The sequence below is a fragment of the Nocardia sp. NPDC059764 genome (assembly GCF_042732555.1).
GTDB lineage: Bacteria > Actinomycetota > Actinomycetes > Mycobacteriales > Mycobacteriaceae > Nocardia.
In genome coordinates this window covers 1-56,230 of record NZ_JBHWHH010000026.1, presented here as the reverse complement: position 1 = coordinate 56,230, position 56,230 = coordinate 1, and the positions used below count along the sequence as shown (strand labels likewise).

The window sequence follows — 56,230 nt, the reverse complement described above, 5'->3', positions numbered from 1 at the left end:
GCCGCTGTGGTTCGGTCGGCGGAGAAGTCGTCGTAGGTCGCTGCGCCGGGCGCTGACCAGCCGCCGTGCGCGAACCTGACCGACAGTTCGTTGGTGTTCTGCTGTGGGCTCCGTCCGTTTCCGGAAAGCCGTGGAGTCGGTGACGGTCGGGGTGAGCCGACTGTGCCCGTGTCGAGAATCGCCGTTGATCCTCCGTGGTTCGCCGTTGAACCTTTACTCCGCTACTCCGAAAATCGGTGCGTTCGGGTCACCTGTTACGACGACGCGACCACGGAGAACTCATCGCTGGTCGGTGTTGCCGCGGCGGGGGAATTTGAATGTGAAGGGGGCCGGTTCCGGGACCGGGAACCGCTCGCGCGGGGCGACCAGCAGGACCGCCAGGGCGAGCGCCGGGAGCAGCAGGGCCGCGAAGAGCGACAGGCCATAGCTGAGGCCGCTGAGCGCGTCCGGCCGGTGAAAGGCGTGGTACAGGAAATGCGGGAGGCCGAAGACCAGCCAGCCCAGTCCGGAGACCCGGGCGATGACGCTGTCACGGTAGTAGAGCGCGGCGGCGGAGACGGCGCCCAGCGCGAGGAAGAAGGCCCCCACGTCGGCGGCCAGGTGATGGTTGTAGGGTCCGTCGGCGCGCACCCAGCGCAGCCCGAATCCCGGATAGCTGTCGTAGAACGATTCCGGGGCGATCACCGCCCACAGTCCGGTGACCAGGCCGGTCGCGGTGAGCACCCCCAGCATGATGAGCAGGGCGATCCAGCGCCGCCGGTTGATCTCCAGCCGCATGCTGATCCGCACCCCGTCACCGGTGCCGCGCAACGAGATCCGCACAGGCCCTCCCACCCTCGCCGAATCACTGTGCTGTCACCGTAATTCGGGCGGGGGTGAGGGGCAAGCCTGTGGCTAGATCTGCTCCATCTTCAGGTCGTCCTGACCCCAGTAGGCGCGCATCTTGATGATCTTGCCTTCGTCGTTCAGCTCCATCACGTCGATGGGCGCCAGGGTCATGCGGTGCCCGTTGGACACGGTGACCAGGGTGAAGTGGGCCGCGACGTGGTTGCCGGCCACCTTGACGGTGTGCAGCTCGGTCTCGCGCTCGAGGTTCTCCAGCGCCTTGTACAGCTCGCCGATGGCCTCGTGGCCACGACGTTCGGGGCTGCCGATCGGGTCCTCGATCACGGCGTCCTCGGCGTACAGGTCGAGGATCGCCGAGGTCGGGCCGGTCGCGACCAGCTTCACGTACTGCTCCACGACATCCCGGGGCTGCGCTGCCATAGGGGTTCTCCCATCAGAATTGAAACGTGTTCTATTGCGGAGACTAGCAGCCGGAGCGGCGGAAAGAACCCCGCTGCCTCACCCTGTGGAACACCGCGGGCATCACAGTGCGATGCGGTCCTCGCCCGTGTAGACGTTCATGGTTTCACCACGCAGGAAACCGACCAGGGTCAGGCCGGAATCGGCGGCCAGATCCACCGCCAGCGAGCTGGGGGCCGACACCGCGCCCAGCACCGGAATGCCCGCCACGACGGCCTTCTGGACCAGCTCGAAAGAGGCGCGGCCACTCACCATGAGGATGAGATCGCGTGCGGGGAGCCGATTCTCGCGCAAGGCCCAGCCGACCAGCTTGTCCACCGCATTGTGCCGGCCGATGTCCTCGCGCACCGCCACGGCCTCGCCGTCCGCGGTGAACAGGCCCGCGCCGTGCAGGCCGCCGGTGGCGTCGAAAACCTGCTGGCGGGATCGGAGTTCGGCCGGGAGCTTGGCGAGGGTGTGCACATCGACGCGGGGCGCGCCCGCCGGGATCTCGTGGCGGATGCGGGTCCGGATCTCGTCCAGGGCCGTCTTCCCGCACAGGCCGCACGAGCTGTTGGTCAGGAACGGCCGGGGCTGGATCGGCACCGGATTCCGCAGCTGGATGTCGAGGACGTTGTAGGTGTTCTGCCCGTTCTCGTCGGTGCCCGCGCAGTAGCGGGCGCTGACGATGTCCTCGGCGGTGTCGATGACGCCCTCGGCGTAGAGGAAGCCGTGCACCAGATCGATGTCCGCGCCCGGGGTCCGCATGGTGACCGTCAGTGACTGCCCGCCGGTGCGGATCTCCAGGGGCTCCTCGACGGCCAGGGTGTCCGGCCGGGTGATGGTGCCGTTCGGGGAGATGCGCAACGTGCGGCGGCGTGCGGTGACTCGGCTCATGCGGGGCCCCGGTTCATGCGGTGACGTGGGTGTGCGGTTCGAAACGGATGGTGACGGCCTTGGAGACGGGCGTGTTGGAGCGTTTCGCCACGTGGTCCAGGGGGATCAGGGGGTTGGTCTCCGGATAGTAGGCGGCGGCATTGCCGCGCGGGGTCGGGTAGCCGACCAGCCGGAACCCGGCGACGCTGCGCTCGCTGCCGTCCTCGAACTCGGAGACGACGTCCACCAGGTCGCCCTCGGCGAATCCGAGCGCGGTGATGTCGGCGGGGTTGACCAGCACCACCCGGCGGCCGTTGTGGATGCCGCGGTAGCGGTCGTCGAGGCCGTAGATGGTGGTGTTGTACTGGTCGTGGCTGCGCAGGGTCTGCAGGATGAGGCGGTCCGCGGGGACGGGCAGCCAGTGCAGGTCGTTGACCGCGAAATTGGCCTTGCCGGTGGCGGTGCGGAACTCGCGGGCGTCGCGCGGCGGGTGCGGCAGCTGGAATCCGTTGCGGCCGCGCACTTTCGCGTTGTAGTCGGCGCAGCCGGGCACGACCTGCGCGATGGCGTCGCGGATCCGGTCGTAGTCGCGGCGGAACGCGCCCCACGGGACCTCGTGCTCGGGTCCGAACAGCTCCTGGGCGAGCTCGCACACGATGGCGACCTCGCTGCGCAGCTGATCGCTGACCGGGGTCAGGCGGCCGGTCGACAGGTGCACCATGGACATGGAGTCCTCGACCGAAACCTGTTGGCGCACACCGTCCTGGACGTCCTCATCGGTGCGGCCCAGCGTCGGCAGGATCAGCGCGGTGCGTCCGTGCACCACGTGGCTGCGGTTGAGTTTCGTCGAAACCTGCACGGTGAGAGCGCACGTGCGCAGCGCGGCCTCGGTGACCTCGGTGTCGGGGGTGGCGGAGACGAAATTGCCGCCCATGCCGAAGAACACCTTGCCGCGGCCGTCGCGCATGGCGCGGATGGCGTTCACGGTGTCGAAGCCGTGGGTGCGGGGGCTGGTGATGCCGAATTCGCGGTCCAGGGCGGCCAGGAAGGGTTCGGGCATCTTCTCCCAGATGCCCATGGTGCGGTCGCCCTGCACATTGGAGTGGCCGCGCACCGGGCACACGCCCGCGCCGGGCTTGCCGATCATGCCGCGCAGCAACAGGAGATTGGTGGCCTCCTCGATGGTGGCGACGCCGTGCACCTGCTGGGTCAGGCCCATGGCCCAGCAGATGATGGTCGACTTCGACTCGGCCAGCAGCGTCGCGGTGCGGTCGAGGTCGTCGCGCGTCAGCCCGGTGGCTTCGACGACCGTGTCGAGATCGACGGCGCGCATGTGCTTCTCGTAGTCGGCGAAGCCCGCGGTGTGCGCGTCCACGAAGGCGCGGTCCACCACGGTGCCGGGCGCGCGGTCCTCGGCGTCGAACAGCAGCTTGGCCAGGCCCTGGAACAGGGCCATATCGCCGCCCAGGCGGATCTGCAGGAAGTCGTCGGCGATGCTGATGCCGCCGGTGAAGCCCTTGACGGTCTGCGGGTCCTTGAAGCCGATGAGGCCGGTCTCGGGCAGCGGGTTGACCGCGATCACGGTCGCGCCGTGCGCCTTCGCCTCACCCAGCGCCGACAGCATGCGCGGGTGGTTGGTGCCCGGGTTCTGGCCGGCCACGATGATCAGGTCGGCCTTGGTGAAGTCATCGACGGTGACCGAGCCCTTGCCGATGCCGATCGAGCTGACCAGGGCGGTGCCCGAGGACTCGTGGCACATGTTCGAGCAGTCGGGCAGATTGTTGGTGCCGTAGGCGCGGACCAGCAGCTGGTAGAGGAAGGCGGTCTCGTTGGCGGTGCGGCCGGAAGTGTAGAAGACGGCCTCGTCGGGGGAGTCGAGGCCGCGCAGGGCGTCGGCGATCAGGCGGTAGGCGTCGTCCCAGGCGATGGGGGAGTAGTGGGTGCCGCCCTCGCGCAGCACCATCGGATGGGTGAGGCGGCCCTGTTGGCCGAGCCAGTAGCCGGATTTGCCGGCCAGGTCGTCGAGGGAGTGGGCGGCGAAGAATTCGGGGGTGACCGTGCGCAGGGTCGCCTCCTCGGCGACGGCTTTCGCGCCGTTCTCGCAGAACTCGGCGGGGCGACGCCGACCGGTCGGTTCCGGCCAGGCGCATCCCGGACAGTCGAAGCCGTGGCGCTGATTCACCCGGGTCAGCGTGCGCGCCGTGCGCACCACGCCCATCTCCTCGACGGCGCGCTCGAGTGCGACGGTGACCGCCTTGACTCCTGCGGCCTCGGTCTTCGGAGCGGTGACCTGGAGCGCGGACTCGTCGATATCGCTCACAGGCGCGGCTCGATGCATGGTGACGATTGTCCTCTCGGCGCGATGGAGCGTCCCAGTCGGTCATCGCCATCGTAGGGCGCGGTACCTGAGACCCAGCGGACCGGTCGGTCCCGAGTGTGAACAGGCGTGATCGCCACAGCGATAGACAGGGCGGCGGGGGCGCGGTTGGCCTTACCATCGAACAAGCGAGGTCACGCCGAATGAGTACTTCACTGAATTCCACTCGGCGTGCTGGTGGGGACCGGCACGCGAAACTGGCCCGCGCGGTGAGATTTTCACCCCGGACCTTACACCTTGTTCTCCTGCTCGCAGCGCTCCTGGCGCTCGGGCTCCCGGCCGGAATCGGTTGGGCCAACCCGGGAATCAGCGCCCCGGCGCCGATCACCACCACCGTCCCGCAGCCCGCACCCCAGGGCGGCCCGCCGGTGAAAGTCGCGCCTACCACGACGAATCCACCGAGATGCGCCGTCGCCGAGAACTGCGGCGGCGACACCAAGAAGCAGCAGTGCGGCCACAGCTGTGACGACACGGGCACCCGCGACGGCTGCGGCGCCGACTGCAACAAGCCCGTGTTATGCGATGACGGCACTTCGAAACCCGCGTCGGGCGTGTGCCCGTCGAAGAGAATCACGTACTGCTGGGACGGTTCGGTCCAGCCGCCGAGTGGCGAGTGCCCTCAACGCCCGACCTGCCCGGATGGTTCGCAGAAACCCGCGACCGGGGACTGCCCGACGAAGTGTCCGGACGGTTCGACGAAGCCCGCGGGCGGGGAGTGTCCGACCAGGTGCCCGGACGGTTCCTGGAAGCCCGCCGGTGGGTCGTGTCCGACACCCGAGAAATGTTCGGACGGCACGACCAAGCCCGCCGGGAGCACCTGCCCGCCACCGGTGACATGCAAAGACGGTTCGACCAAACCCCCGAATCGTGACTGTCCCACCACGAATCCTCCGATCACGTGCTCGGACGGATCGGTCAAACCGGCGAACGGCGATTGTCCGACCACCCAGCCACCGAGATGTCCCGACGGTTCGGTCAAGCCCCCGAACGGTCAATGCATCACCGGCGGCGGCAATCCGCCGCCCATCACCTCGGTGACGACCGCCGTACCGCCGCCGCCGTCCCCGACCACCACCGCACCGCCCCCGACGACCGACACCACACCGCCGACCACCGAGACCAAGCCGCCTGCGGCTCCGCAGGTTTCCGGACTGCAGCTCAATCCGCCCGCGGTCCCGCCCGGCGCGCCCGTGGTGGCCAGCGGCAGCGGGTGTGATCCCGGTGCGGCGGTGCGACTTTCGATCAGCGGAGCCGCCGCGGCCGACACCACCGCCGGCGCGGACGGCGGGTTCCAGGCCACGCTCACCACCGGGTGGACCGAGATCGGTCAGCACGAAGTGACCGCGGAGTGCGGCAGGAAACTGGCCGCGCCCCTGGACATCGTGCTGGTCAGTCAGGTCGGCGGCGGCGCGGCGACCATGACGGTGCTGGTGTTCTTCCTGCTCATCGGCGGCTGGTTCTACGGCCACCGGATGCTCTCCCATCTCCCCGCACGGAGGCCCCGATGAACGAACGCACCGCACCGCCGCTCACCGCGCGCGGTGCCCGAAGCACGCGGGGACCGGGCCGGGCGGTGTACGCCGGGCTGGCCGCGGTCCTATTCGCCCTCGCCGCATTGCTGTTCGCGGCCCCGCCCGCGAGCGCGGCGGTCGGGGTCAGCGCGACGGCCACGCTGGACGGGCGGGCCATCGGCGGCGCGGACGCCGGGAATCCGGTGCGCCTGGATCCCAAGAAGGTGTCCCTGGTCGTCGTCGAGGTGACCAACAAGTCGTCCGGTTCGGTGTCGATCCGGCGGGTCGACCTCGCCGGGCACGTGCTGGGACTGAACTTCTACTCCTACTCCACGACAGTCGAATTGACGGTGGGGGCGGGCAAGACCGAGAAACTCACCTACCGGCTGGATCCGGCCGGACTGGACGGGCAGGCGACCGGGCTGATCGGCTCGGACCTGACCCTCATCGGCCAGGACGGCAAGCCGTTGGCCGCCGTGCACACCGTCGTCGACGTGCGCGGGTCCCTGGCCTCGGTGTACGGACTGTTCGGGATCATCATCGCCGTCCTGACCGGACTCGCCATCGCCGACGCGGCCTTGACCGTTGCGCGCCACCGGCTCTCGGCCAACCGCTGGCAGCGCGGGCTGCGGCTGCTCGCACCCGGCATCGGCATCGGACTGATGATCGGGTTCACCGGGTCGGTGGCCCGGTGGTGGGTGCCGGGGACCGTGCTGTGGCTGTCACTGGCCGGGGTGCTGGCGGCCGTGTTCTTCCTGGCCGGGTACCTCTCGCCCACGCCACGGCAATCCGACGACCTCGGGCTGGATCCCGAAGATCTCGCCGCCGCACAGGAACTCGATGCCCGCGGCTTCCCCGCCGGGTCCGGCTCGCCCCTCGGTATCGGAGCGCCCGTCGGGATCGGTGCGTCGCAGGGCGGGGCGCCGCGCGGAATGGGTGTGCCGTTCGGCGGCGGGCAGCACGGGATGGGCGCACCCCAGGCGAGTGGCGCGCCGATGCCGTTCCCCGGCCCGCCCGAGCCGGAGCACCAGGCCGCGCCGGCGGGCCCGAATCCGCCCTACGGCGGCACGTTCCGCGACCTGAGGCCGGTCGGGCCGGGCGGCACCTATCCCGACCTCGATATCCGGCATCAGCCGTCCAGTGCGGCAACGGAATTCGTGCCCTACGGGCCCGCCGGGTCCGGCACGGCGGCGCAGCCCGGACCGGATGCGCCGCAGGGGCCGATGCGTGTCTTCCCGGGCGGCCCCGCCCCGGCGCCCACGCCCGATCCCGCCGCGTTCCAGAGCGGTGAGACGACCCGCATCTCGAAGTCCGGATTCGGCGGCGCGTACCCGGGCGGCGGGCCGCTGGCCTCCGCCATGCTGCCCGACACCGGCGAAAACGCCACCACCACGGCGCATTCCCCGCGGTCGGGTGGGCGGCCGGAGGTCGGAGCGGAGACGCTGCTGCCCTCGGGCGGGGCGCCCGCCCTCAGTGAGCCCGGTGGCGGGGCGGGCCCGGCCGGAACCGGTGAGCAGACTGTCGGGTATCCGGCGGGTGTGCAACGACCAGGCACGCCCGATCCCGACGACGAGCCGACGCTACGCAGTGACCCCGGCGGGCCCGGATTCCGGTCGGAGGGCACGGGGAGATGAGCGCGGGGAATCTCGGCGACGCCGATGTGGCGCGCGTGCGGGCCGCGCTGCCCGGGTACGAGATCGGCGGGCAGATCGGGCGCGGCGGATGCGGGGTGGTGCTCGCCGGGGTGCACCGCGGACTGCACCGGCGGGTCGCCATCAAACAGATCCCGCCGCACTTCGCCGACGATATGCAGGTGCGGCGGCGCTTCGTCGACGAGGCGCGGGTGATGGCGGCGCTCGACCACCCGCACGTGGTGCCGGTCTACGACTACATCGAACACGACGACCTGTGCCTGCTGGTCCTCGAATACCTGCCCGGCGGGACCGTCGAGAACCGGTTCATCACCGCGGGATTCGAGGCCACCGCCGCGGTCGCGGTCGCGCTGTCCTGCGCGGCCGGACTGGACGCCGCGCACCGCAGCGGCATCCTGCACCGCGACGTCAAACCCTCCAACCTGATGTTCGCCGTCAACGGGGCACTCAAACTCACCGATTTCGGCATCGCCAAGATCGTCGGCGGCGAGGACACCCTGGTCACCAAGGCGGGCGAGATCATCGGGACCCCCTCCTACATCGCCCCCGAACAGGTTCGCGGCCAAGGGCTCTCCCCGGCCACCGACGTCTACGCCCTGGCCACCATGCTCTACCAGCTCCTCTCCGGCGTCCTGCCCTTCCCGACCGGATCCGACGCGCTGGCCCTGCTCTTCGCCCACGCCTACTCCGACCCCGTCCCCCTCACCGAGGTCGCCCCCTTCGTCCCCCACCCCATCGCCGAGGCCGTCATGCGCGGCCTCGCCTCCGACCCGGCCGAACGCTACGACACCGCCGAAACCTTCGGCATCGCCATCGCCGAAACCGCCGCCCACTTCTGGGGCACGAATTGGCTCACCCCTGTGGGCATCCCGGTCATCGGCGCCGACACCATTGTCGCCGCGGCCACCGGCACCCCCCGCTCGGGCCCCGGCCCCCACACCCCACCCCCGATGCGCGGCCCCCAGGAACCGTTCACCCCGCAGCCCGGCCCCCGGATGCCCACCGGCCCGGGGATGCGAACCGGGCCGGGAACCATGCCACCGGGCACGCGCACCCGGGATGCCGGATCCGGTCCGATAACCCCTGGGCCGCAACCTGTCCGATCGCAGCGGCCGCCCGACGCCACTCGCGCGGCAACTCCCGCCGATCGACGCCTTGCGCCGACGATGCGGGCGGGGCAGGGCTCAGGACCCGCGCCCGGCGGGGCCCCTCCCTCAGGTCATGGTGGGCCGAGGCCCGGGGGACCGGTTCCCGGGCCGGGAGGTGGCGGAAGGAGGGACGAACGCGGGGCCGCGGGTCTCGGGTTCGGACCGACCCAGCCGATGGAGCGGGTTCGCCCCAGGGAGCCGATTCAGCACGGCGGGGTGCGGTTGGTGGAGGTGGCGCGGGCGGATCTGGTGGCGGTGCAGCAGGTGGTGACCTTGCCGTCGCCGCGGGTTCCGTTCCTGGTGGCGGGGCTGCTGGCGGTGGTGACCGGCGGGGCTGCGGTGCTCGGGGTCGGGGCCGTCGGGCGGGAGGCGCCGCCGGTGGGGATGGTGCGGATCGGCGGGGTCGATCCGGCCGCCGAGACGGTGGTGCTGGATCTATCCAAGCCGGTGCCGATCACGGTGTCGGGCGGGTCGGCCGATGGCGCGAAGCTGTCGGTGAATGTGCTCGGGCTGCGGGCCGGAGGCGAGGAGACGGCGCTGGCCGCAGGCGCGGGGGAGGTGGCCACGCCGGTGAACCGGTATGTCCTCGCCGGGCGGCTGACCGGGGAATTGTCATTGTCCCGCAATGGGTCCGAGACGGCCGCCTATCGGTTCGGGGTGCGGACACAACAGCCCGCGACCACCACGGCCACCGGTGTCGGGCTGGCGTTGCTGCTGTTGTTCGCGGCGGCCTACGCCGAATCGAACGCGCGGACGCTGCGGCGCGGGAGCGCCCGGTTCGTGTCGACCGTCGGGTTGGCAATCAGTATGGGACTGCTGGGGGTGGCGGCCGTCGGCGCGGCATGGGTGCTGCTCGGGCGGGAACCCACCCTGCTCGGCGTGATCGCCTGTGCCGCAGGCGGTGCGGTGACGGGGCTGGCGCTCGCGGCCGGGTGCAGACGGGTCGGGAAACGGTACCGCTACGTGCGGGTGCAGCGACTACGGGAGCGCGCCTGAAGATCGCGGGCCGCCGCGAACAGGTTCGGATGCGGGACACAGCGCCTCGACGGTAATGGTGAGCCCGGAAATCGGCGATATAGGCACGAGCGCGGCGCGATCGGCGGCCGCGCAGGGGAAGGGGTGGGAGCATGGCTGGTCGGCCGGTCATCGAGATCCGCGAATGGGGACGGCCCGCGCGGCGGCGCATGCTGGACGGGCCCATCGTGTTCGGACGCGACGGCAGCCACGAGGTGCTCGCCGACGGCGGGGTGTCCCGGCAGCACCTGCGGCTGGTGCCCACACCGACCGCGCTGTCCGTGGTCGACCTGGGAAGCCGCAACGGCACCACCGTCAACGGGGTGGCGTTGACCGGGCGGCGCGAACTGATGACCGGCGACGTGGTGCGGCTGGGACGCTGCGAGATCCTGGTGCTGCACATGCCCACCGCCGAACCCGACGGCTTCGACGGATCCGAGACCGTGCTCGGGCCCTCCGGCGTGATTCCGCGGCCGCCCGGCGCGGAACCCACCCCGCCGCCCGGCTGGGTGGCGGTCGCCAACCGGGTCCTCGGCCTCGACCCGACCGGGCAGCGGAACCTGTTCCCGGCCTTCACCGAACTGCCCAGCCGGATCCCGCTGCGGGTCTGGCAGGGCGCGCGCGTGCTGAGCATCACCGCGTATCTGGCCTTGATCGTCACGCTGTTCGTGCGGCCGGCGGGCGGGCTGTTCGTGTTCTTCAAGATCGTGGTGCCGCTGCTGCCCGGGCTGTTCCTGATCGCACCGGGGTTGTGGCGCAACACCTGTCCGCTCGCCGCCACCAATCAGCTGCCCCGGCTACTGCGCTTCACCCGCGGGGCCACGGCACCGGCCTGGTTGCAGCAGCGCGGGTATCTGATCGCGGTCGCCCTGTTCTTCGGCATCGCCGGATCCCGGGTCGCCGGACTGGATCGCAGCGGAATCGCCACGGGCATAGTGCTTTCCACGGTGCTGCTGGCCGCGTTCACCGGCGGCATCGCGTTCAAGGGCAAGAGCGGGTGGTGCTCCAGCATCTGCCCGCTGTTCCCCTTGCAGCGCGCCTACGGGCAGACGCCGTTCGTCACCATCGCCAACAACCACTGCCAGCCGTGCCTGGGCTGCGCCAAGAACTGCTTCGACTTCAAACCGCGCGCCGCCTACCAGGCCGATATGGCCGACCCGGATCCCGGCTGGAGCGCGCCGCGCAAACTGTTCGCCGCCGCGCTGCCCGGATTCGTCCTCGGATTCATGGTGCTGACCGGGTATCCGGGTGTTGCTGTGCCGCAACGGTATCTGGCGCTCGGGGCGGCCGTGCTGGTCGCGGTGGGCGTCTACTTCGCGGTCGAGGCGCTGACCGGGGTGAGCGCGGCCGTGCTGTCGGCGGTGTACGCGGCCATCGCGTTGAACGGCTTCTACTGGTTCGCGGGGCCGGTGCTGCTCGGGGCGTTCACCACCGTCACCGGTGTCGGGGGAGTGGCCTGGCTGCGGTGGCCGATCAGCCTGTTCGTCCTGGCGGCGACGCTGCTGTTCCTGGCGCGTACCCGGGTCGGTGAACTCCAGTACGCGCTCACCACCGGGGCGCGCACCGAACCCGTGCTGCTGCCGTTCCCACGCCCACGCGAGGCCGAGAAGACCACGGTTCCCGGCGCTTCGGTGGAGTTCGACGGCCGCACTGTGGCCGCCGAGATCGGCGTCAGCCTGCTCGATCTGGCCGAGAAGGCGAACCTGCCGCTGGAGTCGGGCTGCCGCATGGGCGTCTGCGGCGCGGATCCGGTCGCCATCCTCGAGGGCGGCGAGAAACTGTGCGCACCGACCGGTGACGAGCAGAACACCCTGCGCCGACTGGGATTCGCCGACAACACCCGCATGGCCTGCTGCGCGCGGATCAACGAAGGCGGCGTGCGCGTCTCGCTCACCCCGCAGCCCGGCCGCGCCACCGGCGACCGCCCCGCCCATTTCGACCGCTCCCTGGTGAGCCTGGTCGTCATCGGCACCGGCATCGCAGGCGTCACCGCCGCCGACTTCCTGCGCCGCGGCCACCCCGACTGCGAGATCCACCTGGTCGGGCGGGAATCCCACGACTTCTACAACCGCATGGGCATCTCCCGGCTCATCCCCGGCCGCTCCGCCATGCAGGGGCTGTATCTGCAACCCGAGCAGTGGTACGAGGACCACCGGATCACGCCGTGGCTGAATACTCTTGTCACACACCTGGATCCGCGTGCGCGACGAGTGCACCTCGGTACCGGCGATGTGCTGCCCTACGACCGGCTGATCCTCGCCACCGGCGCGTCGGCCGCGCTGCCCGAGATCGAGGGCCTGCACCGGCCGGGCAGTTTCGTGCTTCGGGAGGCCGGGGACGCGCTCGACATTCGGGCCTATGCCCAGCAGCGGTCGTGCACCCGTGCCGCGGTCGCGGGCGGCGGCCTGCTCGGACTCGAGGCGGCGTACGCGCTGCATCAGCTGGGTTTGCGGGTCACCGTGCTGGAGCGCGGTTCCCGGCTGTTGAGCAAGCAGCTCGACGCGCGCGCCTCCGTCATGGTCGCCGACCACCTCACGCGGGCGCGGATCGAAGTCCGGTACCGGGCCGAAACAGCCGCGCTGACAGGCGATTCCGGTCGCAGTGGACCCGGCGGCCCGGGTGGATCCGCGGCCGACCGGCGCCGGGCGGACCCCGTTCGCGGTGTCGTTCTGAAAGACGGCACCGTCCTGCCCTGCGAGGTCTTCCTCACCGCCACCGGCATCAAACCCAACACCGACTTGGCCGTGCGCGCCGGAATCCCTTGCCGTCGCGGCATTCTCGTGGACGACCGGATGCGTACCGCCGCGCCCGACGTGTACGCCGCCGGCGACGTCGCCGAACACCGTGACCGCGTCCTCGGCCTGTGGCCCATCGCGGCCGAACAGGCGCGGGCCGCCGCCGTCAACGCGCTCGGCGGACAGCAGGTGCTCACCGCGGAGACACCCGCCACCATCCTCAAGGGCGTCGGCCTGGAACTGTTCAGCATCGGCCGGGTCGAACCCGAGCAGCAGGACGAGGTGATCGTCGTCGACGGGTCGCCGCGGCCCTCCTACCGTCGCCTGATCCTGTCCCAAGGCCGGGTGATCGGCGCGATCGTCCTCGGCCACCACCCGACCGATGTGGCCGCCGCCCAGCAGGCCGTCCGCGCCCGCCTCGCGATCCCGCCGAACGCGCGCGACGCCCTCCAGCGCGGGGACTGGTCAGCGCTGCAATGAGATTCACGCCGTGCGGTAGGTGAGCACCCGCTCGCCGATCCGCAGGCTCCAGCCCGCCTTCAACTCCATCGGCTGCTGACCCACTCGAACCCAGTCCGCCGCACCGGGCGCCGCCACATAGGTGCCGCCGGGTGTGCCCGCGTCCCGGACGAACACCTGTCCCTTCTCGACGAACACGCGCGCGTGCACCCGGGACACGTGGCGGTCGCGCGCGATCACGATGGGCGAGGCCACCGCCCGACGCACCGCCTCGTCGATCATCGGATCGCGCCCGATCACATACGGGCGATCCAGCGGATAGGTCTCCCCCTCCGCGCTCGTGAGCGACGCGCCCGGACCCGCCAGCGTGGACGTGGACGGCGGACCGCCCGCTGCCCGCGTCTCGGCGACCTCGGGCTCCGAAACATAGGCGGCCGTCGGCGGCTGATCCTCCGGATCCGGGCGATCATCCCGCCGCTCGGCGGGCTGCGACGGGGCCGTGGGCTTCTTCGTCATGTCCGGGCCACCGGCTCGCGGAGTCGTCGCCGCGTTCCGGGGATGCACCGGCCCGGCTTTGGGCATCGAATCGGCCGTCGACGGGGAAACCGCCCGTGCACGATCGGCTTCCGCGCCCGCCGCGGGGGTGAAGCCGGTCTGCGACGGCGTGGGTGTGACCCGTCGGGTCACTTCCACATTCGCCCCGGAACCCGGCCCCTGCGCGTGCGGGGTAGGTGGCGCGGCGGCGTGCTGAGTGGGAGGCGGTATGGACCCGCGCTGGATGGCAGGGCTCGATGCCGAGGCGGGACCGGACGCGACGACCGGACCCGATGGGAGTTGTGCCGCCGGGCCGGATTTGGCCGGGGGCCGCTGATCGGGGGCGCGGTTCTGCGGGGGAGCGGAGTCCTGTGCGGGAGCGTGCGCCGCTTTCGCGGGTGAGTCGCGGCCGCGCTGGGAGGGGACTCCGGAGACGGGCGCGTGCAGGACTACGCCGCCGCCGGGCACGACGCCCGCGCGCAGGTCGCTGTGCGGGGTCTCGCCGGTCGCGCCGTCGGCGGACAGGGTCAGACGGCGGACCGGGTCCTGAATGATCTCGTCGGCCCAGGTCATGGCCCGTTGGCCGGAGAGGACGCGGTGGCCCTCGGGGCCGTCGACGGTGGCGGTGACCGAGCCGCGCAGCAGGATCAGGATGCCGCCCGCGGTGGGGGCGACCACGCCGAAGGCCGGGGGCTGGGCGGTGCTGCTGGTGAAGACGGTGGCGGCCAGGCGCTGGGCGATCGCCATGCCGGGGTCGGCCGCGTTCGCGGCGGTCTCGGCCGCGCCGAGGATGCGGTCCGTGGACGGGCTCTCGCCGTGTAGGACGATCACCACGTTTCCGAACCGGGCGACCAGCCCGGCCCCGGGTATCACCCCGACCGTCGTCGGAATCCGACCCATCCGCGCCTCCCTCTGCCCGCGCCTCTCCCCGCGCTCGGAACATCGCAGCCAAGCATATGACCGTTCCACACTCGTGCATATGGCCGGACCACAGCCGTGTATCCGGCAGGTCCGCAAGCCGATTGCAGCGACACGTGATCGGCGGATCGCCACAATGCGGCACGAAGCAGCAATCCGAGGGCCAGGATCGAGGCATCGTGCCGGGGCATTCGGCCCCGGCGGCACCCGATGAGGACCGAACCATGACGGGCTCGATCATCAGGACCACCACCGCCTCGGCGGCCACCCTCGCCACCGTCGCCGCGCTCGCCGCACTGGCCGCTCCCGCCGCGGCCACCGGCACCCGGGTCGGCATCGATCCGGGCATCAGCTTCGGCCCGGCCACCAACTACGGGACCGGTTGCTCCTATGACATCGACGGGATCGTCGACGACCCGGTCACCCCGGTCGTGTTCTACGACAACAGCGTTCCCTTCGCCGTCGCCAACCCCTCCGGCTCGCTGGCACAGGCCCGCTGGACGCCCACCACGCCCGGACCGCACCGCCTCCAGATCTGGCAGCGCCACGCCGATTCCCCGGACGTCTTCCCTTATGTCGACATCCAGGTGGGCACCGGACTGCCCACCGGCTCCGGCTGCGCCGTCCCCGGCTGACCGCCTCGTTGCCTCTGGCTGACCCGACGCCGTCCTCGGCTGACCGCCACACTCCGCGCGGCACGTCCCGGCACACTCGTGCGGCACGTCCCGGAGGTCAGGTCACACGGACGGTTGGTGCGGACGTGCTTCGGGCGACTGGTGGAACTGAGGAAGCAGGTCTGCGGAGGCGCTGCGGACGGCGGCCGGGAGCTACACGAAGGCTGCCAGCGCTGCCGGTTCGGCGGCCTTGCGGTCGGTGTCGACCAGCCCGATCCGGGTCCGGCGGTCGAGCAGATCGGATTCGTCCAGCGCGCCCTCATGGCTGACCGCGTAAGCGAATTCGGCCCCGGTGACATCCACGCCGGGGGCGACCTCCGCCGCCAGCGTCGGATGCTGGCGCGACAATTCCAGCACCGCGGCCGCCTCGCTGCCATAGCGCTCGACCAGCCGCGGCGGGGCCTCGATGGCGTCGCGTTCCGCACCGGAGACCGCGCCCACCAGCGGCAGCGCGCGAGTGCGGCACGGTGCGGCGGCGAGCCGCGCGTGTCCGACGGCCGCGTCCACCGCGTCCTCGGCCATCTTCCGGTAGGTGGTGAGCTTGCCGCCGACCACGGTGATCACGCCGGTGGGGGAGGTCAGCACCGCGTGCTCGCGGGAGATGTCGGCGGTGCTGTCGTCGCCGGTGCGCAGCAGCGGCCGCAGGCCCGCGAAACTGCCGCGGATATCGCTGCGGCGCAACGGCTCCCGCAGCACGGTGTTGACGGTGTCGAGCAGGAAGTCGATCTCACCGTCGGTGGCGTGCGGGACGTCCGGCACCGGGCCGGGCGCCTCCTCGTCGGTGAGGCCCAGGTACACGCGGTTGTGCGCGGCCGGGAACGCGAAGATGAAACGGCTGGTGCTGCCGGGGATCGGCACGGTCAGCGAGGCGGTCAGGCCGCCGAACGCGGCCGCGTCGAACACCAGGTGGGTGCCGCGCGAGGGCCGCAACTCGATGCTCGGATCCACCTGATCGGCCCACACGCCGGTGGCGTTCACCACCGAACGCGCTGTCACGGACAGGGTTTCACCGGTCAGCGTGTCCCGCAGCGTGGCCGAGGTGCCGGTGACGTCGACGGCCTCGACCCGGGTCAGCACCGTCGCGCCCTCCCGCGCCGCGGTGCGGGCGATGGCCATCACCAGTCGCGCGTCGTCCACCAGTTGCCCGTCCCAGGCCAGCAATCCGCCGCGCAGCCCGGACCGCCGCACCGTCGGGGCCAGCCGCAGCGCCTCCGCGGCCGCCACCCGTCGCGAGCGCGGCAGCACCGAGGCCGGGGTCCCGGCGGTCCGGCGCAGCACGTCACCGGCCAGGAATCCGGTGCGCACCAGCAGTTTCTGCGCCGTGCCGATGCTCGGCAGCAGCGGCACCACCTGCGGCAGCGCCCGGGTCAGGTGCGGGGCGGTGCGGGTGAGCAGGATGTCGCGTTCGACCGCGCTCTCGTGCGCGATCCCGACCCCGCCGCTGGCCAGGTACCGCAGCCCGCCGTGCACCAGCTTGGAGCTCCAGCGGCTGGTGCCGAACGCGAAGTCGTGCTTCTCCACCAGGACCGTGCGCAGCCCGCGCGCCGCCGCGTCCAGCGCCACACCGACACCGGTGATGCCGCCGCCGATCACCAGCAGGTCGATCGTGGACCCGTCGCCCAGCGCGGTCAGTTCCCGCTGCCGCCGCTCGCGATTGAGCGCGGAACTGGACGGAGCTGAATTGCTGGTCATGTCAGGGCCTTTCGTAGCGGTGTCGATGGAAGGGAATGAGTCCGTGGCGTCGCGCCGCCGGAGCGCCGATCCGTCCGTGCCGCCGACGCCCGTCCCGTGCCCGCGCCGACCCGGTCCACATGGACGGAATCGGTTCGCGGGCGCGGGATTCGGTCGCCGGACGCGTTCATCGTGGGCCGCAGTCGCCGGGGGCGGGGGCGAGGTAGCCGTGCAGGGCGTGGGTCAGTTCGGCGTCGAGGTGGTCGCTGTCGACCACCCCGGCGAAGGCGGACGCGGACTGGACCGCGGATTGGGCGATGAGCAGGAGCATGGCGGCCAGGTGCGCCGGATCGCCGTCGCGAATCGAGTTGTCGGCCTGGCCTTCCCGGATGCCTCCGGCGAACAGGTCGATGAGGGCGCGCTGGTTGCGGCCCAGGCGTTCGAAGACGTAGGTCTGCATCACGTCGGCGTCGGCGCGGAAGATCTTGGCGAACAGCGGGTTCCGCCGGATCATGGAGCCGCCGCCGACGATCGCGCCGACCAGGCGTTCCCGGGCCGTGCCGGTGCTGGGGGCGGTGTCGGCGACGATCTCGCGCAGTTCCCGCACCAGCAGGTCGGCCACCAGGGAACCGGTGTCGGGCCAGCGCCGGTACACGGTGGGCCGGCTGACGCCCGCGCGGCGGGCCACCTCGGTCAGGGTGGTGCGCCGGACGCCGAATTCGGCCACGCAGGCGCGCGCCGCGTCCAGGATCGCCCGATCGACGGCGGAAGATGGTTCGGTAGAGCTCATGGTTGCCACCATGGGAGAGTAGTTGCCGTTACTGCTTGACATTCTATGTCACACTGTAACGCATGGTCGACACACAAGCAGCTTCCGCATCCACTGCGAACTCGGGCGAGCCGCAGGTCCGCCCGAGTATGGTGTGGGACGCCTGGGGCTCCCCGGCCGGACACAAACCACTGTCCGAGCAGATCCGGGGACTGCTCACGCAGGTTTTCGGGGTGTCCGGCGAGCCGGTGACCCGTCGCGATGAGGGCGACGTGCCGCTGCGCGCCTCCGCACTCACCCCGGACCAGCACGCCGGGCTCGTCGCGGTGGTCGGAGCCGAGCACCTCTCCATCGACCACCGCGACCGGCTGCTCCGCGCCGGCGGCAAATCCACCCCCGACCTGCTGCGCCGCCGCGCCGACGGGGAACAGGACGCGCCCGACGCCGTCGTCTTCCCCGCCGATCACGACCAGGTCCTCGCGGTCCTGAAGTACTGCGCCGCCAATGCCATCGCGGTCGTCCCCTTCGGCGGCGGCACCAGCGTCGTCGGCGGCCTCGACCCCGCGCGTGGCGGCTTCGGCGCCGTCCTCGCCCTCGACCTGCGCCGCCTCGACACCCTCACCGACGTCGACCCGATCAGCGGCACCGCCACCCTCGGCGCGGGCCTGTCCGGTCCGCAGGCCGAGGAACTGCTTGCCCGCCACGGCCTTTCGCTCGGCCACTTCCCGCAGAGCTTCGAATACGCCACCATCGGCGGCTTCGCGGCCACCCGGTCCTCGGGCCAGGCCTCGGCCGGGTACGGGCGTTTCGACGACATGATCCAGCGCTTCCGGATCGCCACCCCCGCGGGCGATCTCGACCTGGGCCGCGCCCCCGCCTCCGCCGCGGGACCCGATCTGCGCGAACTGTTCTCCGGCTCCGAGGGCGCGCTCGGCATCATCACCGAGGTCACCCTGCGCGTGCACCCGATCCCCGAGACCACCGGCTACCAGGCCTGGTCCTTCCCGGACTTCACCACCGGCGCCAACGCCCTGCGCGCGGTCATCCAGGCCGGGGCCGCCCCGACCGTCATGCGGCTGTCCGACGAGGCCGAGACCGGCCTGAACCTGGCCCGCGCCGGGGACATCGGCGGTGCGGCCGTCGGCGGCTGCCTCGCAGTCACCACCTTCGAGGGCACCGCCGCGCACGTGACCGCCCGCAGCGCCGAGGCCGCCGCCCTGCTGGCCGCCGCCGGCGGCACCGCGCTGGGCGAGGCCCCGGCCAAGGACTGGGAGCACGGCCGCTTCGCCGCTCCCTACCTGCGGGACGCGCTGCTGGACGTGGGCGTGCTGTGCGAGACCCTGGAAACCGCCACCACCTGGAGCAATCTCGCCAACCTGAAGGAGCGGGTGACCGCGGCGCTGGTCGAGGCGCTCGGCCAGCCGGCCCTGGTCATGTGCCACATCTCGCACACCTACCCGACCGGCGCGTCGCTGTACTTCACCATCGTCGCCAAGCAGGCCGAGGACCCGATCGCGGGCTGGGCCGTGGCCAAGAAGGCCGCGGGCGACGCCATCGTGGCCGCCGGCGGCACTATCACCCACCATCACGCCGTCGGCGCGGATCACCGCCCGTGGATGACCGACGAGGTCGGTGACCTAGGCGTGCAGGTGCTGCGCGCGGTGAAGAACGCGGTCGACCCCACCGGAATCCTCAACCCTGGGAAGCTGATTCCGTGAGAACCATCCGCTCCATCGCCCTGGTGACCAACCCGCTGTCCGGGCACGGCAAGGGCGCGCTGGTCGCCGTCGAGGCGGCCAACCGGTTCGCCGAGTTCGGCGTCCAGGTCACCGAGATCCTCGGCGACTCCGCCGCCGACACCGAGCGGCTGGTCCGCAAGGCCCTGGCCGATCCGGACGCCCGCCCCGACGCCGTCGTCGCCGCGGGCGGCGACGGCCTGGTCGGCGTCGTGCTGCAGGCCCTGGTCGGCACCGGCGTCCCGCTGGGCCTGATCCCCGGCGGCACCGGGAACGACCTGGCCCGCGAACTCGGCGTCCCCGACGAGACCGCCGCCGCGGTGGCCACCATCCTGGACGGCCGCACCCGCGCCATCGACCTCGGCACCGTCGAGACCGAGGAGTCGGGTCGCGCCGTCTGGTTCGCCACGGTCACCGGCACCGGCCTCGACGCCCGGGTCACCCTGCGCGCCAACGCCTTGCGCTGGCCCAACGGCCCGATGCGCTACACCGTCGCCGCCCTGCTCGAACTCGCGGGCAAGCTCGCGGTGCCGTACCGCATCGAACTGACCGGTTCCCCCGACCACCCGGACGGCACGGTCCTCGAACTCGACGCGGTCATGGTGGCGGTCGGCAACACCCGCACCTACGGCGGCGGCATGCTCATCACCCCCGACGCGGTCATCGACGACGGCCTCCTCGACCTCACCGTCGTCGGAGCCATGTCCCGCCTGGAAATGCTGCGCCTGCTCCCGACCCTGTCCTCCGGCAAGCGCATCGACCACCCGGCCGCGGTCCAGTACCAGGCCCGCGAGATCCGTCTCACCGCCCCGGGCGCACCCGCCACCGCGGACGGCGATCCGGCCGGTGTCCTCCCGGCGCTCTTCCGCGCCCACCCCGGCGTGCTGGACGTCCTCGTCCCCTGACACTCGCTGTGCCCCGTATCGGAAAGATATGGGGCACAGTGCGTATCGGTTGGGTTGACGTGGGCCGCCTCGCCGTCGATCGCAAGCCGGAACTCTCGGCCTGGATGCGCGCTCGAATCTCCGCGACACTCCGGCCATCGCCATGGACGGTGCGCACGCCGCCGGCGCGTGTGGCGTGCGTGGGCCGATCTGTCGGGGCGATCACGAACCCGAGCGCAATTCCCAACCCGGTGCCCAGCACGAGATACGCGATGACCTCGATCATGGCGCACCCCAAATATTCCAGGTCCCCGACCCGCGCCGCAGAATGCGTCGAAGCCGCACACCTGCCGGGCGGTCAGGTCGGTATCCGCGACTCCAAGCAGGCCCCGCACGGCCCGACTCTCCTCTTCCCCGGCCCCGCCTGGGACACCTTCACCGCCGCCGTGCAAGCGGGTGCCTTCGATCAATCCTGACCGATCGTCGGCCATGGTGCTCCCCGATTAGCAGGCGAAACGGTGACGCGGCGCACGTCGTCGGCCGCGACACCGCCGACCGGCTCACCAGATATCGGCTCGAACCCGGGGACATCCTGGTGGTCCGCAGCGCGCAAACCGACCCGGCCATCGTCACTGGTAGCCCAGGCCGAATGCTGATGGGCAACAACCTCATTCGACTCCGAGTTCGCGACATCACGCGAACCGACCCGGACTACCTGCTCGCCTGGCTGTCCAGCACCCGCGGCAAAGCTGACATCCTCGCTGCCACCACCGGCTCTGTCGTCCCGACGCTGAGCAAGCAGGCCCTCGGCAATCTGACCGTCACCCTGCCGCCCATTGCTGAACAACGCCGGATCGGTGCCGCCATGCGGGCCGTCGACGACCAGGTCGCCGACCTGCGAGCCCTGGCCGATGCCGCCGACAAGGCTCGGGTGTCGCTGGTAAATGGCCTGGTCACCGGGGTGGCGAGGCTGAAAGAGGCGCCAGGTCTGGGCAATTCGCCGGTGACCGAGCCACGTGATCACCACGCGGCCACTCTCGGGGTCCTCGCATCCAAGCTGTACCACGCGTAATGCGATTGCGGCCTGTCATCGTATTGCTCACGTGGCTGCCTCGGGCCCCTGATTCAAAGCTGTACGACATGTCGTACGACTGCGTTGTATCCTTGGTCTGCAACGTTCCCAGGTGAGGGGTGTCCAATGCCGTCGCTGCCTATATCGAAAGTCCGCGAGAATCTGTTCGGGCTGGTCAAGCAGGTCAATGACGACCACGACACCCTCACCGTGGTCACCAAGACCGGCGAGAACGCAGTCCTCGTTGCTGAGGCCGATTGGAACTCCCTCATGGAGACCCTTTTTGTGCTGCAGACCCACGGTGGCGTCGCACTGTTGAAGTCCGCGGCTGATGCTCGGGCGGGCCGCACGAGTGCGCACGCCCTCATCGAACCCGACGACGAATCCAACCTCGTTCCGGTCGGGGACGCTGCGGCCGAGCAGGAGGAGATCGCGACGATTCACCGCCTGCTGTCGGAGCTGATCAACAAAGGCGCCACGCGTGAACGCATCCGCAACCTAGTCGGCGAACTACAGGAGGCTCTCGACGAAGCGGGAGCGTGACCCGTGCCCGAGCGCAAGCTGACCTTCACTGCCCAAGGGTGGCGCAGTTACGAATCCTGGCTGACTCGTGATCGCCAGATATTGAAGGCCGCCAACCGATTGATCGCCGCCATCCTGGCCGACCCTTTCACGGGCATCGGCAAACCTGAGCCCCTACGTCACCATCTGGCCGGCCACTGGTCCCGGCGCATCACGCAGGAACACCGACTCATCTATTACGTCACCGACACTGAGATCGCGGTCGTGCAGGTCGGCGGTCACTACGACGACTGAGTCGGGAGTACTTTCGTGCCGCCGCCTCGCGCTTGCCCTGGCTCGGCCGTCAGACGGTCTCAGATGGAGCTCGGCGCGCTGGGCTTGCTGGTCCTCTGAGCCATGCGGTATTCAGGCCGGGCGGGCGATGAGCAGGTAGCCGGTCATCGGCCTGTTGGTGACCTCGCGCTGATCGACCGTGAGGCCGGCCCGCTCCAGCGCGGCACGGACCTCGGCGATCGGGCGTAGCGTGAATCCGTAAGGGGTGAACGGCATTTTCGCCATCGCGTCCGGGTCGCCGATGCCGATCACCAAGCGGCCCTTGGGCTTCAGGACGCGAGCCAGCTCGGCGCAGGCCGCGTCCAGCTCGGGAACGAAATAGATGGTGTTGCAGGTGATCACGGCGTCCAGCGAGTCGTCGGCCAGGGGGAGTTGGGTCAGCGATCCCTCGACCAGGCGCAATCGCTTGGAGGACACGTCGGCCGAGTACTCGGCGCGAGCCCGGGACAGCATGTCCGCGGAGAGCTCGACGCCGGTCACGGTGCCGGTGGTGCCGACTCGGCCCAGGAGCAGGGTGAGGCCGATGCCGCCGCCGAAGCCGATATCGGCGGCCGCGTCGGTGGGGGTGACCTCGGCGGCGGTGACCGCGGCCTCGATCAGGGGGCGGTTGCCTCGGTTGAGCATGCGGGCGACCACCTTGCCGAGGGTGCCGCTGGGGTGGCCCAGCTGGCCGGCGACCGTCGACATCAACCGTGTGACAATCGGATTCATGGATTTCAGGCTACCGGTCGGTTGCCTCGAAAGGGTTGTGTGACGACACGGACACGACTCCGGTCACGACGCGGGAACAATGTGTCCGACACAACGTGAATGCAACGAAACCTGGTCTACCCTGGCCCATTTGGCTCAGAACCTGAGAATTGGCCAAGGATCCGGGGGAATGCGCCGAAACGGCGGTAGGCTGGCCATCGAGGGCGGGGCTTTCGGTGTCCCTCATCCACCGAGAGCCCCGCCCTTCGGCTATCCAAAATCACCCCTGGGAAAAACCCGGTCGTTGGGCGATAATCCCAGCCCTTAGAATCACACGGTGACCAGCGCAGCCTCTGAGAACCCGCGTAATCGTGCCGATGCCCTCCCCAAGAGCTGGAACCCCAGCGACGTCGAGGCCGACCTGTACGAGCGCTGGGTAGGCGCCGGTTACTTCACCGCCGACCCGGGCAGCGCCAAGCCCGCGTACTCGATCGTGCTTCCCCCGCCGAACGTCACCGGCACCCTGCACATGGGCCACGCCCTCGACCACACCCTCATGGACCTGCTGACCCGCCGCAAGCGCATGCAGGGCTTCGAGGTGCTGTGGCTGCCCGGCATGGACCACGCCGGCATCGCCACCCAGACCGTGGTGGAGAAGCAGCTCGCCGTCGACGGCAAGACCAAGGAAGACTTCGGCCGCGAACTGTTCGTCGACAAGGTCTGGGACTGGAAGCGCGAATCCGGCGGCCAGATCCAGGGCCAGATGCGCCGCCTCGGCGACGGCGTCGACTGGAGCCGCGACCGCTTCACCATGGACGACGGGCTGTCCCGCGCCGTGCAGACCATCTTCAAGCGGCTCTACGACGCGGGCCTCATCTACCGCGCCGAGCGCCTGGTGAACTGGTCGCCGGTGCTGAAGACCGGCATCTCCGACCTCGAGGTGGACCACAAGGAGGTCGAGGGCGAGCTCGTTTCCCTGCGCTACGGCTCCCTGAACGACGACGAGCCGCACGTGATCGTCGCCACCACCCGCGTGGAGACCATGCTCGGCGACACCGCCGTCGCGGTGCACCCCGACGACGAGCGCTACCAGGCCCTCATCGGCACCACCGTCTACCACCCGATCACCGGCCGCCAGATCCCGATCGTGGCCGACGACTACGTGGACCCCGAATTCGGTTCCGGCGCGGTCAAGATCACCCCGGCGCACGACCCCAACGACTTCGAGCTCGGCCTGCGCCACAACCTGCCCATGCCGACCATCATGGACATCACCGGCAAGATCGCCGACAGCGGAACCGAATTCGACGGCATGGACCGCTTCGAGGCCCGGGTCAAGATCCGCGAGCGGCTCGAGTCGGAGGGCCGCGTGGTCGGCCGCAAGTACCCCTACATCCACCAGGTCGGCCACTCCGAGCGCTCCGGCGAACCCATCGAACCCCGCCTGTCCATGCAGTGGTGGGTCAAGGTCGAGGGCATCGCCAAGGCCGCCGGCGACGCGGTCCGCAACGGCGACGTGAAGATCCACCCGGCCAGCCAGGAACCGCGCTGGTTCGAGTGGGTCGACAATATGCACGACTGGAACATCTCCCGTCAGCTGTGGTGGGGCCACCGCATCCCGATCTGGTACGGCCCCGAGGGCGAGATCGTCTGCGTCGGCCCCGACGAGCAGGCCCCCGAGGGCTACGTCCAGGACCCGGACGTGCTCGACACCTGGTTCTCCTCGGGCCTGTGGCCCTTCTCCACCATGGGCTGGCCCGACTCCACCGAGGAACTGCGCAAGTTCTATCCGACCAGCGTGCTGGTCACTGGCTACGACATCCTCTTCTTCTGGGTCGCCCGGATGATGATGTTCGGCATGTTCGTCTCCGACGATCCGGTGCTGACCGCGGGCAAGGACGCCATGCAGGTCCCGTTCCAGGATGTGTTCCTGCACGGCCTGATTCGCGACGAACACGGCAAGAAGATGTCGAAGTCGCGCGGTAACGGCATCGACCCGCTGGACTGGATCGAGGAGTACGGCGCCGACGCCACCCGCTTCACCCTGGCCCGCGGCGCCCAGCCCGGCGGCGACCTCTCGGTCGGCACCGCGCACGTCACCGCCTCGCGCAGCTTCATCACCAAGCTGTTCAACGCCACCAAGTTCGCGCTCATGAACGGTGCGCAGCCGGGCGAACTGCCCGCCCGCGACACCCTCACCGACAGCGACCTGTGGATCCTGGACCGCCTCGACGAGGTCATCGCCGAGGTCGACGGCGCCCTGGACCGCTACGAGTTCAGCAAGGCCCTCGAAGGGCTCTACCACTTCGCGTGGGACGAATTCTGCAGCTGGTACCTGGAATTGGCGAAGGTCCAGTTCGCCGACTCCGAGGAGCGCGCCGCCAGCACCCGCGTCGTGCTCGGCACCGTCCTCGACGCCGTGCTGCGCCTGCTGCACCCGGCCGTCCCCTTCGTCACCGAGACCCTGTGGCAGGCCCTCACCGACGGCGCGGAGGGCGAGTCCATCGTCATCTCCTCCTGGCCGGCCGTCTCCGGCGCGACCGCCGACGCCGCGGCCGCCCGCCGCGTCGCCGACACCCAGAAGCTGATCACCGAGATCCGCCGCTTCCGCGCCGACCAGGGCCTGGCCGACAGCCAGAAGGTGGCGGCCACGCTGATCGGCATCGACACCGCCGACCTGCGCGCCCAGGAAGCCGGCATCGCCAACCTGGCCAAGCTCACCGCCGCCGGTGACGACTTCGCCGCCACCGCGTCGCTGGAGGTGCGCCTGTCCGCCGCCACCGTGACCGTCGAGATCGACACCTCCGGCACCGTCGACCTCGACGCCGAGCGCCGCCGCCTGGAGAAGGACCTCGCCGCCGCCCAGAAGGAGCTCGCCGGCACCAACGGCAAGCTCGGCAACGAGGCCTTCCTGGCCAAGGCCCCCGACGAGGTGGTCGCGAAGATCAAGGCGCGCAAGGAGATCGCCGAGGGCGACGTCGAGCGCGTCACCGCCCGTCTCGCCGAGATCGCCAAGCTGGCCGCCAAGTGAACGACGAACCGGAGCGCCAGTACGGGGAAGGCTCGCTGACCCACGGCACCTCCCCGGTGGATCTCGCCGAAATGGCGCTGGTCGAGGCCGAACTCGACCAGCGCTGGCCGGAGACCAAGATCGAGCCGTCGTTGTCCCGGATCGCGACGCTGATGGACCTGCTGGGCTCGCCCCAGCAGTCCTATCCGGCCATCCACATCGCGGGCACCAACGGCAAGACCTCGGTCACCCGCATGATCGACTCGCTGCTCACCGCGCTGCACCGGCGCACCGGCCGGATCACCAGCCCGCACCTGCAGCTGGCGACCGAGCGCATCGCCATCGACAACGCGCCCATCACGCCCGGGCGCTACGTGGAGGTGTACCGGGAGCTGCTGCCGTACATCGAGATGATCGACGCCCAGTCCAAAGCCGCAGGCGGCCCGGCCATGTCGAAGTTCGAGGTGCTCACCGGGATGGCCTACGCGGCCTTCGCCGAAGCGCCGGTCGACGTGGCCGTGGTGGAGACCGGGCTGGGCGGTCGCTGGGACGCCACCAATGTGATCGACGGCCAGGTCGCCGTCATCACTCCCATCGGTCTCGACCACACCGAATTCCTCGGCCCCGATCTCACCTCCATCGCGGGGGAGAAGGCCGGGATCATCAAGAAGGCCCCCGAGGACGAACTGTCCCCGCGCGACACCGTCGCCGTCATCGCCCAGCAGGAACCCGAGGTCATGGACGTCCTGCTACGCCGGGCCGTCGAGGTCGACGCCGCGGTGGCGCGCGAGGGCTCGGAGTTCCAGGTGCTGTCGCGCCGGATCGCCATCGGCGGGCAGATGCTCGAATTGCAGGGCCTCGGCGGCGTGTACGACGAGATCTTCCTGCCCATGCACGGCGAACACCAGGCCCGCAACGCGGTGCTGGCCCTGGCCGCGGTCGAGGCGTTCTTCGGCGCGGGCGCGTCCCGTCAACTCGATATCGATGCCGTGCGAGCCGGATTCGCGAGCTGCGTCAGCCCCGGCCGGATGGAGCGCATGCGCAGCGCGCCCACCATCTTCGTCGACGCCGCCCACAACCCGCACGGCGCCAAGGCGCTGGCCGCGACCCTCACCAGTGAATTCGACTTCCGCAAACTGGTCGGCGTGATCGCGGTGCTGGGCGACAAGGACGCCGGCGGCATCCTCGACGCCCTGGAACCGGTCTTCGACGAGATCGTCGTCACCGAGAACGGCTCCCCGCGCGCCCTGCCCGTCGACGACCTGGCCAACCTCGCGGTCCAGCGCTTCGGCGACGAACGCGTGGCGGTCGCCCACGACCTGGCCGACGCCATCGAAACCGCCATCGCCCTCGCCGAGGGCGGCGAAGGCGATGGCACGATATCCGGTGCGGGCGTTGTGATCACCGGGTCGGTGGTCACCGCGGGTGCAGCCCGCTCTCTTTTCGGAAAGGATCCCGCTTGACGTCCTCCCCGTCGTTTGTGCGGGGATTCCTGACCTCGCGGTCAGGGTTTTCTGCTTCATCGCCGACAGCCCGCCAGGAGTGCTCTCCCATGAGGTCTTACATAAGCTCCACAGACCGTTGCCGCCCGCCCGGCGGCCACCACCATGTTAAGTCGCAACTCGGGTGCGCACGGAGGTTTTCCAATGAGTGATGATCCAAAGCCCGAAGTTCCGCAACCAGCGACCGACCCGTGGAAGGGCCTGCGCGGCGTCATGGCCGGGACCCTGGTCCTGGAGGCCATCACCGTGCTGCTCGCGCTGCCGGTGATCAGCGCGGTCGGCGGCGGCCTGCGCTGGTGGTCGGTGCTCTACGTGGTGGGCCTGGCAGTGGTCATGTTCCTGGGCGCGGGCGTGCAGCGCCGCTCCTGGGCCATTCCGTTCAACCTGGCCCTGCAGGTGGCTCTGCTGCTGGGCGGCTTCATCCACATCTCGATCCTGGTGATCGGTGTGGTGTTCGTCGCCGTGTGGGTCTTCGTGCTGTTCCTGCGCTCGGACGTGAAGAAGCGCATGGAGGCGGGAACCCTACCCAGCCAGCGCATGTCGGGGGCGTAGATACCGTTGCCCCAGGGCGACAGCTGATTTCGCTGCGCCCGGGGTAACTCGCCGGGTACGTCCGGAGTTGTTCCGGGTCCTGACCGCCGGTCCGCGAATGGTACTGGCAATGGCTCTCAGCTGTGCGCTTTAGTCGCGGAGAGGCGGGGGAGCTAGAGTTCATCCGTGACTGAGCAGACCTTGGTACTCATCAAGCCCGACGGCGTGGCCCGCGGCCTCGTCGGGGAGATCCTCACCCGCATCGAGCGCAAGGGCCTGAAGCTCGCGGCCATGAAGCTCGTGAACGTCTCCGAGGAAGTGGCGGTCGTCCACTACGCCGAGCACGCCGAGCGTCCGTTCTTCGGTTCCCTGATCGAGTTCATCACCTCCGGCCCGGTCGTCGCGGCCGTGCTCGAGGGTGAGCGCGCCATCGCCGCCTTCCGTCAGATCGCCGGCGGCACCGACCCGGTCGAGAAGGCCGTTCCGGGCAGCATCCGCGGCGACTACGCCCTCGAGACCCAGTTCAACCTCGTGCACGGCTCCGACTCGCCGGAGTCCGCCAAGCGCGAGATCGACATCTGGTTCCCCGGGTTCGCGCACTGATCTTCCGGGAGCGTTTGCTCCCGCTTCCTCCTCGGCCGGGTCCGGGGCCACGCCCCCGGACCTGCCACCCAGCGGCCGCTCGCGAGACTCGCGAGGCCGCTCCGGGCCGCGTGGGCACGACGCCCCGGCACGGTGTGGGATACTGGCTCTGGAAGTGACCGACGCCGGCCGTTTGCGGCAGGCATCGTTCACTTTCGATTGACACCGCGGAGCGACGGACGATCATCGCTGCCGCCGACGGCTCCAAGACTCGGCCGCCGGGCAGGCACGCTGGATGAACGCTCGTGACACGGAGTTGAGCCAACCAACCAGGCGCCACGTGACCAGTTAGCCCGAACGACGAGATACCGGTGATAACGGGCCACGCGGCGCGAAGACTTACGATCTCGCGCCTCCGGGCGTGAGGCCAACAAGACAGTGCCCCCGCGTCGGCCGCGTCACTCCTGAAGAGGAACGCGCCCGGGGGCCCCGAGGAGATTTCGTGGCCGATCAAGAGCCGCAGGACGCATCGCAGGTGAACGGTGAAGGGGGCGCTCAGATCACCCCGGCTGCCGGACAATTGCCGGAACGGATCCGAGTGCACGCACTGGCGAAGCTGCTGGGCACCACCAGCAAACGTATTCTGGCCCACCTGACCGAGATGGGCGCGCAGGCGAGAAGCCCGCAATCCAGTCTGGACCGGACCGTCGCCGAGACCGTGCGCGACGCCTTCGGACCGCGTGATGTCGAGGCCGCCCCCGCCGGACCCGAACCGATCGCCGAGACCACCGTCGACGCCGCCATCGCCGCGGACGACGACCGGGCCGCCGACGAACTGGCCGCCGAGGAAGTGGAGGCGGCCGAGGCCGCCGCCCCGGCCGCCACCGCGCAGACCACCCTGTTCGCCAGCCCCTTCCTGAGCGAGGCGCAGGCCGAGGAACAGGTCCAGTACCAGCCGTCCGCCGTCGTCGCGGCGCCGCTGTTCCTGTCGCCGGACGCTGCCGCGGTCGAGGAGACCCGCCGCAAGCGCCGCGAGCGCAAGCCGCGCGCCGAGGAGCCGGTGGCCGAGGAGAAGGTCACCGAGGACACCGCGGTCACCGAGGAGGCCGCCGCCGAGGACGTCGAGGACGAGGGCGACTGGGACGGCGATCAGGATCGTGAGCAGCGTGAGGGCACCTCGCGCCGCCGTCGCCGGGGCCGTCGTGGCCGCGGCCGGGGCCGGGGCGAGCAGCACGGTGACGCCGACGGCGAGGACGGCGAGGAGTCCGAGACCGAGGACGAGTCGGCCGAATCCGCCGAGACCGACACCGCCGACGAGGACGACGACGCGGGCGTGCCCGAGGGGTCGAGCAGCCGTCGCCGCCGTCGCCGCCGCCGCCGCAAGGGCGGGGAGGACAACGAGCCCGAGGTTTCCGACGACGACCCGCCGAACACCGTCGTGCACGAGCGCGAGCCGCGCAGCAAGCGCCGCGCCCAGGTCGACGAGGTGCAGGGCATCAGCGGTTCGACCCGCCTGGAGGCCAAGCGCCAGCGCCGCCGCGACGGTCGCGAGGCCGGCCGCCGCCGCCCGCCGATCCTGACCGAGTCGGAGTTCCTGGCCCGCCGCGAGGCGGTGGATCGGGTGATGGTGGTGCGCGAGAAGCACTTCGCCGACCACCCGACCTCCACCACCCAGGTGGCGGTGCTCGAGGACAACATCCTGGTCGAGCACTTCGTGACCTCCACGGGCTCGGCGTCCATGGTCGGCAATGTGTACCTGGGCAAGGTGCAGAACGTGCTGCCGTCGATGGAGGCCGCCTTCGTCGACATCGGCCGCGGTCGCAACGGCGTGCTGTACGCGGGCGAGGTGAACTGGGAGGCCGCCGGTCTGGGCGGCAAGGAGCGCAAGATCGAGCAGGCGCTCAAGCCCGGTGACACCGTGCTGGTGCAGGTCTCGAAGGATCCGGTGGGCCACAAGGGCGCTCGCCTGACCACGCAGATCAGCCTGGCCGGTCGCTTCCTGGTGTACGTGCCGGGCGGTTCGTCGACCGGTATCTCGCGCAAGCTGCCCGACACCGAGCGCAAGCGGCTCAAGGAGATCCTGCGCGACATCGTGCCGCAGGACGCGGGCGTCATCATCCGCACCGCGTCGGAGGGCGTCTCCGAGCCGGAGCTGGCCCGCGACGTGGAACGGCTGCAGGCGACCTGGCGCACCATCGAGGACCAGTCCAAGCAGGGCTCCGGTACGCCGAAGACCCTGTACGAGGAGCCGGACCTGCTGGTCAAGGTGGTCCGCGACCTGTTCAACGAGGACTTCTCGAAGCTGGTCATCGAGGGCGAGCGCGCCTGGACGACGGTCGAGAACTACGTCCGTACCGTCGCGCCGGACATGCTGGCCCGGGTCGAGCGCTACGACAGCAGCGCGGTGGACGTCTTCGGCAGCCTGCGCATCGACGAGCAGTTGGCCAAGGCGCTCGACCGCAAGGTGTGGCTGCCCTCGGGCGGCACCCTGGTGATCGACCGCACCGAGGCGATGACCGTGGTCGACGTCAACACCGGCAAGTTCACCGGGTCGGGCGGGTCCAACCTCGAGGAGACGGTGACCCGCAACAACCTGGAGGCGGCCGAGGAGATCGTGCGCCAGATGCGGTTGCGCGACATCGGCGGCATGATCGTGGTCGACTTCATCGACATGGTCCTGGAGTCCAACCGGGATCTGGTGCTGCGCCGCCTGACCGAGGCGCTGGGCCGCGACCGCACCCGTCACCAGGTCTCCGAGGTCACCTCGCTGGGCCTGGTCCAGATGACCCGCAAGAAGCTGGGCACCGGCCTGGTCGAGGCGTTCTCCACCACCTGTGAGACCTGCCACGGCCGCGGCATCCTGGTGCACAACTACCCGGTCGAGTCCTCGGCTCCGGCGGGCGACGGCGGTGAGGGCGTGAGCCGTCGTGAGGGGTCGCGTCGTCGTCGCAAGGACCGCAACGCGGCCGCCGCCGAGGTCGCCCCGGCTGTCGAGCCGGTGGCCGAGGAGCCGGCCGAGAAGCACGAGGACGAGGTGGAGAAGGCCGAGAAGGCCGCCACCAAGCGGGCACACCCGGTCGCGTTGGCCATGGCCGCGCACGCCGATCACCCCGATGAGGACGGCGTCGTCGAGGGCGCGCCGCTCACCAACGGCACCGCCGCGGCGGCGATGACCGAGGTCGCCGCCCTGGACGCGTCGGCGGAGGCCGCCGAGCTGGTGGAGGAGGCGCAGGCCGCATCCGGTGCGCAGGCCGCCGAGTCCGCGCCCGCCGCGGACACCGTGGTGGTCGAATCCGAGCCGGAGGCGATCGAATCGCCGATCGCCGAGGCGCACGCGGCCGTGGCCGTGGTCGCCGCCCTGGAAGCCGCCGCGGCCGAGCCGGTCGCCTCGGGTCGTCGTCCCGCCCGTCGCCGGGTGGCGCGCACGGCGTCGGCTCCGGCCACCGACAGCAAGGGCGCGGTGTTCGTGCTCTCCAGCGGTGATCAGGCCGACAAGCCGGGCTTCAACCTCGACGACCTGGCTCCGGCCGTGGTGCCGCCGCGGGCCCGCCCGCGTCGCCGGGCCGCGGGCCGTCCGGCCGGTGCGCCGGAGGGCGAGAACTAGTCTCCGTCCAGCGAAGACGCAGTGGCCCCGCCGAGTCCCGGCGGGGCCCGCTGTGTTTCGCGGGGCAACAGGGGCTGGCGTAGGCCATCGGGCGCGTGCGTGTGCGTGTTCGGGCGTTCTACTTCTTCTGGTACCGGGCGGACACGTAGGTGCTGACCACCACCATGACGGCGATGATCAGGGCGATGATGACGGCTGCGGTCGACCATGCCATGGCGAATTCCTCGGATTGGGCGGCCACTCCGCTCTTGTTCCGGGCCGCTGGGTGAGTTCACCGTATGCCGCGGTGTCGTGCGGATTCTCGTGCCGGAAGTCGTTGGGTCCCCGGCCGGAAGTCCCCGATTCGGCCCGGTTTGGTCGGGGTCAGGCCTGTCCTGTAGTCTTGGTCAGTCGCTGCCCCCTGCGACGGCACTCTGTTGTGACTAGTGCTGTGAGTGGGCCCGGTTCGGTTCGCAGAACCACTGGCCCGAGGCGGCGGTGAATACCCCAGACCAGTCTGCGGCGGTCCCCGATGCGAATCGGATGGCCGGCCGTGTGAGCATAGTGCCGAGCACTTGTAAAGAAAGAAGGGCAGCCGACCGATGGCAACGTACGCAATCGTCAAGACCGGCGGAAAGCAGTACAAGGTCGCGGTCGGTGACCTGGTGAAGGTCGAGAAGATCGAGGGTGAGCCGGGCACTGCGGTGTCGCTGGCGCCGGTGCTCGTCGTTGACGGCTCCGAGCTGACCTCCGATGCTGACAAGCTGGCGAAGGTTTCCGTGTCCGCCGAGGTCGTCGAACAGACCAAGGGCCCGAAGATCCGCATCCACAAGTTCAAGAACAAGACCGGCTACCACAAGCGTCAGGGCCACCGTCAGAAGCTGACGGTCCTGAAGGTCACCGGCATCAAGTAATCCGACTTGGGGTTCGTCACCCCTGCACGAGGAGTTAGTCATGGCACATAAAAAGGGTGCATCCAGCTCGCGCAATGGTCGCGATTCGAATGCCCAGCGGCTCGGTGTGAAGCGCTTCGGCGGTCAGACCGTCAAGGCCGGCGAGATCCTGGTTCGCCAGCGCGGCACGCACTTCCACCCCGGCGTCAACGTCGGCCGTGGCGGCGATGACACGCTGTTCGCTCTCGAGGCGGGCGCGGTGCAGTTCGGCACCAAGCGTGGTCGCAAGACCGTCAACATCGTGGTGCCGGAGCCGGTGAACGCCTGACCGGCGCACCGGAGTTCGCTCCACTAGCTTTTCGAAGCGGGTCAGGGTTTGTAGTAACCCTGGCCCGCTTCTCTTTGTTCAGACACTGTGCTGTTCACAGCCCCGCTTCCGGCATTCCTGGCCGAGGCTCGGGGCGTCACATCCAGTCGACAAGTCCTGAAGGAGGATGATCACCGATATGTCCAAATTCATCGACCGTGTCGAGCTGCACGTGCGCGCGGGCAAGGGTGGGCACGGCTGCGCCTCGGTGCGCCGGGAGAAGTTCATGCCGTTGGGTGGTCCCGATGGCGGCAACGGCGGCAATGGCGGGGACGTGATCCTCGAGGTCGACCCGAACGTGCACACGCTGCTGGACTTCCATTTCCACCCGCATGCCAAGGGCGGCAACGGCAAGCCCGGTGAGGGCAGCAACCGCAATGGCAAGCAGGGCGAGGGACTGCTGCTGAAGGTGCCGGACGGCACCGTGGTGATGAGCCTCGACGGCGAGGTGCTCGCGGATCTGACCGGTGCGGGCACCCAGTACGTGGCGGCGCGCGGCGGTCGCGGCGGGCTGGGCAACGCGGCGCTGGTGTCCAAGGCGCGCAAGGCGCCCGGTTTCGCGCTGCTCGGCGAGGACGGCCAGGAGCGCCATGTCGTTCTGGAGCTGAAGTCGGTCGCCGACGTCGGTCTGGTGGGCTTCCCGTCGGCCGGCAAGTCGTCGCTGGTGTCGGTGCTCTCGGCGGCCAAGCCGAAGATCGCGGACTACCCGTTCACCACGCTCGTGCCGAATCTCGGTGTGGTGCTCGCGGGTGACACCACCTTCACCGTGGCCGATGTGCCCGGTCTGATTCCGGGCGCGAGCGAGGGCCGCGGTCTGGGCCTGGACTTCCTGCGGCATCTGGAGCGTTGTGCGGTGCTGGCCCACGTGGTGGACTGCGCGACGCTGGAACCCGGCCGCGATCCGGTGTCGGATGTGGACGCGCTGGAGGCCGAGCTGGCCGCGTATCAGCCCGCGCTGGCCGGTGACACCGGTCTGGGTGATCTGGCCGATCGCCCGCGCGTGGTGATTCTCAACAAGGCCGACATCCCCGATGCCGACGAGCTGGCCGAGTTCGTGCTGCCGGAATTCGAGAAGCGCGGCTGGCCGGTGTTCAAGATCTCGGCGGTGAGCCGGGAAGGCCTGCGGCCGTTGACCTTCGCGCTCGCCGAGATGGTCGCCGAATACCGCACCGCGCATCCGAAGGCCGAGCCGAAGCGCGCGATCATCCGCCCGGTCGTCAAGGGCGACAGCGGTTTCCGCGTGATTCGCGACCCCGAGGTCGAGGGCGGCTTCATCGTGGTGGGCGAGCGCCCCGAGCGGTGGGTGCGCCAGACCCAGTTCGACAACGACGAGGCCGTGGGTTACCTGGCCGACCGCCTGGCTCGCCTCGGCGTCGAGGACGAGCTGGTCAAGCTGGGTGCGGAGCCCGGCGCGTCGGTGACCATCGCGGACTACTGCTTCGATTGGGAGCCTTCGATTTCCGCGGGCGTGGAGACCTTGATGACCCGCCGCGGCGTGGACCCGCGTCTGGATCAGACCGAGCGCATCGGCGCGGCCGAGCGCAAGCACGCCTCGCGTGTGCGCCGTGGTCTGGTCACCGACGACGAGTAATACAGTGTCGCGCGGCCGTTCGCGAGGAGGCGAGCGGCCGGTGCGGGCGGACAATGAATTCGGGTGCGACGGTGCGTGGGCATCGCGGGCGAATTGAGGTGTGGTGCAAGTGAGTTCGAGTGGCGCACAGGCCAAGGGAGCGGCGGAGCTCGGCGCTGACGGGCTCAGCGGCGCGCGGCGGGCCATCGCGTCCGCGCGCAGCGTCGTGGTGAAGATCGGGTCGTCGGCGCTGACCAGCCTGGAAGGCGGTCTGGACACCGGCCGCCTGGATCAGCTGGCCGACGCCGTCGAGGGCCGCATGCGCGCGGGTTCGGACCTGGTGGTGGTGTCCTCGGGCGCCATCGGCGCGGGCATGGCCCCGCTCGGATTGTCCAAGCGGCCCAAGGATCTCGCCACCAAGCAGGCCGCCGCGAGTGTCGGTCAGCTGGCGCTGGCGCACGCGTGGGGGACGTCGTTCGCCCGCTATGACCGGGTGGTCGGGCAGGTGTTGTTGAGCGCGGGCGACTTCGGTCGCCGCGAGCCGCACCGCAATGCGCAGCGGACCCTGGACCGGCTGCGGTCGCTGCACGCCATCGCGGTGGTGAACGAGAACGATACTGTCGCAACCGAAGAGATCCGGTTCGGCGACAACGACCGGCTCGCGGCGCTGGTCGCGCATCTGGTGGGCGCGGACGCGCTGATCCTGCTGTCGGATGTGGACGGCCTCTACGACGGTGATCCGCGCAAGGGTTCGGCGAACTTCATTCCCGAGGTGCGCAGCAGCGCGGATCTGGACGGCGTGATCGCCGGTTCGGGTGGTGCGTTGGGCACCGGTGGTATGGCGTCGAAGCTCTCGGCCGCGCGGCTGGCCGCCGATGCCGGCGTGCCCGTCTTGCTGGCTGCCGCGTCGGACGCGGCGGCGGCCCTGTCGGGCGCGACGGTGGGCACGGCCTTCGCGGCGCGCCCGGTTCGGTTGTCGGCCCGCAAGTTCTGGGTCCGGCACGCCGCCGACGCGCGGGGCGCGGTGCATCTGGACGCGGGCGCGGTGGCGGCTGTGGCCGAGCGTCGCCATTCCCTGCTGGCCGCGGGGATCACCGAGGTGACGGGTCATTTCTTCGGTGGTGACGTGATCGATCTGATCGCGCCGGACGGCGGGCTGGTGGCTCGTGGCGTGGCGGCCTATGACAGCGATGAGTTGCAGACGATGAAGGGCCGTTCCACGGCCGTGCTGCCCGACAGCATGCAGCGTCCGGTGGTGCACGCCGACGACCTGGTGAAGGTTTAGTCGAGCGTCGGTTACGGGCGAATTACGCTGGGGGAGAGGGCAAGTAACCGTACAGACTGGGCGGTCGTTCTCGTACTGCAGGGGCAGTGGGAGGGCGGGGGAAGGGCGGTGGGCGGGACCGGCGATCGGTTCATGCTGGAGGTGCACCCGGTGCCGCATCGAGATGTGCCCTTCGCCGATAGCGGTTGCCCGGATCCGGCGCGGTCCGCCCTTGCCGCGCCGGGCTCGCGGTCCGGTGGCCGCCCGCGGCTCCGGGTGCGCCCGCAGCGCTCGTGGAGGTATAGGTATGTATGTACCCCAACCTGATAGCACCCAGTTGTGGCGGGCGAGCGGTCGTGACATCAGATACGACCCGCCGCTGCCCGACTGGCACGAGCTGCTGGCCGCGTTCTGTGGTCACATCGGGGATCAGCCCGAGGACCACCCGGTCACCCGCTGGTCCCGCGCGCTGGCCGAACTGCATCTGCAGCGACGCCGGGTCCACTCCGGCGACGTGGGCGGAATCGACGAGCTACGCGCTCAGCTGGTGACGTTCATCGACGAGTGGGTGGCGAGCCGAGCGCTGCGGAGGGGTGCAGCGCGGGCCGAATCCCTGGGGGCCGTGGTGGATGCGATGGCGGCCGCGCACGTGCGCGCCGTGCATCTGCTCAGGACGGCCGAGAACGTGTCGGACGAACAAGTGCACGCCGCCTGGTTCCTGCTGGCGCAGATGGCGGACGGCTGGACCGATCGGGCCGCAGGGGTTGTCGGCCCACGGATCCGCCGTACCGCCTGAAACGCCACCGGATCCGGGCGGTAGGAGGTAGCCCGCGGTGGGCGTGTGGATTGCGCCGCACACGCCCCGCGGGCGCCTCGTTCAGATCGTCGGTCGGGCCTCGATGACACAGTCCGGGGCGGCGGTCGTGGTGACCCCGGTGAGCACGAAACCGCTGCGGGACAGCAGGTTTCCGAATTCGTTCTGGGTCCGTTCCCGGCCGCCGCGGGTCTGGATCAGCATCTCCAGGTCGATGACCTTGCCCGGATGCGGGCGGTGGTGCTCGGGCATCACCATCTCGATGATCAGCAGCCGCGCTTCGGATTCCATGGCGGTGCGGACGGTGCGCAGGATGCGCTCGGCGTCGGCGTCGTTCCAGTCGTGGACGATGTGCTTGAGCAGGTAGGCGTCCGCGCCCTTGGGCACGACGTCGAAGAAACTGCCGGATTCGACGGCGAGGCGGCCGGTGAGCCCGGGGCCCAGCAACTGCTCCTCGAGGCCCTCGGCTACCCGCGGCAGGTCGAACACGGTGCCGCGCATGGACGGATGGCGTTGCAGGATGTCGACGAGCAGGCTGCCCCGGCCGCCGCCGACGTCCACGATCGAGCCGAAGCGCCCGAAGTCGAAGGCGGCCTGCAGTGGTTCGGTGGCCAGGCTGCTGACGCTGGTCATGGCCCGGTCGAAGACCTCCCCGGCCTCGGGGTGCTGCTCGGTGAACTCGAAGAACTCCATGCCCTCCAGCTCGGTCCAGAGCGACCCGCCGGTCCGGATCGAGGTGGCCAGATGCGTCCAATGCTTGCGATGCAGTTCGGAGCCGAAGAAGACGAACAGATCGCGCAGCGTGACGTCGGTATCGGTGCGCAGCGCCTGCGAGACACCGGTCAGCTGGTAGCTGCCGTCCCGGCGCTGGTCGAAGACGCCCGCGCTGACCAGCAGGCGCAGCATTCGGCCCAGCGCGTCCTCGTCCACGTTCAGGGTGCGGGCCAGGTCGGCGGCGGGTTTGGGGCCGTCGGCCAGCGCGTCGGCGATGCCCAGCTCCGCCGCCGCGCAGATGGCCTGGGAGACGTACCCTGCCGTCCCCAGCTCCAATAGCGCGATGTGGCCGGGGGCCAGCCGCCGGTGCAGGACGGCCAGGCTGTCCCGCAACCAGGTGATGGCGCGCAGGAGCGGCAACGGTGGGATCTTGGATGGTGCGGACGCCATGCTGAACTCCCCGGGATCGTTCGGCGACTGCGGGATTCGTCCGATCCTACGCGCCGTGTTCCTGGTGGGAGTCGGTTTCCGCGACGCCCGGGCAAATCGCCGGATATCGCCGGAATCGGACCGGCGTGGCGCGGCCGGCTTCCGTCGTGGACGGGCGGTTCGGGTCCGGTTCAGGCGGGGTCGAAGGCGGCCGAGTTCTCCCGGGCCCACTGTTCGAAGGTCCGGGCGGGGATGCCGAGCAGGGTCTCGGTGGTGTCGGCCGGGGCTTCGGGCGTGTCGGTGGTGATGGCCCAGATGTTCAGCAGGGCGCTCACGATGTAGGGCGGCATGGTGCGCGACATCTGCGCCTCGGCCTCGGCCGGGGTGATGGTGGTGATCGGGATGTCGCGGCCGAGGGCCGTGGCGAGGTGACCGATCTGCGCACGGAAGCTGATGGCCTCCGGTCCGGTGAGAGTGACTGTGCGGCCGCGCAATTCGCTGCCGGTGAGGGCGGCGACCGCGATGTCGGCGATATCGAGGGGATGGATCATGGCCAGCGCGGCGTCGGGGTACGCGTGCTCGATCGGCGTGCCGGACGAGACCGCGGCGATCCAGCCGAAGGCGTTGCTGTCGAAGCCGCCGGGGCGCAGCACGGTGGTGGCGAGATCCGCTGCGGCGAGGGCGTTCTCGACGGCGAGGTGGTTCGCGCCGATGGGGTTGTCGGCGGCGTTCGGATCATTGACCGCGGAGGAGGACAGCAGGACGACGTGCTCCACCCCGGCGGCCGCGGCGGCCCGCGCGAAGGTGTCCGCGGCGGCGGGGTTGGCGTAGAGGAAGACCTGGCGCACGTCTTTCAGTGCGGCGGTGAGGTTTTCGAGATCGTCGGGCAAAGTGACAGCGTCGATCCCCGCGGGGAGGTCGAGAGCCGAGGGGTCCTTGCTGGCCGCGCGGACCGGGAGACCGCGGGTGTGCAGGGAGTTGAGGACGGCGCGGCCGATCTGGCCGCGAGCGCCGGTGACGAGAATGGTCATGAAGTGCATGCTGTCATGCATACAGTTGCGAGTCAACACATATGTTCATGGATGCACGCAGATGTCGATACGCATGCAGATACGATGTGGGGATGACGACGGACGACCGCACCCCCGACGAGCTGCTGGATGCCATCGGCCCGGCCTTCGGCAAGCTCCGCCGCGGTGTCCTGCAGCAGGTCGAGAACCCGATCAGCGCCAAGGACTCCACCCGCGCCCTGGTACTGGGCCTGGTCCTGGGCTGCGGGCAGGACGAACCGGGGGAGATGACCGTCGGCGGGATCGCCGCGGCCATGTGCGTGGACCCGTCGGTGGCGAGTCGCATGGTCACCGACAACATCAAGGCGGGCTACCTGCTGCGCGTCCCCTCGCAGCTGGACGGCCGACGCGCCGTCCTCGAGCTCAGCCCCGAGGGCCTGGAGTTCATGACCCGCTTCCGCGGACAGCAGCGCGCCGCCTTCGAATACATCACGGCCGAGTGGCCGGAACGGGACCGCCTCGACTTCGCGCGCCTCATGCTGCGCTACGTCGACGCCATCGAGAACCTCGAGAACCGGCGGCCCACCCCCGACGCCTGAGCGTGTCAGGGCCCGGCGGTGCCCCCGTAGGTGGCGGCCTTGCCGTCCGGGTCATGGGCCGGGCCGAAGTCGACGGCCGAATGCTCCCGGTCGACCTCCTCGATCCACTGCGCCGGCTCGGGCGGCAGCTTGCGCCAGCGCGCCCGCGGATCGTTGGCCTCGTCCGCGCTGTTCCCCGTACTCATGCTCTCTCCCTTCCCCGTTCGACGGTACGCCCGAAGGTCAGGAAGGGGTGGCCAACGCGAAGGGCAGGATCGCGTCGGCTCCGGCGGCGCGGAGTTGGCGGGCGGCCATGGTGAAGGTCCAGCCGGTGTCGGTGAGGGCGTCGACCAGCAGGATGGGGCCGTCGACGGCGGTGAGATCCGGTGTCTCCCAGGCATTGTGGAGGGCGGCGACCCGGTGGGCGGAGTTGACGGCGGAGACCGGGGGGCAGGTCGGGGCGCAGCGCGAGGACGCCCAGATCCTGGAGGCGGCCGATCTCGGCGAGGCGGGCGGCCAGGGATCGGGTCAGCAGGGGGCGGGCGCCGGAGTCGAGGGCCAGGACGGCGGTCGGGCGCTGGGCCCAATCCCATTCGCGCAGCACGATGGTGCAGGCGCGGAAGACCTCGTCGGGGACGGGGGCGTCGGGGCCGTCGAGGAGCGGGCGCAGGCGCTGGCCCCAGCCGAGATTGCTGAGGCGGCCCAGGACGCGGCCGGTCTCGGGGCCGTCGGTGATCTTGCCGGACAAGGGGATTCCGAGTTTGGCCAGGCCGGTGGGCCACTGCTTGCGGGGCGCCAGGTCGATGCCGGGGCGGTCCAGGCGGGTGCGGATGTCGGCCAGGTCGGAGTCGTCGACCGCCGTGTCCTGGGTGGCGCCGGTGCAGTTGTCGCAGCGGCCGCAGTGGGTGCCGAGCACCAGGCCCGGATCGTCGAGTTGGCTGCGCAGGAACGTCATCCGGCACTGGCTGGTCGACTGGTAGTCGATCATGGCCTGCTGCTCGGCCTCACGGGCGACGCTGAGGCGCTCGTAGCGTTCGGTGTCATAGACCCAGGATTCGCCGGTGCCGAGCCAGCCGCCGCGCACCCGGCGCACCGCGCCGTCCACGTCCAGCACCTTGAGCACCATCTCCAGGCGTGAGCGATTGAGCTCCACCAGCGGTTCCAATGCCGCTGTCGACAGCGGGCGCTCGGTGTCGAGGGCGGCCAGCACCGAGCGCACGATGTGCTCGCGCGGGAAGGCCACCGAGGCGAAGTAGCTCCAGATCTGGCGGTCCTCGTGACCGGGCAGCAGCACCACCTCGGCGCGTTCGGTGCCGCGGCCCGCGCGGCCCACCTGCTGGTAGTAGGAGATAGGGGAGGAGGGCGCGCCCAGGTGCACCACGAAGCCGAGATCGGGCTTGTCGAAACCCATTCCGAGCGCGGAGGTCGCGATGAGCGCCTTCACCTCGTTGTTCAGCAGCGCGGCCTCGAGCGCCTCGCGTTCGGTGGGGTCGGTCTGCCCGGTGTAGGCGGCGACGTGGTGCCCGTGCGAGTTCAGCACGTCGGCGAGGTCGTGGGCCGCGGCCACGGTGAGCGCGTAGACGATGCCCGAGCCGGGCAGCTCATGCAGTCGTTTGCTGAGCCAGGCCGTGCGCCGGACCGCGTCCGGAATCGTCACCACCGACAGGTGCAGCGATTCCCGGTCCAGGCTGCCGCGCAGCACCAGGGTGTCGGTGCCGATCTGGGTGGCGACATCGGTGACCACGCGGTCGTTGGCGGTGGCCGTGGTGGCCAGCACTGGCACCTCCGAGCCGAGATCGGCGATGAGCGTGCGGATCCGACGGTAGTCCGGCCGGAAGTCGTGCCCCCAGTCCGATACGCAGTGCGCCTCGTCGATCACCACCAGTCCGGCGTCGGCGGCCAGCTTGGGCAGCACCGAATCCCGGAAGTCCGGATTGTTCAACCGCTCCGGGCTGACCAGCAGAACGTCGACGTCGCCGGCGGCCACCCGCGCGTGGATCTCGTCCCATTCGGTGACATTGCCCGAATTGATGGTCGCCGCAACGACTCCCGCGCGCTCGGCCGACGACACCTGGTTGCGCATCAGCGCCAGCAGCGGCGACACGATGACCGTCGGCCCCCGCCCCTGGGCGCGCAGCAGCTTCGCGGAGATGAAGTAGACGGCGGATTTACCCCATCCGGTGCGTTGCACCACCAGCGCCCGCCGCCGGTGCACCACCAGCGCCTCGATCGCGACCCACTGGTCCTCCCGGAGCCGCGCGGCGGGCCCGGCCAGTTCCCGCAGCAGCCGTTCCGCGTCCTCGCGCAGATCGGTGGACACGGGGGCGGTGGGGGAGGAGTCGGTCGAGGTCACGCGCTCCATCGTGCCTCACCGCACCGACACCCCGGCGCCGCCGCCCGGATGTCCGGCGAACTTCGGACCCCCGCGCGGTCGGTTATCCGGTGCCCGAGTGGGCCGCGACCAGGGTGTCGACCAGGCGATCGAGCGGCAGCCACGGGAAACTCTGCCGGTCCTGGCGCAGCGTGACGAGGCCGTGCATCCCGCCCACAGGCATTGCGCGGTGGCCTCGGGATCGGGCGCCCCGGCGGCGGCCGCGTCTTGTCAACTAACCCGCCATGTTCACCGTGACCCGTGTCGTCCACGCCAGCGCCCTGCTCGATTTCGGCGGCGCGCGCATCCTCACCGACCCCTGGCTGTCGGAGACCCGCTTCTACCGCCCCGGCGAACCGCGCGCCTTCGCGACCGCCGCCGACCTGCCCGAGCTCTCCGGCATCGTGATCAGCCACGGCCACTACGACCACTGCGATCTCGACGCCCTGGTCCTGTATCCCGACAAGTTGGTGCCGTTCGCGGTCGTGCCCGGCCTCGCCGAACAGGTGCGCGCCGCGGGCTTCCCGAACGTGGTCGAGTTGGCTCCTCGGCAGAGCACGCATCTCGGCCCGGTCGAGGTGACCGCCGCACCCGCCAGTCATGGCGTCCCCGAGGTGACCTTCGTGCTGCGCGCCGACGGTCACACCGTCTTCTTCGGCGCGGATACCCTGCGCATCGCCGAACTCGACGACATCGCCCGGCGTTTCCCGGATCTGGACCTGGCCCTGCTGCCGGTGAACGGCCTGCGCATCCGCCCGGCACTCAACAAGCAGGTGGTGATGGACGCGATCGAGGCCGCCGATCTGGCCCGGGTGCTGAGTCCGCGCCTGGCGGTCCCGATGCACTACGCCTTCTCCAGCGGCCCGGTCGGCGATCGCCTCATGACCAAGGGTGACCGTGCGGGCGCGGAGCACTTCCGCGCCGCCGCAGCCGATCTGGCCCCGGAGACAAAGGTGCACATCCCCCCAACCGGACAGGCCTTGCTCGTGTGAGACACCGCCGGAACCCGCCTTGATCGCGGTGCCGTCAAGATCGGGCGGAATCCGCTGCGCGGACGGACAATAGGGTTCCGGGCACGAAGGGCGTCCGGGGGCGCGCAGGGAGACGCACATGCCGGAGAAGTTTCCGTCGCCCGCGGGGTGGACTCCGCCCGGGGCGCAATTCCGTAGCAGCAGCACGGTGTCGCGGACGGTGGCCGGCACGCTGGCGGGGTTGCTGATCACCCCCGTCGGGATCGCGCTGGCCGCCCGTGGCGCGGCCGGGACCAGACAGTGGGCGATCCTGGGGGATTTCGCCGACCGGGTCGGCTCGACCTTCCAGATCCTGCTGGCCGCAGCGCTTTTCCTGGTGGTGGCGGCGCTGGCCGCCTACTCCCCGGCGGGCACCGTCGTGGCCGGGCTGGCGTGGGGAGTGTTGCCCGGGATCATCCATTTCATCTTCCCGGACGACACCTTCCGACTGATCGGCGATCTACCCCTGTCGGACGAAATGCATGTCGCGCTGTACCAGTGGTTGCAGACCGGATTCCCGCTCATCGTGGGCATCCTGCTGGTGGGTGCGGGTGCAGCGGCGACGTTCCGCCGCCGCTGACCCGTTCTCACCCCTTCACGCACAACACCTGCCGCAGCGTAGCGACCACGTCCACCAGATCCGCCTGGGCCGCGATGACCTGGTCGATGTCCTTGTACGCCGCGGGGATCTCGTCGATCACCCCGGCGTCCTTGCGGGACTCGACGCCCTCGGTCTGCTTCACCAGGTCGGCCACGGTGAACTGCTTCTTGGCCGCGTTGCGGCTCATCCGCCGTCCCGCCCCGTGCGAGGCGGACTGGAACGAGGCCGGATTCCCCTTGCCCCGAACCACATACGACCGCGTCCCCATGGAGCCGGGAATCAGCGCGAGGTCGCCCGCGCCGGCCCGGACCGCGCCCTTGCGGGTGACCAGCATGGGCATCCCGTCGATGATCTCCTCCGCCACATAGTTGTGGTGGCAGGAGATGGGCTCGTCGAAACGCACTGCCAGCCCGTCGAATTCATCGCGCACGGCCTTGCAGACCAGCGCCAGGATGACGGCCCGGTTGCGGGCCGCGTACTCCTGGGCCCAGGTCAGGTCGCGCCGGTAGGCGTCCATTTCCGGCGTGCCGGAGAGGAATACGGACAGGTCGCGGTGCGGCAGGTCCTGGTTGTGCGGCAGTTCGCGGGCGACGGCCATGTGCCGCTGCGCGATCTCGTTGCCGATATTGCGGCTTCCGGAGTGCAGCAGGATCCACACCCGGTCCTCGGTGTCGACGCACAGTTCCTGGAAGTGGTTGCCGCCGCCGAGGGTTCCCATCTGGTTGTGGGCCTTGGCTTCCCGGGGCCGCACGATCGGATCCAGGGTGTCGAAGCCCTTCCAGAACCGCTCCCAGCCCGCACGCATGGTGGTGCCCGCGGCGCGCTGGCCGAAGACCTCGGCGTTCAGGCGGTTCACGTCGACGGGTTCGCGGTGCGCCGCGAAGCCGACCGGCAGCGCCGCCTCGATGCGGGAGCGCAGCGAGTGCAAGTTGTCGGGCAGGTCGGACGCGGTGAGCGAGGTGAGCACCGCTTCCATGCCGCACCCGATGTCCACGCCGACGGCCGCGGGCGCGACCGCGTCCCGCATGGCGATGACCGATCCCACTGTCGCGCCCTTGCCCAGGTGCACGTCCGGCATCACGCGGACGCCGTACACCCATTTCAGTTGCGAGATATCGCGCAGCTGCTGGAGCGCGGCCGCGCCGACCTCGTGCTCGTGGGCCCACATGAGCGTCTGCGCTCGGGTACCGCGCAGCTCGACGGGAAACATCGGACAGTCCTTTCCTTCGACTGCCTTTCACGGTAGGTCCACCGCCCGTCCCGGCGCACCGCATTATTTCGCGGTCAGGGTTCGACGAAGTCGGCGGTGAGGCTGCACAGCTTCCAGGATCCCTCGCGCCGGACCATGGTGCCGGTGTAGTCGACGTCCTTGAAGTAGTGCCGGTATTTCTCGGGCACATTGGTGAACGTCTCGTGGAATGCGAAGGTGGCGGCGTCGGCGCCGGATTGGGTGACGCCGGTGACGGTATTGGTGTAACCGGCATTGCGTATTTCCGGGCCCAGGGTTTTGTCGTATTGGGGGGTGTATTGGAAAACTATTTCGTCGATGGCGTCGGCGTTCTCGGGGCAGACCAGGGAGCGGAATCCTTCCCAGTCGCGGGCATTGGAGGTGGCGGCGACGGCTTTGGCGGCTTTCACCAATTCCGGGTCGAGGGTGGTGGGGTCGCCGGGTTCGACCGTGCGGTCGGGGGCGTTGAATACCGCGGGCGCGGGTAGCGGTTTGTAACTGGTCGCGGTGAGGTGCTTTTCCAGTGCGCGCCGCCAGCTGCCGTCGTCGATCATCATGCGAATGATCGAGGTGATGCGGCCCTGCAATGCGATGTCGCCCTTGCGGACTCCGACGCCGTAGCGTTCGCGGGTGAACCGGTGGCCGGACAGCCGCAGCGTGCCGGGGTGTTCGTCGGCGTAGCCGGCGAGGATGACGTCGTCGGTGGTGACGGCGTCGACGGTGCCGCTGATCAGGTCGGCCACGCACTGCGGGTAGCTGTCCCGGGTGGTGAGGCGGACGAATCGGGCGAAGCTGCGGCGGATCTTGTCGGCCGAGGTGGAGCCCTCGGCGGTGCAGACGGTGCGGCCGTCCAGGTCCTCGGGCTGGTCGATGGCGCGTTCGCTCTGCCGCACCAGCAGGTCCTGGCCCGCCAGCAGATAGGGCCCGGCGAAGGAGACCAGCTGCTGGCGGGCGGCGGTGATGGAGTACGAGGCGACGACGAAATCGACGGCGCCGGAGCTCACGAGGGTTTCGCGCTGGTCGGTGCGGGCCTCGCGCCAGGTGATGTGCTCGGGCGTGACGCCCAGCTTCCCGGCGATATAGGTCGCGACGTCGACGTCGAACCCGCGCGGTCTGCCGTCGATGCCCTTGACCGAGAGTCCGGGTTGATCGAATTTGATGCCGATGGTGAGCGTCCGCGGGGGCGGCGGTGGCGGCGCGTCGTCGGGTTTCGGTCCATTGCCGCAGGCTGCCAGGGCCAGACAGGCTGTGAGGGCGACGGCGCGGATCGCACGCTTCATCGAATCTGATCTCCCGTTGTCAACTCCGGCGGCAATTGGTCAGCACATGGAGCATCCAAGCATCAGAGCCGGGAGAACACGCGGAATTACGGAACCATGGGCGCGATTCGCCCATGGTTCAGTTAATTCCGCAATATTTCAGCGACCATTGCTGCGCGTTTGCGAGGTCGACGTCCCGAACGGTCCGCGCGGCTGCCCACTGGTCGAAGTACAGCGAGTCCACCGCGATCACGCCGGGGCCGTGTGCGGCGATCAGCGCGTTCAGGCGATCGGTGCTGTCCGCATGTCATCGCAGGTCAGCGGTTCGTGCGCAAACCATCCGCGATCACGGCGAACGTGCGCTCGCGCAGTCCCGGGGCGGCGCCGGCCTCATGGACGGCGAGGAACACGCCCTTGATGATGGTCAGCAGATCGTCGACGCTGATCTCGGGCCGCACGGCCCCGGCGTCCTGGGCGCGGGAAAGCAGCATCCCCAGCGCCTCTTTCAGATCGTGGGACACCGTGCGCGGATACTCGGCGCCGCCGGAGCGCAGCGCGTCGGCCAGATCCCGTTTGACCCCGCCCTCGAGCACCATCATCGCGAGGAACTCGAAGAACGCCGCGCCGGGATCCTCGGCCGCGGTCAGTTCGCGCGCGTGCGCGGTGATCTTCTCGACCTGATCCAGGATGGCGGCCTCGAAAAGCGCCTCCTTGGTGGGGAAGTGGCGGTACACGGTGCCCGCCCCGACGCCCGCCCGCCGCGCGATCTCGTCGAGCGGCACCGAGATGCCCTCGGCGGCAAAGGCTTCCTGGGCCGCGGCCAGGACCCGCTCGCGATTGCGGCGGGCGTCGGCGCGCAGGGGTCTGTCCGTCACGTCCGACAGCCTACCTAGCCGTTGACAAGCGGGGCGTACGCCCCGATTATTGAGCGGGTCCAACGTTCCGTTTAGGAGGCACTCATGACCACTTCCGTGGAAACCCCTCGTGACCTTGTGATTCGACTCTTCGACGCCCTGCCCGCGCGTGATGCGGATCGGTTCGCGGCCTTGCTCGCCCCGGATGTCGTGTTCGAGATGCCGTTCGTCATTCCGGGCGAGCCGTCCCGGATCGAGGGCCGTGAGCAGATCCGCGCGTACCTCGCGCAGCGCTGGTCGGGCATGTCCGGCATCGAGATTCACGCCATTCGCCCGGTCATCCACGAGACCGCCGATCCGAACACCCTCATCGCCGAGATCGACGTCGACGTCACGCGTCCCGGGACCGGCCGGGCGTGGGCGCGGACGTCGGTCAATGTGATCCGGGTCGAGAACGGCCAGGTCACGCTGTTCCGCGATTACATGGACACCGGCCGGATCGTGGCCATGCGGGCGTCGTGGGAGTGATGTGACGCCAATTACCCACTGGGTCGTCGACGAACAGTTAGTGCATTAACTATTATTGCCCTAACGAAGACGAGCGAGGAGGGCGGAACGGTGGAGGTCGACGACCCGCTGCGGCTGGACCGGCAGGTGTGTTTCGCGCTGGCCGTGGCGAACCGGTCGGTCCTGGCGGTGTATCGGCCGCTGCTGGAACCGATGGGCCTGACGCATCCGCAGTATCTGGTGATGCTGGCGCTGTGGGGTGAGGCGCCGATGTCGGTCAAGGACATCGGCGAGGCCATTCAGCTCGACTCGCCCACGCTGTCGCCGCTGCTCAAGCGGCTGGAGGCGGCGGGGCTCATCACCCGGCGGCGGGACAGCCACGACGAACGCAACCTGGTCGTGGATCTGACCGACGCGGGACGCGAACTGCGCACCGAGGCGGAGAAGATCCCCCCGGCCGTGGTGGCGCGGCTGGGGGTGAGCCTGGCGGATCTCGAGGAACTGCGCGATGTGCTGAACCGGGTGAATGCCGCGGCGCGGCAGTCTGTTTCGGAGCAGACCGAGCTCACCGGATCGACGAAGGGACACCGGAAATGAAGCGCCCCAACCCTGTTCAGTGGCTGGCCTACACGTTCGGCAGCGTGCTGCCCGGCGAATTGCGCGAGTGGGTGCGCAACGACCTCACCGGTCCGTGGGCGGTGCCCCGGCACATCGTGCGCCAGCTGGTGCCGCTGCTGCCGGTATTCGCGCTCGCCTTCCTACTGCCGGGCGAACTGTGGCTACAGCTTTCGGTGATCCTGCTCGGCCTGCTGCTGGCGCTGTTCTACATCGTGGCCTACATGCCGATGAACCGTGCCCACCGATTGGTGAAGCACGGTTTCCCGGAGGATCTGGAGAGCCCAGCTCGTGCGGCCCGACGTGCCGCGGAGCGGGCGGCCTACGAGGCCCAGTACCCGCACTGAGGCAGGTGCCCGAAAGCGGTTGCTACCGAGCGTTTTCGGTGCAGGCGCTGGCGGCCACCCGGGCGGCGCGGGGCTGGGCGCTGCCCAGGTCGGGGAACGGGGGAGCGCTCTGGCCGAGTCCGGCGACCGCGTTCTGTTCGGCCTCGGCGAGGCTGGGTCCGACGGCCCAGCCCCAGGTGCCGTCCGCGCCCTGCGCGACCGCGCCGCAGCCGTCGCTGAAGCGCAGCACGATCTCGCAGTCGTAGCTGGCGCAGTCGCGGATGGCGGCGGCGTCGGCGACGACCCGGTTCGCGTCGGTGCCGACGACCGCGGTGTTCTTCAGCCTGGACAGCGCGAGGGTGCCGTAGTACTGGGGTGCGGCGTCGGCGCTGCCCGCCAGGGCCAGGCCCGACGTGGCGAGCGCCAGGGTCGATGTGGCCAATGCCAGGGCCGTGGTGAGTGTGGCCGCTCCGGTGACCGGGGTGTGGCGTGCAACCGGCAAGTGAGTTCCTGACGTTTCAAACGGACGAACGCAGGTGATGCTAACCGGTCGGGCCGGGAACGAGCGGTGAAATTCAGACGACGGGCGTGCGCGCCAGCGCCCGGCGCAGCGCGGTGAACGCGGTCGCATTGGCGCGCTGCGTTTCTCGCAGATGGAAGGCCATCGACATGAACCCGTGCACGGTGCCGTTCCAGCGGTGGATCTCGGTCTCCACCCCGGCCTCGCGCAGCCGCTGCCCGTAGGCCTCGCCCTCGTCGCGCAGCGGATCGAATTCCGCGGTGGCGATGTGCGCGGGCGGCAGCCCGGTGAGGTCGGCGATGGTGGGATTGGCGTAGGGGTCGGACTTCTCGGCATCGGAGAACAGATACTGCTCCCAGTACCACCGGATGTGCGCGGCGGTGGTGAAGTAGCCCTCCGCGTTCTCGGTGTGCGACGGCCGATCGCAGGCCGGATCCAGCATCGGGTACATGAGCAGCTGGAACGCGAGGTCGGGTCCGCCGTTGTCACGCGCGGCGAGGGCGGCGACGGTGGCCAGATTGCCGCCCGCGCTGTCCCCGGCCACCGCGATCCGGCCGGCGTCCCCGCCCAGGTCCTCGGCGTGCTCGGCGACCCAGCGCAGCACCGCGGAGGCGTCGTCGGCCGCGGCCGGGAAGCGGGCGTCGGGGGCGCGGCGGTAGTCCACCGACACCACGATCACCCCGGCCTCGTTGGCCATGGCGCGGCAGAAGCGGTCGTGGGAGTCCAAGCCGCACAGCACGAATCCGCCGCCGTGGTAGAAGACCACGATGGCCGGAACGGGTTCGGCGTCCAGCGGCCGGTACACCCGCACCGGCACCTCGGGCGCGCCGGCCGGGCCCGGCACCGTGCGATCCTCCACTCCCGCAACGGGAATGGGCTCGACGGGGGCGGGGCGGCGGGCGGCCAGGAAGGCCCGTGCTTCGGCGGCGTCGAACACCTCGGTGCCCAATGCCGGGAACGCCGCGGTGGCGGCGTCGACGAAGGTCTGCCATTCGGGGGACAGGGTCATTACGGGCCTTCCTGGATCGCGCTGTGTCACTGCGGGGTTCGCGGAACTACATGCCGCGCGGGATGAATTTGCCCGCGGCCAGGCCGCCGTCGATGGACACCTCCGCACCCGTGATGTAGGCCGAGGCGTCGGAGGCGAGGAAGGCGACCAGCTCGGCGACCTCCTCGGGTAGGCCGGTGCGCTCGAGCGGCAGGGTCGGGAAGCTGCCGGGGCCGGTGGTCAGGTAGGGCACCATCGGGGTGGCGATGGGGCCGGGGTACACCGAGTTGACCCGGATCTGGGACAAGCCCAGCTCCAGGGCGGCGACCTTGGACAGGCCGCGCAGACCCCACTTGGAGGAGCCGTAGGCGGAGTGGTTCATCAGGCCCTCGAGCCCGGACTGCGAGGAGATGTTCACGATGGAGCCGCCGCCGTTGGCGGTCATGGCCGGCAGCACCGCCTTGATGCCGCGGAACGCGCCGACCAGGTTGACGTGCAGGATTCGTTCCAGCTCTTCGGGAGTGGTCTCCGCGATCGGCTTCATGGTGTAGATGGCGGCATTGTTCACCAGCACGTCGAGCTTGCCGAAGGTGTCGACGGCCACCGCCACCGCGGCGTCCCAGCTCTCGGAGTCGGTGACGTCGTGGCGCACGAAACGGGCGTTCTCGCCGAGGGATTCGGCGAGTTCCTTGCCCTCGGCCTCGAGCACGTCGGTGATGACCACCTTCGCGCCGCGCTGGACGAACAGCGTGGCCTCGGCCGCGCCCTGGCCGCGGGCGGCCCCGGTGATCAGGGCGACTTTGCCTGTCAGATCAGCCATTTCGGTTTCCTTCTCTGTCTGGGTTGCGACGGTGCTACTGGGTGCGGAAGTGGGGGATGACCTTCTCCCCCCATTGACGGATGGTTTCCAGGCACGCCTCCTGGGGCACGGTGCCCATCTGGATGAGGCACAGAATCTCGTCGGCCCCGGCGTCGCGCAGCCGCTCGACGTAGGCGATGGCGTCCTCGGCGGTGCCGTAGGCGTGCTCGGTGTTGAAGATGGCCGTGGCCCCGGTCTTCACCGGGATCTTGGCCTCGTGCAGGTAGGCGACGTGCTCGTCGGCGACCTCGCGCATCTTGGCGAGTTCGTCCACGCCCGGGTCCACGGCCTCGTCGGGCACCGGGCCCGCGCCGTAGTAGTACTTGATGGACTGGGCGAAGAACCGCTGCCCGCGCGCGCCGATCTGGCGGGCCCGTTCGCGGTCGTCGAGCACGATGGTCGGGCACAGCGCCGCTAAGTGGTCGTTGACGACGGTGGACACCAGGCGTTCGCCGGTGCGGGCCGCGATGGCGTCGTCGTAGATGCGGCGCAGTTCGGCGATCTCGTCGATGCCCGCGAAACCCAGGACCAGCGCGCCGATTCCGTACTCGGCCGCCAGTTTCAGCGTGTCCTTCTTGGTGCAGGCCATGAACAGCGGGGGATGGGGACGCTGCACCGGCCGCGGCAGCAGGTGGTGCGGGCCGATGTCGAGCAGTTCGCCGTGGTATTCGAATGCGCCCTCGGGGTCCTGCCAGGCGGCGGCGATCATCCGCAGCGATTCCTCGACCTCCTGGTAGGTGCGGTCGGGATCGACTCCGCACATGGAGGTTTCGACGGCGGTCGCGCCGCGGCCCGCGCCCAGGTTCAGGCGGCCGCCCGACAGCACGTCGAGCATGGCGGCGCGTTCGGCCGCGCGGACGGGGTGATTGAAGTTGAACGGCATGCAGACCACGCCGTGCCCGATCCGGATCCGCTGGGTCTGCGCGGCCACCCAGGTCAGGAAGATCTCCGGCGCGCTCATGTGGGCGTACCACTTGAGCCCGTGGTGTTCGACGGCCCAGACGGTGTCGAAGCCGACCCGGTCGGCCAGCACGGCCTGCTCGACGCAGTCGCGCAGCACCTGGGCTTCGTGGGCGGCGGTGGGATCGGTCATCTGCGCTTCGAAGATCATCGAGAACTTCATCCGAGGACTCCTTGCCGCGCAGTCGGGGCCCGTCGGTGGGCGCTGCCTCACCCGTCCGGGCGTTTATGCCTAAACGGAATACAACTGCACCCATAGCCTCAGGTCATGAGGTTGTCTCAGTGGCCGGGACCACACCGTGCCGGTCTTCCGCATCGGGACTTAGCGTCGGTTGAACAGCAGCGGAAGGACGGGATCAGGTGGGACAGCTGGACGGCAAGGTAGCGCTGGTGACCGGCGGCGCCCGGGGCATGGGAGCGGAGCATGTGCGCCGTTTCGTGGCCGAGGGCGCGAAGGTCGTGTTCGGCGACGTGCTCGACGACGAGGGCAAGGCCCTGGCCGCCGAGCTGGGCGAAGCCGTCCATTTCGTGCATCAGGACGTCACCAGCGAAAGCGACTGGCAGGCAGCGGTTTCCGCGGCCGTCGCCACGTTCGGCAAGCTGGACGTGCTGGTCAACAATGCCGGCATCCTGCGGTTCAAGCGCATCGTGGAGATGAGCCTGGACGAGTTCCAGACCATCATGAACATCAACGTGACGGGCGCTTTCCTCGGCATCAAGACCGCCGCGCCCGCCCTGATCGAGGCCGGTGGCGGGTCCATCGTGAACGTGTCCTCGGTCGAGGGCTTCGTCGGTGCGGCCGGTCTGTCGGCCTACAGCGCGAGCAAGTTCGCGCTGCGGGGTCTCACCAAGTCCGCCGCCCGGGAACTGGGGCATTCGGGTATCCGGGTGAACTCGATCCATCCCGGCGGCATCGCCACCCCCATGACCGCGTCCGTGGCGGGCGCGTCCGGGGTGGACGGCAACTCCTTCTTCTCCGAATTGCCCATTCCGCGCTGGGGTCAGCCGGTCGAGGTCTCCGAGGTGGCGTTGTTCCTGGCCTCGGACGCCTCGAGCTATTGCACCGGAGGCGAATTCGTCGTCGACGGCGGCATGCTGACCAGCTGCGGCTACTAAGGAACGAGATTCATGGAATTCGAATTCGACGTCGTGGTGGTGGGTTCCGGCGCGGCCGGCATGACCGCCGCGCTGACCGCCGCCTACCGGGGCCTGTCGGTCACCCTGATCGAGAAGAGCAGCCTGTTCGGCGGCTCCACCGCGCGCTCGGGCGGCGGCATCTGGGTGCCGAACAACCCGGTGCTGCAGGCCGCGGGCGTGCCGGACAGCCCGGAGATGGCCCGTACCTACCTGAAAGCCGTTGTCGGCGATCGGGTTCCGGAAGCCAAGCAGCGCGCGTTCCTGGAGCATGGCCCGGAGATGTTCCGCTACATCGGCGCCCGCTCCAAGCACTGGGCGTTCGCCTACGACCGCGGCTACTCCGACTACCACCCGGAGTTCCCGGGCGGTCTGGCGCAGGGCCGCAGCATCGAGCCCAAGATCATCGACGGCCGCCTGCTCGGCGCGGATCTGGACAAGATCAACCGCCCGACCATGTCCGCCCCCAAGGGCATCGCGATCACGGTCAAGGACTTCCACGACCTGAATATGATCGCCCGCACCTGGGCCGGAAAGAAGACCGCCATGAAGGTCGGCGCGCAGACCGCGCTGAACATGATCAAGGGCGCCAAGCCGCTGAGCCTGGGCAAGGCGCTCGCCGCCCGGCTGTGGCTGTCGCTGCGCGACGCGGGCGTGCCGGTGTGGCTGAACACCCCGCTCACCGACCTGGTCATCGAGGGCGGCACCGTGGTCGGCGTGCGCGCCGAGCACGAGGGCCGCACCGTCACCATCAAGGCCCGCCGCGGCGTGGTGCTGGCCGCGGGCGGTTTCGAGCACAACCTCGAGATGCGTGAGCAGTACATCGACGGCCCGCAGAACACCGGCTGGACCGTGGGCGCCACCGAGAACGTCGGCGAGGGCATCGTCGCGGGCCAGAAGGCCGGCGCGGCGGTCGATCTGATGGACGACGCCTGGTGGGGTCCCTCGGTGCGCAACCCCGACGGCCCGCCGTTCTTCATGCTGGCCGAGCGTTCGCAGCCGGGCGCGATCGTGGTCAATGCCAAGGGTGACCGCTTCGTCAACGAGTCCGCGCCGTACGTGAACGTCGTGCACACCATGTACGAGGAGGAGAAGAAGGTGCCGGGCAGCATTCCCGCGCACTTCATCTTCGACCAGAACTTCCGCGACCGGTACCTGTTCCTGGGCAACTTCCCCAAGCGGCCGCTGCCCCAGAAGTACTTCGACGCGGGCATCATCAAGCAGGCCGACACCCTGGCCGAGCTGGCGGACAAGCTGGGCATCCCGGCGAACAAGCTGGCCGCCACCGTGGAGCGCTTCAACGTCTTCGCCCGCAACGGCCGGGACGAGGACTACCAGCGCGGCGACTCGGCCTACGACCGCTACTACGGCGACCCGACCGTCAAGCCCAACCCGACCCTGGCCCCGCTCGAGCGCGGCCCGTTCTACGCGGTCGAGATGGTGCCGGGCGACCTGGGCACCAAGGGCGGCCTGGTCACCGACGAGCACGCCCGCGTCCTGAACGACCAGGGCGACGTCATCCCGGGCCTGTACGCGGCGGGCAACAACTCCGCCGCCGTCATGGGCAACGACTACGCCGGCGCGGGCGCCACCATCGGCCCCGCCATGGTGTTCGGCTACATCGCGGCCAACCACCTGGCCGACGCGGAAACCGCAGCAGCGCAGGAGAACTGACATGGGACGGGTTGATTCGAAGGTCGTCATCGTCACCGGCGGCGCGCGCGGCATGGGGGCGGCCTTCGCCCGCAAGCTCGCGGCCGAGGGCGCGAAGGTGGTGATCACCGACGTGCTCGTCGAGGCCGGGGAGGCCGTCGCCGCCGAGATCGGTGACGCCGCCCGGTTCTTCCCGCTCGACGTCACCGACGAGGCGGCCTGGAACGACGTGGTCGCGCGGACCGAGGCGGCCTTCGGTCCGGTCTCGGGCCTGGTCAACAACGCGGGCATCGTGCACGTCGACTCCATCGAGAAGCTCTCGGAGGCCGACTACCGCAAGGTGATCGACGTCAACCAGGTCGGCGTGTTCCTGGGCATGAAGGCCGTCATCGGCTCCATGCGCCGCGCCGGGGTGGGTTCCATCGTGAACATCTCCTCGACCGGCGGCCTGATCGGCTACTCGAACATTCTCGGCTACGTCGCCTCCAAGTGGGCCGTGCGCGGCATGAGCAAAACGGCCGCACAGGAATTCGCGGCAGACAATGTCCGCGTCAACTCCGTGCATCCGGGCATCGTGGCCACCGAGATGGTGGCCGCGTCCGAGCGGTCGGCGAGCATCGCGGCCAACCAGCCCATCGCCCGACCGGCCACCCCCGAGGAACTCGCCAACATGGTGCTGTTCCTCATCTCCGACGACTCCTCCTACAGCACCGGCGCCGAGTTCATCGCCGACGGCGGCTTCACCACCCAGTAAGGCTCCGGTCCCCGGATTCGCCGGGGTTATTCGCGAAGCGAGACAAGGAAACACCCATGAAGGACTTCCACGGCAAAGTCGCTGTGATCACCGGTGCGGGAGCGGGCATCGGCCGGGCGCTCGCGCTCGAGCTGGCGCGCAACGGAGCCCAGCTGGCCCTGTCCGGCCGCAATTACGACAATGTCGCCGAGACCGTGGCGCTGTGCGAGAAGGTCGGCGCCAAGGCGCGGGCCTACAAGCTGGACGTGGCCGACCGCGCCGCCGTCTACGCGCACGCCGACGAGGTCGTCGCCGATTTCGGCAAGGTCAACATCGTCATCAACAACGCCGGTGTCTCGCTGACCGCCAATATCGAGGAGGTCTCCTGGGAAGACCTGGAGTGGATCTTCGGCATCAACTACTGGGGCACCCTGCACGGCGTGAAGGCGTTCCTGCCGCACGTGATCGCCTCCGGGGACGGCCATGTCGCCAATGTCTCCAGCATGTTCGGCCTGGTGGCCTGCCCCAGCCAGGGCGGCTACAGCTCGTCGAAGTACGCCATGCACGCGATCAGCGACGCACTGCGCCAGGAGATGATCATCGCCGGGCACAATGTGGGCGTCTCGAGCGTCCACCCGGGCATGATCAAGACCGAGATCGCCTGGAAGGCACGGGCTGCCGCCAACCGCTCCCGCGACGACCTGGCCGCCAACTTCGACCGCCTGGCCCAGACCAGCCCGGAGGACTGCGCCAAGACGATCGTCAACGGCATCCGGAAGAACAAGCCGCTCATCCTGATCGGCAAGGACGCCAAGGCGATGAACGTCATGCGCCGCCTGCTCGGCTCGGGCTACATGAAGCCCCTGACCGCCCAGATGCGCAAAGAGATCTAACCCAGCTCGCGGG

Annotated in this window: 50 protein-coding genes and 1 pseudogene; 31 read left to right on the top strand and 20 right to left on the bottom strand. The window is 69.9% G+C overall.

The annotated features are described in order from the left end of the window. Positions 1-279: 279 nt before the first annotated feature. The 5 genes from ACFV4K_RS08190 to ACFV4K_RS08170 all read right to left on the bottom strand — a co-directional run bounded on the left by ACFV4K_RS08190 (position 280) and on the right by ACFV4K_RS08170 (position 5,516). Positions 280-822 carry a hypothetical protein gene (locus ACFV4K_RS08190; protein ID WP_379273065.1) on the bottom strand — a complete coding sequence of 181 codons (543 nt, stop codon included), beginning with the start codon at positions 820-822 and terminating at the stop codon, positions 280-282. Between the two features lie 72 nt (positions 823-894). Continuing rightward, positions 895-1,266 carry a nuclear transport factor 2 family protein gene (locus ACFV4K_RS08185; RefSeq protein WP_357090235.1) on the bottom strand — a complete coding sequence of 124 codons (372 nt, stop codon included), beginning with the start codon at positions 1,264-1,266 and terminating at the stop codon, positions 895-897. Positions 1,267-1,368: 102 nt separating this feature from the next. Further along, positions 1,369-2,181 (bottom strand): formate dehydrogenase accessory sulfurtransferase FdhD, encoded by an 813-nt coding sequence (gene fdhD, locus ACFV4K_RS08180; protein WP_379273063.1) that lies wholly within the window; start codon positions 2,179-2,181, stop codon positions 1,369-1,371. Positions 2,182-2,194: 13 nt separating this feature from the next. Next, positions 2,195-4,498 (bottom strand): FdhF/YdeP family oxidoreductase, encoded by a 2,304-nt coding sequence (locus ACFV4K_RS08175; protein ID WP_379273061.1) that lies wholly within the window; start codon positions 4,496-4,498, stop codon positions 2,195-2,197. Between the two features lie 658 nt (positions 4,499-5,156). Further along, positions 5,157-5,516 (bottom strand): hypothetical protein, encoded by a 360-nt coding sequence (locus tag ACFV4K_RS08170; protein WP_379273059.1) that lies wholly within the window; start codon positions 5,514-5,516, stop codon positions 5,157-5,159. A 55-nt stretch (positions 5,517-5,571) separates the two neighbouring features. Here ACFV4K_RS08170 and ACFV4K_RS08165 point away from each other — a divergent pair, with 55 nt between their 5' ends. The 4 genes from ACFV4K_RS08165 to ACFV4K_RS08150 all read left to right on the top strand — a co-directional run bounded on the left by ACFV4K_RS08165 (position 5,572) and on the right by ACFV4K_RS08150 (position 13,077). Further along, the gene (locus tag ACFV4K_RS08165) at positions 5,572-6,045 is read left to right on the top strand and encodes a hypothetical protein (protein WP_379273058.1); all 474 of its coding nucleotides are present in this window, start codon (positions 5,572-5,574) and stop codon (positions 6,043-6,045) included. Continuing rightward, entirely contained in the window at positions 6,042-7,682 is a 1,641-nt protein-coding gene (locus tag ACFV4K_RS08160) for a hypothetical protein (RefSeq protein ID WP_379273056.1), read from the top strand. Before ACFV4K_RS08165 ends, ACFV4K_RS08160 begins: the two co-directional genes overlap by 4 nt. Then, on the top strand, positions 7,679-9,844 hold the full coding sequence (locus tag ACFV4K_RS08155) for a protein kinase (protein ID WP_379273054.1): 2,166 nt from the start codon (positions 7,679-7,681) through the stop codon (positions 9,842-9,844). Before ACFV4K_RS08160 ends, ACFV4K_RS08155 begins: the two co-directional genes overlap by 4 nt. A 131-nt stretch (positions 9,845-9,975) precedes the next feature. Continuing rightward, complete coding sequence (locus tag ACFV4K_RS08150; RefSeq protein ID WP_379273052.1) at positions 9,976-13,077, top strand: FAD-dependent oxidoreductase; 3,102 nt, start codon at positions 9,976-9,978, stop codon at positions 13,075-13,077. 3 nt (positions 13,078-13,080) lie between these two features. Here ACFV4K_RS08150 and ACFV4K_RS08145 read toward each other — a convergent pair whose 3' ends face one another. Next, a complete protein-coding gene (locus tag ACFV4K_RS08145; RefSeq protein WP_379273051.1) occupies positions 13,081-14,490 on the bottom strand; it encodes an FHA domain-containing protein in 1,410 nt (469 codons plus the stop codon). A gap of 242 nt (positions 14,491-14,732) precedes the next feature. Here ACFV4K_RS08145 and ACFV4K_RS08140 point away from each other — a divergent pair, with 242 nt between their 5' ends. Next, positions 14,733-15,143: a hypothetical protein gene (locus tag ACFV4K_RS08140; protein ID WP_379273049.1), complete on the top strand. Its 411-nt coding sequence runs from the start codon at positions 14,733-14,735 to the stop codon at positions 15,141-15,143. A gap of 192 nt (positions 15,144-15,335) precedes the next feature. Here ACFV4K_RS08140 and ACFV4K_RS08135 read toward each other — a convergent pair whose 3' ends face one another. Together ACFV4K_RS08135 and ACFV4K_RS08130 are read right to left on the bottom strand one after the other, a co-directional pair. After that, positions 15,336-16,874 (bottom strand): glycerol-3-phosphate dehydrogenase/oxidase, encoded by a 1,539-nt coding sequence (locus ACFV4K_RS08135; RefSeq protein ID WP_379273048.1) that lies wholly within the window; start codon positions 16,872-16,874, stop codon positions 15,336-15,338. 166 nt (positions 16,875-17,040) lie between these two features. Further along, a complete protein-coding gene (locus ACFV4K_RS08130) occupies positions 17,041-17,643 on the bottom strand; it encodes a TetR/AcrR family transcriptional regulator (RefSeq protein ID WP_379273046.1) in 603 nt (200 codons plus the stop codon). A 62-nt stretch (positions 17,644-17,705) separates the two neighbouring features. Here ACFV4K_RS08130 and ACFV4K_RS08125 point away from each other — a divergent pair, with 62 nt between their 5' ends. The 6 genes from ACFV4K_RS08125 to ACFV4K_RS08100 all read left to right on the top strand — a co-directional run bounded on the left by ACFV4K_RS08125 (position 17,706) and on the right by ACFV4K_RS08100 (position 22,130). Next, positions 17,706-19,340 (top strand): FAD-binding oxidoreductase, encoded by a 1,635-nt coding sequence (locus ACFV4K_RS08125; protein WP_379273044.1) that lies wholly within the window; start codon positions 17,706-17,708, stop codon positions 19,338-19,340. Further along, entirely contained in the window at positions 19,337-20,263 is a 927-nt protein-coding gene (locus ACFV4K_RS08120; RefSeq protein ID WP_379273042.1) for a diacylglycerol/lipid kinase family protein, read from the top strand. The genes ACFV4K_RS08125 and ACFV4K_RS08120 overlap by 4 nt, the downstream gene beginning before the upstream one ends. A gap of 251 nt (positions 20,264-20,514) precedes the next feature. Continuing rightward, entirely contained in the window at positions 20,515-20,718 is a 204-nt protein-coding gene (locus ACFV4K_RS08115) for a DUF397 domain-containing protein (protein ID WP_379273071.1), read from the top strand. Then, positions 20,667-21,314: a restriction endonuclease subunit S gene (locus ACFV4K_RS08110; protein WP_379273069.1), complete on the top strand. Its 648-nt coding sequence runs from the start codon at positions 20,667-20,669 to the stop codon at positions 21,312-21,314. Before ACFV4K_RS08115 ends, ACFV4K_RS08110 begins: the two co-directional genes overlap by 52 nt. A gap of 126 nt (positions 21,315-21,440) precedes the next feature. Then, positions 21,441-21,857 carry a type II toxin-antitoxin system Phd/YefM family antitoxin gene (locus tag ACFV4K_RS08105; RefSeq protein ID WP_379273041.1) on the top strand — a complete coding sequence of 139 codons (417 nt, stop codon included), beginning with the start codon at positions 21,441-21,443 and terminating at the stop codon, positions 21,855-21,857. Between the two features lie 3 nt (positions 21,858-21,860). Beyond that, complete coding sequence (locus ACFV4K_RS08100) at positions 21,861-22,130, top strand: Txe/YoeB family addiction module toxin (protein WP_379273039.1); 270 nt, start codon at positions 21,861-21,863, stop codon at positions 22,128-22,130. A 111-nt stretch (positions 22,131-22,241) separates the two neighbouring features. Here the strand turns inward: ACFV4K_RS08100 and ACFV4K_RS08095 are convergent, their stop codons facing one another. Beyond that, positions 22,242-22,880 carry a class I SAM-dependent methyltransferase gene (locus ACFV4K_RS08095; RefSeq protein WP_379273037.1) on the bottom strand — a complete coding sequence of 213 codons (639 nt, stop codon included), beginning with the start codon at positions 22,878-22,880 and terminating at the stop codon, positions 22,242-22,244. A gap of 316 nt (positions 22,881-23,196) precedes the next feature. Between ACFV4K_RS08095 and ACFV4K_RS08090 the strand changes: the two genes are divergently transcribed. From ACFV4K_RS08090 to ACFV4K_RS08045, 10 genes are all read left to right on the top strand, one after another. After that, the gene (locus ACFV4K_RS08090; RefSeq protein ID WP_379273035.1) at positions 23,197-25,890 is read left to right on the top strand and encodes a valine--tRNA ligase; all 2,694 of its coding nucleotides are present in this window, start codon (positions 23,197-23,199) and stop codon (positions 25,888-25,890) included. Between the two features lie 71 nt (positions 25,891-25,961). Continuing rightward, complete coding sequence (locus tag ACFV4K_RS08085) at positions 25,962-27,332, top strand: bifunctional folylpolyglutamate synthase/dihydrofolate synthase (protein ID WP_379273067.1); 1,371 nt, start codon at positions 25,962-25,964, stop codon at positions 27,330-27,332. Positions 27,333-27,515: 183 nt separating this feature from the next. Beyond that, positions 27,516-27,923, top strand: a complete 408-nt coding sequence (locus ACFV4K_RS08080; RefSeq protein WP_357279783.1) for a DUF4233 domain-containing protein — start codon at positions 27,516-27,518, stop codon at positions 27,921-27,923. 165 nt (positions 27,924-28,088) lie between these two features. After that, positions 28,089-28,505 (top strand): nucleoside-diphosphate kinase, encoded by a 417-nt coding sequence (gene ndk, locus ACFV4K_RS08075; RefSeq protein ID WP_357279780.1) that lies wholly within the window; start codon positions 28,089-28,091, stop codon positions 28,503-28,505. Positions 28,506-28,986: 481 nt separating this feature from the next. After that, the gene (locus tag ACFV4K_RS08070) at positions 28,987-32,088 is read left to right on the top strand and encodes a translation initiation factor IF-2 N-terminal domain-containing protein (protein WP_379273033.1); all 3,102 of its coding nucleotides are present in this window, start codon (positions 28,987-28,989) and stop codon (positions 32,086-32,088) included. A gap of 581 nt (positions 32,089-32,669) precedes the next feature. After that, positions 32,670-32,981 carry a 50S ribosomal protein L21 gene (gene rplU, locus ACFV4K_RS08065; protein ID WP_357090204.1) on the top strand — a complete coding sequence of 104 codons (312 nt, stop codon included), beginning with the start codon at positions 32,670-32,672 and terminating at the stop codon, positions 32,979-32,981. Positions 32,982-33,021: 40 nt separating this feature from the next. Next, entirely contained in the window at positions 33,022-33,288 is a 267-nt protein-coding gene (gene rpmA, locus ACFV4K_RS08060; RefSeq protein WP_040806195.1) for a 50S ribosomal protein L27, read from the top strand. A gap of 178 nt (positions 33,289-33,466) precedes the next feature. Further along, a complete protein-coding gene (gene obgE / locus ACFV4K_RS08055; RefSeq protein WP_379273031.1) occupies positions 33,467-34,918 on the top strand; it encodes a GTPase ObgE in 1,452 nt (483 codons plus the stop codon). Positions 34,919-35,102: 184 nt separating this feature from the next. Then, entirely contained in the window at positions 35,103-36,182 is a 1,080-nt protein-coding gene (gene proB, locus ACFV4K_RS08050) for a glutamate 5-kinase (protein ID WP_357090723.1), read from the top strand. A gap of 286 nt (positions 36,183-36,468) precedes the next feature. Then, positions 36,469-36,957: a DUF4254 domain-containing protein gene (locus ACFV4K_RS08045; protein WP_379273029.1), complete on the top strand. Its 489-nt coding sequence runs from the start codon at positions 36,469-36,471 to the stop codon at positions 36,955-36,957. An 81-nt stretch (positions 36,958-37,038) separates the two neighbouring features. Here ACFV4K_RS08045 and ACFV4K_RS08040 read toward each other — a convergent pair whose 3' ends face one another. Together ACFV4K_RS08040 and ACFV4K_RS08035 are read right to left on the bottom strand one after the other, a co-directional pair. Continuing rightward, a complete protein-coding gene (locus ACFV4K_RS08040; RefSeq protein WP_379273027.1) occupies positions 37,039-38,139 on the bottom strand; it encodes a methyltransferase in 1,101 nt (366 codons plus the stop codon). A 170-nt stretch (positions 38,140-38,309) separates the two neighbouring features. Then, the gene (locus ACFV4K_RS08035; protein WP_379273026.1) at positions 38,310-39,149 is read right to left on the bottom strand and encodes an SDR family oxidoreductase; all 840 of its coding nucleotides are present in this window, start codon (positions 39,147-39,149) and stop codon (positions 38,310-38,312) included. A 92-nt stretch (positions 39,150-39,241) separates the two neighbouring features. On the opposite strand from ACFV4K_RS08035, the gene ACFV4K_RS08030 reads away from it, so the two are divergent. Continuing rightward, complete coding sequence (locus ACFV4K_RS08030; RefSeq protein ID WP_379273025.1) at positions 39,242-39,727, top strand: MarR family winged helix-turn-helix transcriptional regulator; 486 nt, start codon at positions 39,242-39,244, stop codon at positions 39,725-39,727. Between the two features lie 5 nt (positions 39,728-39,732). On the opposite strand, the gene ACFV4K_RS08025 is transcribed toward ACFV4K_RS08030, so the two are convergent. Next, positions 39,733-39,912 (bottom strand): hypothetical protein, encoded by a 180-nt coding sequence (locus ACFV4K_RS08025; protein ID WP_379273023.1) that lies wholly within the window; start codon positions 39,910-39,912, stop codon positions 39,733-39,735. 37 nt (positions 39,913-39,949) lie between these two features. Continuing rightward, positions 39,950-42,068, bottom strand: a pseudogene (locus ACFV4K_RS08020) (RecQ family ATP-dependent DNA helicase). A 254-nt stretch (positions 42,069-42,322) separates the two neighbouring features. Here ACFV4K_RS08020 and ACFV4K_RS08015 point away from each other — a divergent pair. Together ACFV4K_RS08015 and ACFV4K_RS08010 are read left to right on the top strand one after the other, a co-directional pair. Further along, positions 42,323-43,069, top strand: coding sequence for an MBL fold metallo-hydrolase (locus ACFV4K_RS08015; RefSeq protein WP_379273021.1), 747 nt, complete (start codon positions 42,323-42,325; stop codon positions 43,067-43,069). 118 nt (positions 43,070-43,187) lie between these two features. After that, positions 43,188-43,667 carry a hypothetical protein gene (locus ACFV4K_RS08010; RefSeq protein ID WP_379273020.1) on the top strand — a complete coding sequence of 160 codons (480 nt, stop codon included), beginning with the start codon at positions 43,188-43,190 and terminating at the stop codon, positions 43,665-43,667. Between the two features lie 7 nt (positions 43,668-43,674). Here ACFV4K_RS08010 and ACFV4K_RS08005 read toward each other — a convergent pair whose 3' ends face one another. From ACFV4K_RS08005 to ACFV4K_RS07995, 3 genes are all read right to left on the bottom strand, one after another. Further along, positions 43,675-44,898 carry an RtcB family protein gene (locus ACFV4K_RS08005; protein ID WP_379101260.1) on the bottom strand — a complete coding sequence of 408 codons (1,224 nt, stop codon included), beginning with the start codon at positions 44,896-44,898 and terminating at the stop codon, positions 43,675-43,677. Positions 44,899-44,972: 74 nt separating this feature from the next. Then, complete coding sequence (locus ACFV4K_RS08000) at positions 44,973-46,196, bottom strand: glutamate ABC transporter substrate-binding protein (RefSeq protein WP_379273018.1); 1,224 nt, start codon at positions 46,194-46,196, stop codon at positions 44,973-44,975. Positions 46,197-46,492: 296 nt separating this feature from the next. Beyond that, entirely contained in the window at positions 46,493-47,050 is a 558-nt protein-coding gene (locus ACFV4K_RS07995; protein WP_379273017.1) for a TetR/AcrR family transcriptional regulator, read from the bottom strand. 84 nt (positions 47,051-47,134) lie between these two features. On the opposite strand from ACFV4K_RS07995, the gene ACFV4K_RS07990 reads away from it, so the two are divergent. The 3 genes from ACFV4K_RS07990 to ACFV4K_RS07980 all read left to right on the top strand — a co-directional run bounded on the left by ACFV4K_RS07990 (position 47,135) and on the right by ACFV4K_RS07980 (position 48,498). Further along, a complete protein-coding gene (locus ACFV4K_RS07990) occupies positions 47,135-47,557 on the top strand; it encodes a nuclear transport factor 2 family protein (RefSeq protein WP_379273015.1) in 423 nt (140 codons plus the stop codon). A 90-nt stretch (positions 47,558-47,647) separates the two neighbouring features. Further along, positions 47,648-48,133 (top strand): MarR family winged helix-turn-helix transcriptional regulator, encoded by a 486-nt coding sequence (locus ACFV4K_RS07985; RefSeq protein WP_379273014.1) that lies wholly within the window; start codon positions 47,648-47,650, stop codon positions 48,131-48,133. Then, complete coding sequence (locus ACFV4K_RS07980; RefSeq protein WP_379273012.1) at positions 48,130-48,498, top strand: DUF5313 family protein; 369 nt, start codon at positions 48,130-48,132, stop codon at positions 48,496-48,498. Before ACFV4K_RS07985 ends, ACFV4K_RS07980 begins: the two co-directional genes overlap by 4 nt. A 22-nt stretch (positions 48,499-48,520) precedes the next feature. On the opposite strand, the gene ACFV4K_RS07975 is transcribed toward ACFV4K_RS07980, so the two are convergent. The 4 genes from ACFV4K_RS07975 to ACFV4K_RS07960 form a co-directional block, all read right to left on the bottom strand. After that, positions 48,521-48,979 (bottom strand): DUF4189 domain-containing protein, encoded by a 459-nt coding sequence (locus ACFV4K_RS07975; RefSeq protein ID WP_379273011.1) that lies wholly within the window; start codon positions 48,977-48,979, stop codon positions 48,521-48,523. A gap of 73 nt (positions 48,980-49,052) precedes the next feature. Beyond that, positions 49,053-50,006: an alpha/beta hydrolase gene (locus ACFV4K_RS07970; RefSeq protein WP_379273009.1), complete on the bottom strand. Its 954-nt coding sequence runs from the start codon at positions 50,004-50,006 to the stop codon at positions 49,053-49,055. A gap of 46 nt (positions 50,007-50,052) precedes the next feature. After that, positions 50,053-50,805, bottom strand: coding sequence for an SDR family NAD(P)-dependent oxidoreductase (locus ACFV4K_RS07965; protein ID WP_379273007.1), 753 nt, complete (start codon positions 50,803-50,805; stop codon positions 50,053-50,055). Positions 50,806-50,839: 34 nt separating this feature from the next. Further along, positions 50,840-51,967: an LLM class flavin-dependent oxidoreductase gene (locus ACFV4K_RS07960; protein ID WP_379273006.1), complete on the bottom strand. Its 1,128-nt coding sequence runs from the start codon at positions 51,965-51,967 to the stop codon at positions 50,840-50,842. A gap of 197 nt (positions 51,968-52,164) precedes the next feature. Between ACFV4K_RS07960 and ACFV4K_RS07955 the strand changes: the two genes are divergently transcribed. Genes ACFV4K_RS07955 through ACFV4K_RS07940 form a run of 4 tightly spaced genes read left to right on the top strand, consistent with a single transcriptional unit; the run spans position 52,165 to position 56,217 of the window. Then, entirely contained in the window at positions 52,165-52,920 is a 756-nt protein-coding gene (locus ACFV4K_RS07955; RefSeq protein ID WP_379273004.1) for a glucose 1-dehydrogenase, read from the top strand. Positions 52,921-52,932: 12 nt separating this feature from the next. Beyond that, complete coding sequence (kstD, locus tag ACFV4K_RS07950; RefSeq protein ID WP_379273002.1) at positions 52,933-54,612, top strand: 3-oxosteroid 1-dehydrogenase; 1,680 nt, start codon at positions 52,933-52,935, stop codon at positions 54,610-54,612. Between the two features lies 1 nt (position 54,613). Beyond that, complete coding sequence (locus ACFV4K_RS07945) at positions 54,614-55,345, top strand: glucose 1-dehydrogenase (RefSeq protein WP_379273000.1); 732 nt, start codon at positions 54,614-54,616, stop codon at positions 55,343-55,345. Positions 55,346-55,401: 56 nt separating this feature from the next. Further along, entirely contained in the window at positions 55,402-56,217 is an 816-nt protein-coding gene (locus tag ACFV4K_RS07940; RefSeq protein ID WP_379272998.1) for an SDR family NAD(P)-dependent oxidoreductase, read from the top strand. Positions 56,218-56,230: the final 13 nt, after the last annotated feature.

Bases quoted from the DNA above. Each gene is read 5' to 3' on its own strand.
- ACFV4K_RS08140 (WP_379273049.1), top strand. From the start codon at position 14,733: ATGACGGGCTCGATCATCAGGACCACCACCGCCTCGGCGGCCACCCTC.
- ACFV4K_RS07960 (WP_379273006.1), bottom strand. From the start codon at position 51,967: ATGAAGTTCTCGATGATCTTCGAAGCGCAGATGACCGATCCCACCGCC.
- ACFV4K_RS08045 (WP_379273029.1), top strand. From the start codon at position 36,469: ATGTATGTACCCCAACCTGATAGCACCCAGTTGTGGCGGGCGAGCGGT.
- ACFV4K_RS08155 (WP_379273054.1), top strand. From the start codon at position 7,679: ATGAGCGCGGGGAATCTCGGCGACGCCGATGTGGCGCGCGTGCGGGCC.
- ACFV4K_RS07945 (WP_379273000.1), top strand. From the start codon at position 54,614: ATGGGACGGGTTGATTCGAAGGTCGTCATCGTCACCGGCGGCGCGCGC.
- ACFV4K_RS08080 (WP_357279783.1), top strand. From the start codon at position 27,516: ATGAGTGATGATCCAAAGCCCGAAGTTCCGCAACCAGCGACCGACCCG.
- ACFV4K_RS08175 (WP_379273061.1), bottom strand. From the start codon at position 4,498: ATGCATCGAGCCGCGCCTGTGAGCGATATCGACGAGTCCGCGCTCCAG.
- ACFV4K_RS07940 (WP_379272998.1), top strand. From the start codon at position 55,402: ATGAAGGACTTCCACGGCAAAGTCGCTGTGATCACCGGTGCGGGAGCG.
- ACFV4K_RS08185 (WP_357090235.1), bottom strand. From the start codon at position 1,266: ATGGCAGCGCAGCCCCGGGATGTCGTGGAGCAGTACGTGAAGCTGGTC.
- ACFV4K_RS07970 (WP_379273009.1), bottom strand. From the start codon at position 50,006: ATGACCCTGTCCCCCGAATGGCAGACCTTCGTCGACGCCGCCACCGCG.
- ACFV4K_RS08130 (WP_379273046.1), bottom strand. From the start codon at position 17,643: ATGAGCTCTACCGAACCATCTTCCGCCGTCGATCGGGCGATCCTGGAC.
- rpmA (WP_040806195.1), top strand. From the start codon at position 33,022: ATGGCACATAAAAAGGGTGCATCCAGCTCGCGCAATGGTCGCGATTCG.
- ACFV4K_RS08035 (WP_379273026.1), bottom strand. From the start codon at position 39,149: ATGACCATTCTCGTCACCGGCGCTCGCGGCCAGATCGGCCGCGCCGTC.
- ACFV4K_RS08145 (WP_379273051.1), bottom strand. From the start codon at position 14,490: ATGGGTCGGATTCCGACGACGGTCGGGGTGATACCCGGGGCCGGGCTG.
- ACFV4K_RS08085 (WP_379273067.1), top strand. From the start codon at position 25,962: ATGGCGCTGGTCGAGGCCGAACTCGACCAGCGCTGGCCGGAGACCAAG.
- ACFV4K_RS08125 (WP_379273044.1), top strand. From the start codon at position 17,706: ATGGTCGACACACAAGCAGCTTCCGCATCCACTGCGAACTCGGGCGAG.
- ACFV4K_RS07980 (WP_379273012.1), top strand. From the start codon at position 48,130: ATGAAGCGCCCCAACCCTGTTCAGTGGCTGGCCTACACGTTCGGCAGC.
- ACFV4K_RS08015 (WP_379273021.1), top strand. From the start codon at position 42,323: ATGTTCACCGTGACCCGTGTCGTCCACGCCAGCGCCCTGCTCGATTTC.
- ACFV4K_RS08005 (WP_379101260.1), bottom strand. From the start codon at position 44,898: ATGTTTCCCGTCGAGCTGCGCGGTACCCGAGCGCAGACGCTCATGTGG.
- ACFV4K_RS08095 (WP_379273037.1), bottom strand. From the start codon at position 22,880: ATGAATCCGATTGTCACACGGTTGATGTCGACGGTCGCCGGCCAGCTG.
- ACFV4K_RS08000 (WP_379273018.1), bottom strand. From the start codon at position 46,196: ATGAAGCGTGCGATCCGCGCCGTCGCCCTCACAGCCTGTCTGGCCCTG.
- ACFV4K_RS07990 (WP_379273015.1), top strand. From the start codon at position 47,135: ATGACCACTTCCGTGGAAACCCCTCGTGACCTTGTGATTCGACTCTTC.
- ACFV4K_RS08160 (WP_379273056.1), top strand. From the start codon at position 6,042: ATGAACGAACGCACCGCACCGCCGCTCACCGCGCGCGGTGCCCGAAGC.
- ACFV4K_RS08030 (WP_379273025.1), top strand. From the start codon at position 39,242: ATGACGACGGACGACCGCACCCCCGACGAGCTGCTGGATGCCATCGGC.
- kstD (WP_379273002.1), top strand. From the start codon at position 52,933: ATGGAATTCGAATTCGACGTCGTGGTGGTGGGTTCCGGCGCGGCCGGC.
- obgE (WP_379273031.1), top strand. From the start codon at position 33,467: ATGTCCAAATTCATCGACCGTGTCGAGCTGCACGTGCGCGCGGGCAAG.
- ACFV4K_RS08040 (WP_379273027.1), bottom strand. From the start codon at position 38,139: ATGGCGTCCGCACCATCCAAGATCCCACCGTTGCCGCTCCTGCGCGCC.
- fdhD (WP_379273063.1), bottom strand. From the start codon at position 2,181: ATGAGCCGAGTCACCGCACGCCGCCGCACGTTGCGCATCTCCCCGAAC.
- ACFV4K_RS08150 (WP_379273052.1), top strand. From the start codon at position 9,976: ATGGCTGGTCGGCCGGTCATCGAGATCCGCGAATGGGGACGGCCCGCG.
- rplU (WP_357090204.1), top strand. From the start codon at position 32,670: ATGGCAACGTACGCAATCGTCAAGACCGGCGGAAAGCAGTACAAGGTC.
- ACFV4K_RS08105 (WP_379273041.1), top strand. From the start codon at position 21,441: ATGCCGTCGCTGCCTATATCGAAAGTCCGCGAGAATCTGTTCGGGCTG.
- ACFV4K_RS08010 (WP_379273020.1), top strand. From the start codon at position 43,188: ATGCCGGAGAAGTTTCCGTCGCCCGCGGGGTGGACTCCGCCCGGGGCG.
- ACFV4K_RS07965 (WP_379273007.1), bottom strand. From the start codon at position 50,805: ATGGCTGATCTGACAGGCAAAGTCGCCCTGATCACCGGGGCCGCCCGC.
- ACFV4K_RS08135 (WP_379273048.1), bottom strand. From the start codon at position 16,874: ATGACCAGCAATTCAGCTCCGTCCAGTTCCGCGCTCAATCGCGAGCGG.
- ACFV4K_RS08025 (WP_379273023.1), bottom strand. From the start codon at position 39,912: ATGAGTACGGGGAACAGCGCGGACGAGGCCAACGATCCGCGGGCGCGC.
- ACFV4K_RS08115 (WP_379273071.1), top strand. From the start codon at position 20,515: ATGACCTCGATCATGGCGCACCCCAAATATTCCAGGTCCCCGACCCGC.